Here is a 45,331-nt window from a genome sequence, read left to right as displayed (position 1 = left end):
GGCCGGCTGCGGGCGCCGAGGCCGTTGCGCCGGCGGTTCCGGCCGCGACGCCGCCCGATCCGGCCGCCGGGGTGCCCGCCCCGGAAGGCGCGACCCCACCGGAGGCCCGGCCGGCTGCGGCAGCGATCCCGGAACCGCCGAAGAAGGACGAGCCGCCAAAGGGCGACCCGCCAAACTGGGCGGGCGAGGACGCGGCCGGCGCGGTCGAGGGCGCGCGGAGGGAGCCGGTCTCGAACACGTCGAGCGCCTGGCTCTGGACGCACCGGCAGGAGACATGGCCGGTGCGGACGTTCTTGGAACACATCAGTTGAGCAGCGCCCCAGGCTTGACCTTGGCACGGCCGAGCCGGCTGAGCGCCTGCAACCGAACAGGATCCGGCGATCGCCAGACCCGCGAGAACTAGTGTACGCATGGACATCGATTAAGCCTCACCATGACGTGCGCCCGACAAGCACGACGCGACACTCGGGTTCAGCTTAATTTACTTCAAAGTTGAAAGTTCCTGAGGAATTCGCGTTAACCGTGCCGCCGCGCGAAAGCACGCCCCGCGCCACCCGGCACGCCCCGCCGCCGCTCGCGATTCGGGATAAAAGCGCCGCAGCCCCGCCCCTCCCCTCGACGGGGAGGGAGGGGCTTCGCGCCAAGCACATGGATAGGCCGCACTCCACGTCCGGTGGCCTACGAGGAGCGCAGCGACGAGCACCCTCCCCTTGAGGGGGAGGGTCGACGGGCGAAGCCCGGCGGGGTGGGGTGCAGCCGGGCGTGAGGTTCACCGTCAAAAGCCAGCCCGACGCCTGGCGTCACCCCACCCCGCCGCTGCGCGGCGACCCTCCCCCTCAAGGGGAGGGTGGGGCTGCGGCATTTATCGAAAAGCGCGGCAGCAACCCGTCGCCCCGCACCGCCCAGGACGAGGCTGACCGGCCGCGCGCCAACTCTCTCCCGCACAGCGGGGGAGATAAACGCCGCAGGCGACAGAGGGGGCGCCGCAGCGCCGCTCCGCCGCGAACACCCCCGCATCCCGGCGCTCAACCGCCCCCTCCCTGCCCTCCCCCGCTGCGCGGGAGAGGGTTCCGCCTCAGGTCCGGCGCGCCGGCCCCGGCTCACACGCCGTTGGGACGCGGCACGCACACTTTCTCGCGCGGAACGCCGCCGCCGCCGCTCACCATGCGGCCGACGCGGGTGCCGGCCGTCACCTTCAGGATCTGTCCCTTGGGGCAGGTCTTGTTGTCCACATACACGAACTGCCCGCCCCTCAGCTCGCCCTGCGGCGGCTCATAGGTCATCACCCGCTGGGCGCTGGCGCCCGTCCCGGCCAGCCCGAGCGCGGCCGCCGCAATCGCGATGCGAAACCCTGTCATGGCGCGTTCTCCCCTGTGGGCCCCGCTTGCGGACGCCGCTCCGGCGCGGCGCGCCGGCCTTGGCCGCCGCCTTGCCGCGAGGCCCCGCATGGTCGCGCCAATCGGGCGAAAGCTCAGCCGTGCAGGCGAGCTAGGCTGGAGCTAGGCCAGCGCCTAGGAACCCTGGATGCAGCCACGCGGCTCTGCTTAAGCCGCCGGCCCTAGACACGCCCCTTTGGGGATAGGCCAAGGGCGACAGGAAGCCTCCCCATCCGTAACGACGCCGCAGCCCACCCTCCCCTCGAGGGGGAGGGTCGACGGCCGCAGGCCGACGGGGTGGGGTGCAGCCGGGCGGGAGGCTCACCGGCCAAGGCACGCCCGCCCCCAGTTGCACCCCCAACCAGCCGCTGCGCGGCGAGCCTCAAGGCGAAGAGTGAGGCTGCGGCGTCGTTCCCGCCCGCTTCATCTCCGTCACAAACGGCTGGCTACTTTGTACAGAATGGCTTGCAAATGCGAAAATCGAGGGAGCAGCAGCTAAACTGCGCTGCCCTGTTGCGGTAACGGATTGGATTTATCAAAATCAAAAAACAGATTCGCCGACTGGGTTCCACATGACAGCACAGCGCCTAAAAAGCATCCGACTAAGAAATTTCAAAAGGTTCAAGAATTTTGTCATTTATGCAGACAAGTCCAATATACTTGTCGGTCCAAATAACGCAGGAAAATCATCGATTTTAGATAGCCTTCGGATTTTGTATGGCGTAAAAAGGTATGCTACCCGATTCAGGCCAAAGATTATTTCGACCTACGAGGGCGATCAGTACGGGTATGAGATTCCAGAATCGTCTATTCCTATCAATGTCGACCATGTTGCACATAATTTCAGTGACGATGATGCCGAACTTGAGTTCACGCATCAAAACGGCGAACGACTCAAGGTTGCCTTTGGTCGAGATCACTTACCGAGAGCTCACATTGTAGGTTCTGGTACCTCTTCATACGATTCAAAAAGCTATTTCAAAAGATTTCCCTTGGATATTGTTGTTGTTCCTACCTTGTCTCCCTTTGAAAATTCAGAGCCGTACATATCTGATGAGTTCGTGGAGCGGCAACGTTCAACTCGACTTTCTTCACGCCATTTCAGAAATATATGGTACCGACAAAAAAATGATTTCGCAGAGTTCAAACGCTTGGTGGAGTCTACTTGGGCAGGGGTGACCATCGATGCACCCACCCGCCCCCCACTAATCAACTCCAACATGGAAATGTTCTTCTATGAGGGACGGCTTGCTCGAGAAATTGCCTGGTCCGGCTTTGGTCTGCAAGTGTGGATGCAGATCATTACCCACCTGATGCGCGCAGGTCCAAGCTCTATATTTGTTCTCGATGAGCCCGATGTTTATCTTCACCCCGACATGCAGCGGAAACTTGTTAAGTTAATTTCCGACCGATTTGAACAGTATTTCCTTGCTACGCATTCTACAGAAATAATCAATGAGGCAGATATTGGCGATATTCTGACTATTAATTCTGACAGGAACTCGTCCAAGCGGATACAAACCGATTCAGATTACAATGACGTTTACAATTACATCGGATCAATCGAAAATGTTGAACTTGCAAAACTGTCCCGGGCTAAGCGCGTCGTATTCTTTGAAGGAAAAGATAAAAAACTACTTTCAAGTTTTGCTCGAAAAATAGGGCTTATGAATCCTCTCGGTTCAGTTGACACAGTGATTATCGAGGTCGGGGGCTTTGGGCAATGGACTCGAGTGACTGATACAGCCTGGACTTTCAAAAATGTCCTCCAGATTGAAGTTGCAATATTCGCGTTGTTTGATCGTGACTACCGCGACAGTCGAGAAATTGATAGCACCGTGAAAGACATTGAATCCCACGGGGTCGAATGCGCGATTTGGAATCAGAAAGAGATAGAGAATTATGCTTTAGTTTTAACAAGCCTTGTCAGAACTATCGTAAGTAGATGCAATGAACGCGGACATAATGTATCAGCTATTGTAGCAGAAAAAATTGTCGTCGAGATTTCGGATCAATATCGACATGATGTTTACGCGAATTATGCTGGAAACAGATTTAGATATGAACAGAAGATCAAAAGTGGGATGGATCTTGCGCAAGCCTTCAAACTTACAAGTGTTGCCATGGACAGCCAATGGAACGATATTCATTCTCGCCTTAAAATCATTCCAGGAAAGCAGTTTATTGCAGCTTTGTCGGGATACCTACAGGAAAAATTCGGAACCTCGATCACGGCGAACATGCTCATTGAAGGACTTAAGAGAGACGAAATAGATAGCGAGCTTCTGACACTACTAAAGCGCCTATCGCGCTTTTGTAACGCTGGAGCTGAGTAGGCTGTGCGCTTCTAACGTCGCGCCCCCCTCACCCCTCCCCCACCGCCCTTGCAATCGCCGCCGGCGACACGCTCGTCTCGCCCCGGAAGGGCGAGTCCATGGCCAGGATCAGCGCCACCACCATGCCGATGGCGCCCATGTGGAGGCAGATGAGGCCGAGGCCGAAGCGGTCGAGGGTGTGGCGGCCGTTCATGATCATGGCGCCGAACAGGAACAGGGCGATCACCTCCCAGAACAGGGCGGGCACGCTCTTGGTGGCGCTTTCGAGCCGGCCCTGGCGCAGCTCCTCGGCCTTGTCGATGAGGCCCGCGAGGCCGGCGGCCTCGCCCGGGGGGAGCCGGCGCACGGCCGCGACGAGGTCGGCGAGGCGCGCGCCGGCTTCCTCGGACAGGCGGGGCGCGGCTTCGGCCAGGGCCTTCCACTCCGTGTCCACCACCGCCCGGCCGTAGCGCCGCAGGGCCGCGCGGGCCTCGGCGGCCTGCGGATCCGCGAGGCGGGCGAGGTCGCGGTCGAGGCGGGCCAGCACGGAGCCTTCGCGCAGGGCGGCGTCGTCGGCCTTGCCGAAATTGCTGCGCACGTCGGTGAGCACCAGCGCGAGCACGAAGATCGCGAAGGCGAGAAGGCCGCCATGCACGGCCTCGGCGAGCTTGGACTGCCCCTCCAGCACGGCCGGATCCACCCGCCGCAGGATGCGCCGCACCGCCAGCGCGACCAGCACGGCGAGGCCCGCCATGCCGACCACCCCGGCCAGCAGCAGCACGGGGTCGCTCTGGGACGACACGAAGCGATCCAGCCAGCCTGCCATGCCGCCCTCCCGTGGCGTTTACGCTCGCTCCGGTTGTAGCGCGGGTTCGCGCCGGGCGCGACGGCGCTTTGCGGGCGGGGGGCCGACAGCGGCGTGGTTGAACTCTGGCCGGCGGAGTGCATTTAAGGGGCCGAAAGCGCGGCGCCCGCTGGCGGCGTCGGCCCCGTCGAGATCCCCCATGTCCGCACCCAGCCTCGGCGCCCACGCGCAAACGCGGCGACCGCTCGTGATCGCAGCCGTGATGGCCTCCATGTTCATGGTCGCGATCGAGGCCACGATCGTGTCCACCGCCATGCCGCAGATCGTGGCCGAGCTCGGGGGCCTGGACCTCTACGCGTGGGTGTTCTCGAGCTTCCTGCTCACGCAGACGGCCATGACGGTGGTGTTCGGCAAGCTCGCGGACCTGTATGGGCGCAAGCCCGTGATGCTGGCGGGCATCGGCGTGTTCCTGGTCGGCAGCGTGCTGGCCGGGTTCGCGTGGTCGATGCCGAGCATGATCGCGTTCAGGCTCATCCAGGGCGTGGGCGCGGGCGCGATGCAGCCGATCGCGATGACGATCGTGGCCGATCTCTACCCCGCGCAGGAGCGCGGCAAGGTGCAGGGATACCTCGCCAGCGTGTGGGCGGTGTCGAGCGTGCTCGGGCCCATCGCGGGCGGGCTCATCATCCACGCGCTCTCGTGGGCGTGGATCTTCTGGGTGAACGTCCCCATCGGGCTCGCGGCCGCCTGGATGTTCGTGCGCTACCTGCGCGAGGAGCCGCGCACGGCCGAGCGCTCCATCGACTACGCGGGCGCGGCGCTGTTCACGGTCGCGACGGCGGCGCTGATGTTCGCGCTCACGCTGGCGGGCGGGCAACGGCCGGACGTGGCGCTGGGCGCGGCGGGCGTGTTCGCGCTCAGCGCGGGCCTGTTCGTGTGGCAGGAGCGGCGCGCGCCCGACCCCATGGTGTCGTTCGCGCTGTGGCGTCGGCGGCCGATCGCGGCCGCCAACGGGGCGGGCCTGCTCGCCGGCATGGCGCTGATGGGCCTGACCACGTTCCTGCCCATGTATGTGCAGGGCGTGCTCCACCGCTCGCCCGTGACGGCCGGGCTCACGCTCACCATGCTGGTGCTGGGCTGGCCCGCGGGCGCGACGCTGGCGGCGCTGCTGTTCCCGCGCTTCGGGCTCCGGCGCATCATGATCGCGGGCGGGCTCCTGCTGCCGCTGGGCGCCTGCGTGTTCGTGACGCTCGGGCCCGGCAGCTCGCCCGTGTTGGCCGCCGTGGGCTCGGCCGTGATGGGCCTGGGGATGGGCCTGTACTCGATCGCGTCGCTCGTGCTCATCCAGGAGAGCGTGGACTGGAGCCAGCGCGGGGTCGCGACCGCGAGCAACCTGTTCGCGCGCAATCTCGGGAGCACGCTGGGGGCGGCCGCGCTCGGGGCCGTGCTCAACTGGTCGCTGGCGCGCGCGCCGGGCGTGGGCGCGGTGTCGAGCGAGCGCCTGCGCGCCGCGCTGGAGAGCGCGCCGGGCGCGCCCGCGGACCCGGCGCTCACGGCCGCGCTGCAGGGCGCGCTGCACCTGACGTTCTGGAGCATGCTGGCGCTCGCTTGCGCGATCGTGTGCGTGACCCTGCTGGTGCCCGCCTCCTCGGACGCGCTGGGGCGGCGCGCGGCGGCGCCCGCGCCTTCGGCGGGCGAGTAGCGTCCGCCCTCCCCCGCTCAGTCGCGCGGCCCCGCTCAGTCGCGGTTGTCCGCGAGCTCCTGCAGCGCGCTCAGGAAGGTGCTGATGCGCTTGGCGTTGGCGCCCAGGTCGTGCGCGCCCGTGCGGGAGCGCGAGCGCACGTCCACGCGCGCGCCGGCCGCGAGCGGGCGGATGCGCACGGTCACGTCCAGGGGCATGCGCATCACGAGCGTGTGGTCGACCGCGTCGATGCGCCCGACGCCCGAGCGACCGCCCGGAGCCGCGCTCTCGATCACGCTCCAGCCGCGCGCCTGGGCGGCCTTGAGGGCGAGCGCGTAGGCGTCCTGCGCGCTGAGCTCGAGCGTGAGCGGGGCCACGCCCGGATAGGCGCCCTTCTGCGCGTCGCGCGCCTCGCGGGCGGGCTCGGGCGGGAGCGCGCCCCCGCGCGCCTCCAGCGCCTTGCGCGAGCGCGAGAAGGCGGGCGGGTCCGCGACGTCCGTGCTGACGTCCGCGAGCCGGGGCAGGCGCACGGCCTCCGCGCCCATCCAGGCCGGCAGGGCCACGATGGCGCCCGCCACCAGCATGCCGCCGAGCGCCTGGCCAAAGCCCGGGCGCCCGTCCCCCCAGATCACCGCGAAGGCGGCCACGGCCAGCAGCGCGGCCGCGATCGCAATCGCGAGCCCGGCCCCGAGCACCACCACGGCGGCGGGCAGCTCGATGCGGCCGGTGCGCCCCAGCGCGACGCCGAGCAGCACCAGCGCCAGCGCGAACATGGCCAAGCGCCCGCTCCACAACGCGGCCCGCGAACGCGGCAGATCAACAACCAGACGACGCATGCCCCAGACTTACAGCGAACCGCCAAGCTCGGCCAGAGCGTCGATCATGACTTGACTATTTTCCTATTTCGTGGAATTGTCAAGCTCAGGCCGGCGACGCCCCTCGGGGACGCTGCGCCTGTCCCGATCCCCGTTCACGCATGGCGCCCGATGCTGCTCGAAGTTCTGCTCCATCTCGTCACCCCGGTTCCGCGCGGCCTGCGCCGCATGGGGCTGTTGCGGGACAGCATCGCGCTGTGGTCGCGCGGGGCGCGGCGGCGGCGGGACTGGCGGCCGCACGAGGAGCGCTGCCACGCGGCCGTGCGGCAGGCGCTGGCGGGCGTCAAGCGCCGGCGCAAGGCGGTGGTGCTGGGCTCCGGCCTCGTGCGCGACGTGCCGCTGGCGGAGCTCGAGGCGGCGTTCGACGCCGTGCTCCTGGTGGACGCCGTGCACCTGCCCTTCGTGCGCGCCCGCATGGCGCTGAGGCCGAAGGTGCGCCTGCTGGTGCGCGACCTCACCGGCCTGGCGGACTGGCTCGCGGGCGCGGCGCCGGGCCGCGCCGATCCCCTGGCCGACCTCGCGGCCGACCCGGAGGTGGATTTCGTGGTGTCGGCCAACGTGCTCTCCCAGCTGCCGTTGGGCGTGGAGCGCTTTCTCGACCGCCACCCCGCCCGCGCGGCGGCGCTGCCGGCCGACATCGCGGACCGCACGGTCGCCGACCACCTCGCCGACCTCGCCCGCTTCCCCGGCGCCGTCTGCCTGCTCACGGATGTCGAGATGCGGGAGGAGGATCGCCAGGGCCATGTCGTCGACCGGCTCGACCTCCTGCGCGGCCACGCCCTCCCGCCGCCCCTGGCGACCTGGGACTGGACGATCGCGCCGTTTGGGGAGGTGGAGCGGAACAGGCGGTTGGTGCACCGGGTGGGGGTTTGGGGGTGGTGAGGGGGTCGGGTTGGATGCGGAGAGGACACCCACCATTGCGCAGCAACCAAAAAACGCGGCCCAAAGCGCTAGCGGTGCGCGTGTAGTGGCTGCTGGGCCGTGATGCACTTGAACTTGTGACCGACCGCCAGCGCCACGCCGCGGATGAGAAGCTTTTTGGACTCACCCGGCGTGTCGGTAAAGCGCGGCCGGCGCATGCAAAGTCTCGCATGGTGGAGTTTCCCACACGGGTGGTAGCTCGCGGGGAATGGAGAGGCGCAAGCAACCGGGGCGTGTGCTGGGTGGAGGCTGGGTTAGGCTGCAGCGAATTGTTAAGATTGGACCACTGGGTCGACCCCCTCAATTGTTGTTAATAGCATAACCGACAAATTCGCTATGAGGCGTACGAGCAATATCCCAGCGGGCACGAGTAAAATTTTCTGGCCTTGAGCGATGGTCGCAGTATGTGAGGTAGAGTTGTTTCTTAGCGCGGGAGATGCCGACGAAATAAGCGGATCTTTCGTCCGCCAACTTACCCCAAAAGGTTTGGCTTTCAACACCGAGAATTATGACAGTGTTGAACTCGAGCCCCTTGCTCTTATGAATCGACATGATGCGAACGGCCTCGTCGCCGGAGAAGGACGCGAGCGCAGTAGCGGGGTCGCCGCCGGTAGCAAGTAGGGCCTGAGCGCGATCGATTGTGGTTAAGATCAACTTCTCCAATCGGTCACCGTGGACATATTCCATGGACATGGCAACGATCTTGTCGCGGCCGACACTGTTTAAAAGATCGCTTACGATACTTCGAACATCGTCTGCGTTTTTTAATTTAAGCTCAGACTTTGATATGCGGCAGCGGATTTCATTTATAAATCGTTGCCAACGAGAGCGCTCCTGGTACTCTCGCTCTTCGTCAAAGCTGTAGTCGAATAAGACTTGCCCGACCAAACGCCTGTGTGCTGCAAATTCGCGTTGACCACAAACGACGAGCAAGAAATCGACAATTAACCGTGCCACCGGTTCGGACGCGAGATCTTGAGAGGAATCTTCTTCCCTATAAGGTATTTTTGCGGCAACAAAATTGCTGATAAGCTGCTGACAATAAAAATTTTGTTCGCGACGGACAAGTACTGCAATCTCGGACGGCGGAATGCCATCCTCCTGGATAAGGCCGCGGATCAACTGCGCAAGTGCCTCAGCCTCTTCGGCATCATGGGCGTAGTGAAGTACATCAATTGATCCGCTGTCGCCGGAAATCTCGTCGTCAGTGACTGCCGCTGGAGCATCCATGACGCGCACCATCGCATTCTGCATGCGGCGCAGCCGCGGCTCAGAGCGGAAATTCTGGTACAGGTTCAATTGACGAGCAGAAAAGTCGTTGGCAAACGTATTGAAGATTCCTTCCAGCGCACCAGCCCAGCCCATAATGCTCTGCTTGGTATCTCCTACTGCAGTCAAGGTCGCAGGCGAACCCAAAAAACACGCTTTTATCAAAGTATATTGATCTTTCGTGCAGTCTTGGAATTCATCAAGGAACACGTGGCTGTATGTTTGGCGCAAAGCGTTCCTTGCAACAATGCTTTGCACGATTATCGTGCGCGCTAACGGCACCATGTCTGCGAATGTGATAGACTCGTTTTGCACTCGGACAGGAGCAATGATGTAATCGCTGTTTAACGTGTCGCGGCCCTGCAGGACCGGTCTGAAGCGGTCGATGAGACGCTTCGCAAAGGCATGAAAAGTGTAACTGTCTAGACGCAAGCTGAGCTCAGGTCCGCATCGTCTGCGAACGCGCGCCTTAAGATTATGCGCCGCATCGACCTTGAAAGAGATCGCCAGAATGCGCCGCGGATATCGGCAAACGCCGGTTCGCAAGAGGAAGTCGGCGCGCTGAGCGAGTAGCTCCGTTTTTCCAGCTCCGGGCCCAGCCGTAAGTGCGACATTGCGAGCAGTTTCCGTCGCAGCGTCGAGAGCGTTCGGCTCAAGGAAAAGACCGTCCGAAGGTGCCCACCTTCCAATCGGGATCATTCTGGTAAAGCTTCCAGCTTGGCTTGAAGGGCCACTATGAGGCGGGTGAGGACTGCAGGCATGCCGGCCTGCAACTCGTCATCATCGAGTACGGCCAGCGCCTTAACATGATGACTAGGCTTACTACCTACTTTGAAGCGACTGTGATAAGCGTCAAACAGTTGCTGTTGCTCCGATTGGTACAGATCTACGAATGCATCATGATTTTTTCCTAGCACTGATTTTATAGTTTCGGCGTCAGGATCCCCAACCTCAATACATGTATCAACGTCGTAGGCATCTTGGAACGATTGAAGCATCATGAAATCCAAATCAAGCGGAAATGAAAAGAATACTCCGTAACCTTCCAAATATCTGATCCATTTCAGTGCATCCTCCTTAAATCGTGGCGTATTGGCGTTCCATTTCGGAATGCTGTCCACTATAGGCTGCGTGAGCTTGCTGTCGATCCTATAATCGAGCAATTGCTTAGCAGCATAGCGCACCCGCCCCCAACCTCCCTGCCAACGCGCCAGATCTAGATCGAGAAGTGTGACGTGCGGAATGCCGAGGCCGTGCAGCAATCGCCAGAAGTGATTTATGTGACGACCACCCAAAGGAACAATTGAGATTGATGCGTCGTCCGCCAGCATTCCCTTGGCGGCAAGCATGCGTGGGAGTACAATTTCTTCACTATCGCCTTCGCCAAGAATAACCAAGCGTGCGAAATATAGCTCGGGAAACGCCTTAACAGCTTGGCGAACGTACTTTTCGGCGTCGTCATCGTTAGCGGGCATGATGATCGGAGAAACGACAGTTCGACGATGGTTGTCGAGACGCAGGTACCTGACACTCTCGGGATCAACACGCCGCAGCAGCGACGGCGCATGTGTAGCAACTAGAGCCTGCGCGTCTCGGCCAGAACCAAACACCTTTAACGTTTGAATTACGCGGCCGAGATAATGTGGGGAGAGACTGTTTTCCGGTTCTTCTACTGCCAATAACGTGAAGACCGGAGGGCGCAGTTTATCGATGTCGAAAGCATCGCTGCCTGCAAGCACCTTGTCGCCTATTTCACGGATGGCCAGCACAAGGCTAATATACAGAAGCGACTGCTGGCCATCGCTCAACCGGGAGAAATCCACAAGCGGGGCATCTGGAGCTGGTGCGAAGATTACGTTCAGATGGCGTAGCAGCGCTTCTATTTCGCTACGTGCAAACGAGACCGATGGGTTCGCATAAAATTTGCCCTTATGTAGCGTTTCCCATGCCTTCGTCACTTCAGCGCCGATTTCAGCGACAGCCGTGTTGCCGGTCAATGCCTCAGTAATCTGCGCGGTGAGTTCGGAGATTACAGCACGCTCAGACGCCCAATTCGCGGCACGCAAGACGCGCCCTAACAGGGCGTTAGCAGAGTAGGACACATGATCTGCTGGATTGCGGCGCGCTGGGAGGTAGTGCACCTGGATGGAGTTGCGTTCGGGCTTAGAGACCCGGCTTTCGCTCTGGATTACTCCAGCCGCATCAATCTTGTTGACCGCAGTGAAAGCTTCTTCGATCTCGCCGTCCTGGTCCAAAATTGCATGCAACCTAAGGCGCACCAGTATTGATTGATCGTCCGTCTCCATCTGCATGTGAGCAAAATTGCCCGGCACAGACGGCTGGAGATCGCCATCGGCAGCAACTGCAAGTTCCGGAAATTCAAAATCTGCCTCCAGCCACAACATGCGTTCGGCTGGAGTATTCGCTGGATCTTCGTTTGCTGCTACGTGGAAATCCGTCACTTGGATCTTCCGCTGTGCGGGGTCGAGACTGAACATTCTAGCCAAAGCCTGCAATATCGCAGTCTTGCCGGACCCGTTAGGCCCAATTATGAAATTGGTGTCATTGAAAGAAATTTGCGTAGGCTCTTCTCCGAAGCAACGAAAGTTGCTAAGCCTAAGTCGAACGAGCTTCACAGTTATCTCCTTTTTTGGCTTGTAGTGTTTCGCGAAATTTGGGATCGCGAAGTGACTACAAGTAAAATTTTATTTCTTCATAAAAAAGTATACGCCCTGTAACACAACGCGTAGTGTTTGGGACGGGTTTTGAACTCACTCAAACCGATAATCCCGAAACCGCTCCCGCAACTCCATCTTCTGAATCTTCCCCGTCGCCGTATGCGGGATCTCCGGCACGAAGACCACGTCGTCGGGCATCCACCACTTGGCGATGCGGCCTTCCATGAAGGCGAGGATCTTGTCCTTGGTGGGTTGCGTGTCGGGCTTGGGCACCACGATCAGGAGGGGGCGTTCGTCCCATTTGGGGTGGCTGATGCCGATCACGGCGGCTTCGGCGACGTCGGGGTGGCCGACGGCGAGGTTCTCGAGGTCGATGGAGGAGATCCACTCGCCGCCGGACTTGATGACGTCCTTGGCGCGGTCGGTGATCTGCATGTAGCCGTGCGGGTCGATGGTGGCGACGTCGCCGGTGTCGAACCAGCCCTCCTCGTCGAGGATCTGGCCGCCCTCGCCGCGGAAATAGCTCTTGCTCACGGCCGGGCCGCGCACCTTGAGGCGGCCGAAGGTCTTGCCGTCGCGCGGCAGCAGGAGGCCGGAATCGTCCGTGATCTTCATCTCGACGCCGAAGGGGGCGACGCCCTGCTTCATCTTGATGTCGTAGAGGGCGTCTCCCTCCAGCCCCGCATAGTCCTGCTTGATGGAGCAGACGGTGCCGAGCGGGCTCATCTCGGTCATCCCCCAGGCGTGCAGCACCTGGACGCCGTAGTTGCGCTCGAACTTCTCCGTCATGGCCCGCGGGCAGGCCGAGCCGCCGATCACCACGCGCTTGAGGCTGGTGAGCGGCTTGGCGGTGCTCTCCAGAAAGGCGAGCAGGCCGAGCCAGACGGTGGGGACCGCGGCCGTGCAGGTGACGCCGAGCGTTTCGAGCAGCTCGTAGACGGAGGGGCCGTCGAGCTTGGCGCCGGGCATCACCATGGTGGCGCCCGCCATGGGGCCCGAGAAGGCGAAGCTCCAGCCATTGGCGTGGAACAGCGGCACCACCGGCATGGCGACGTCGCGCGAGGAGAGGTTCAGGCAATCCGGCGCAACCGCCATCATGGAATGGAGGATGTTGGAGCGGTGGCTGTAGACCACGCCCTTGGGGTTGCCGGTGGTGCCGGAGGTGTAGCACATGCCGGCGGCCGTGTTCTCGTCGAACTCGCGCCACCGGAAGTCGCCATCGGCCTCGGCGAGCCAGCTCTCGTACGCGACGGCGTTTTTCAGCTTGGTCTGCGGCATGTGGGCCGCGTCCGTGAGGATGATGAAGCGCTCCACGGTGGGCAGGCGATCGGCCAGGCGCTCCATCAGGGGCACGAAGGTGAGGTCGAGGAACAGGACGCGGTCCTCGGCGTGGTTCATGATGTAGGTGATCTGGTCGTCGAACAGGCGCGGGTTGACGGTGTGGTAGACCGCGCCGACGCCCGTGATGCCGTACCAGCATTCCAGGTGGCGCCAGGTGTTCCAGGCCAGCGTGGCGACGCGGTCTCCGAGCTTGATGCCGTCGCGCTCGAGCCGCTGGGCGCATTGGAGGGCGCGGCCGCGCAGGTCGCGGTAGGTGATTCGATGCATCGGCCCCTCGACCGAGCGGGAGATGACCTCGCGATCGCCGTGCTCGCGCGCCGCGTGATCGATCACGCGGCTGATGAGAAGCGGCCAATCCTGCATCAAACCTTGCATCATCCCCTCCCGGAGGCGTTTTTCCCGCGCGTTTCTCGCGCTTTGCCAGTGGGGTTCATCTTAGCGCAGCCGGGCGCTTGCGGAAGCCGTCAGGAGGCGAATAGTTAGGGTCGCGGAAGTTGCAGACGACGAGAGTGTGAGCGTGATCCAGTTCCCCGAGAGCGCTTCTGCCCCCGACGGCGCGGCCGGCCCGGCCAGCGCGCCGCCGTCTCCCCCGGCCAGCGAGGACGTGCTGCGCACATGGTTCCGCTTTCTGCGGCTGCACCACCGCATCACCTCGCGGGCCGCGCAGGAGTTTCGTCGCATTGGGCTCTCGGTCCCGCAGTTCGACCTCCTGTCGACGCTGTCGGAGCGCGAGGGCGCGAGCCAGCAGGAGATCGCCGAGCGGCTCTACGTGACCAAGGGCAACGTCTCGGGCCTGATCGACCGGCTCACCGCGCAGGGGCTGGTGGAGCGCCGCGCTCTGCCCGCGGACCGGCGCTCCTACGCGCTGCATCTCACCGACCAGGGCCGCGCGCTGACCGAGCAGGGGCTGGCGCTGCAAAAGCAGCTGATCGGCGAAACGCTGGGCCGGCTGCCGGCCGCCGACATCGCGACGCTGGACGGCTTGCTGGTGCGCTGGCGCGACCGGGTGCGGGAGCTGCCCGAGCAGGTGGGCGAGGCGGCGGAGTAAGTTTTTGGGCCGGGCTTGGTGTGGGTCGGGCTCCCCTCATCCGACCTCGCTGCGCTCGGCCACCTTCTCCCCGTGCCGGGGAGAAGGGCGGAACGGCGCCGTGGCCGCAATGGACCCCCTCGCCCCGGAACGGGGAGAGGGTTGGGGTGAGGGCTCTTAGAGGGTCCGCAGCAGGGCCGGCAGGTCGGCGATCGAATCCACCACGTGGTCGGCGTGGGGCTCAAGCTCGGCGCGGGGGGCCGGGCCGGTGAGCACCGCGATTGCGACCGCGCCGGCCGCGCGGGCGGCGTGGAGGTCGTGCGTGCTGTCGCCCACCAGCGCGACGGCGGCGGGCGGGACGCCGAGCGTGGCCGCGAAGGCCAGCACCATGCCGGGCTCGGGCTTGCCGCCATGGCCGGAGTCATAGCCGGCGACGAAATCCAGATGCGGCGTCAGCCCCATGCGCTCGGCCTGGGCCAGCGCCGAGGCCTCGGCGTCGTTGGTGGCGACGCCCAGCCGGTAGCCGTCGGCCGCGAGCTCCTGCAGCACGGCAAGCGGCTCGCCGATGGGGGCGAGCCAATGCAGGCCCCAGTGGCGGAACAGGTCGTCCATCTCGGCGTGGAGATCGGGGCCGTCATCGCGGCCCAGGGCGTCGGCCCAGAGGTGCCCGTAGCTCTTGGAGGAGCCGGCCACCAACGGCGAGGTGCGCAGGAAGCGGCGTTCCTCGACGATGTATTCGTTGAGCTCGGCCAGGCGCGCCAGCGCGGCGGCGTCGCCCTTCGCCATGGCGGTCATGGCCTCGTAGGCGGCCGGCCCCCAGGTGGCGTCGAAATCGATGAGGGTGCCGTCCTTGTCGAAGAGAATGCCCTTGAGCGCCACGCCGTATCCCCGGTTGAGCCGCGCCGCGCGGCGCCCCGGTGGTAGTGGGTTTGGGCTGAGGGGTCCAGCGCTCGGCGTCTCCGGCTCGCGGCGAGCGTCAGCTCGCGGCGACCTTCAGCTCGCGGCGAGCGTCAGCTCGCGATGCGATCGGCGGCGAGCGGGGTGATGATGCGGATGAGGTCGAGGCGGCGGCGCAGCATGGCTATCCGGTAGGCGTTGCGCTCGCCCACCGCCGCGAAGGGGCCGCCGGCCGCGAGCCGGGCCGCGATGGCCTGCGCCATCTCGAGCTGCTGGATGGTGCGGCGATAAAGCCCCTCCTCGAAGGTCGTGAGGGCGGAGCGCATGTGGTCGAGCTCGGCGGCCGCGATCTGGTCGGCGCTGCGTCCCAGCGCCTCGCGGAGCACGGCGTTGAGGCACAGATAGGCGGTGTCGCGCTGGCGCTCGGGATCCAGCATCGCGAACTGCGCGCCGATCACGTCGAGAGGGAGATCCTGAAGGGACATGCGCGCTCCGTCCGCCTGCTTCGTGGACGGATACTATGGCGCATGTCTTAACTTATATCAAATGTTGGATTGTATATTTCGGTTGTATATCCACAGGCGTGCAGAGCCGGGAAGGCCGGCTCAGCCCTGGATGGCCGAGAAATCCGCCACCGCGCGGGTCGCCTCGCGCAGGCGCGACAGGAGGCGCAGGCGGTTGGCGCGCAGGGCCGCGTCGTCGGCGTTCACCGTGACCTTGTCGAAGAAGGCGTCCACGGCCGGGCGCAGCGCGGCCAGCGCCGCCATCGCGCCCTCGAAATCCTCCGCCTGAACAGCCGCGCGGGCGCGGGTCTCGGCGGCGTCGAGGGCGGTCGCGAGGGCCTGCTCCTCGGGCTGGGCGAGCAGCGCGGGGTCGACCGGCTCGGCGAAAGTGCGGCCGTCCTTCTTCTCCTCGATGCGCAGGATGTTGGCGGCGCGCTTGGCGCCGGCCAGGAGGTTCCGGCCGTCCTCGGTATCGAGGAAGCGGCCCAGCGCCTCGACGCGACGGACGATCATGAGGAGATCGTCGTTGGCGGCTCCGGCGGCGGCCCCTGGATCCCCTTCCCGCGCCTGCGGCGCGCCGGGGATGACGGCGGATGGAGCCAGCACGGCGTCGATCAGGTCGTGACGCGCGCCCTGGTCGCGGAGGTAGGTCTTGAGGCGGTCGTGGAAGAAGGAGAGGAGGTCGGCGCTGGCCACTAAGGAGCGGCCGTCATCCCCGGCGGACGGCGCAGCCGTCCGGGAAGGGGATCCAGCCTTCGCGCCCGTGGCCCCTGGATCCCCTTCCCGCGCCTGCGGCGCGCCGGGGATGACGGCGGTGTGGGCGTTGAACACGCGCGCCAGTGGCAAACTCACCCCATTCTCCAGCACGATCCGGATCACGCCCAGCGCAGCCCTTCGCAACGCGAACGGGTCCTTGCTCCCCGTCGGCTTCTCGTCGATCGCCCAGAAGCCCACCAGCGTGTCGAGCTTGTCGGCCAGCGCCACGGCCACCGACACCGGGTCGGTCGGCACGCGGTCGGTCGGGCCCTGCGGCTTGTAGTGCTCCTCGATGGCGGCGGCGACGCTCCCGTCCTCGCCCTGGAGTTCGGCGTAGCGGCGGCCCATGAGGCCCTGCACTTCGGGGAATTCGCCCACCATCTCGGTGACGAGGTCGGCCTTGGCGAGCTCGGCCGCGCGGGCGGCGAGCTCCGGGTCGGCGCCGACCAGCGGGGCGAGTTCGCGCGCCAGCGCGACGATGCGGTCGATGCGCTCGCCCTGCGTGCCGAGCTTTTCGTGGAACACGATGCCGAGCGCGCGCAGCTTGGCGAGGCGCTGGTCCAGCGGCTTCGGCGAGGCGCTCTCGAAATCCGGCAGCGGGCGCTGGTCGGTCTCCCAGAAGTGGCGGGCGTCCGACAGGCGGGCGCGCACCACGCGCTGGTTGCCGCCGACGATCTTTTTGCCGCCGTCGCTGGCCTCGATGTTGGCGACCAGCACGAAGCGGTTCGTGAGCGCGCCCGTGGCCGGCTCGCGCAGCACGAAGCATTTCTGGTTGGCCCGGATGGTGGCGCGCACCACCTCGGGCGGAATGGCGAGGAAGCTCTCGTCGAAGGAGCCGACCAGCGTCACGGGCCATTCCACGAGGCCGGCGACCTCCTCCAGCAGGCCCTCGTCCTCCACCAGCTCCAGCCCGCGCGCGAAGGCGAGGTTCTTCGCGTCAGTGAGGATCATCTGCTTGCGGCGGTCGGCGTCGAGCACCACCTTGGCGCGCTCCAGTGCGGCCACGTAGTCATCGAAGCGGCGCACGATGATGAGGTCCGGCGCCAGGAAGCGGTGGCCGCGCGTGACGTCGGCCGAACGGAGGCCGTCGATCTCGAACGGCACAACCTCGGGCGTCTCCATCTCGTGCCCGAAGGTGCACAGGATGGATTGCAGCGGCCGCACCCAGCGCAGCGCGCCCGGCTGGGCGGAGGCCGCGCCCCAGCGCATGGACTTCGGCCACGGGAAGCCGCGGATGATGCCCGGCATGATGTCGGCGATCACCTCGGGCGTGGCGCGGCCGGGCTTCTCGACCACCGCGACGTAGAACTCGCCCTTCTTGGGGTCGCTTTGCACCTGCGCCTGGCTGATGTCGGTCAGGCCGGCGCTTTTCAGGAAGCCCTGCAGGGCGGCCTCGGGCGCGCCGACGCGCGGGCCCTTCTTCTCCTCGCGCAGGTCCGGCTGGCGGGCCGGCAGGCCGACGACGTGCAGGGCGAGCCGCCGCGGCGTCGCGAACGCCTGGGCGCCCTCATACACGCAACCCCGCTCCACCAGCGCGTCGGTGACGAGCTTCTTCAGGTCCTCCGCGGCGCGCCGCTGCATGCGGGCGGGGATTTCCTCGCAGAAGAGTTCGAGCAGAAGATCGGGCATGGCGGTCGCGGTTCGTTTCGGGCCGGAATGGGCCGCTACGCTTTAAGCGGAGCCGGCGGGCCTGTCGAGGGATGGGGGCAAGCGATCGTTGCGCGCGATCCTTCTCCCCTCGGGAGAAGGTGGCCCGAAGGGCCGGATGAGGGTCTAGCGGGCAGAGTTGTGCTCCGCGGGCGCCAGCGCTTGGCGCCCGGCGCCAGACCCTCATCCGTCAGCTTCGCTGACACCTTCTCCCGGGGGGAGAAGGGGCGCGCATCCCGTTATAGCCAGGCGCTCGGCCGCCCTCACCCCAGCCCTCTCCCTGTGCCAGGGAGAGGGGGCGCGTTGCGGCGTTTTCGGCGATTTCAGGCTTCGATCTCGGCGGCGCGGCAGATCACGGCGAAGCGGTCGGAGAGTTCGGTGAGCGCGGCGCGGTGGATGGCGGCGGCGGAGAGGGGTTCGCCGCCCAGCGCGTCGGGGAGGTCGCGGGTGGCGCAGGAGTCGGCCGCGACCGTTGTGCGGAAGCCGAGGTCCAGCGCGGCGCGGGCCGTGGAGGAGACGCACATATGCGTCATGAAGCCGGCCAGGATCAGCTCCTTGCGGCCGGTCGCCTTGACGAGATCGAGCAGCGTCGTGCCCGCGAAGGCGTTCGGCAGGCCCTTTTCGACCACCGTCTCGGCGCCCACCGGGGCGGCGTCGTCGGCGATCTCGAAACCCGCCGTGTCGGGATCGAACGCCCCGCCGGAGCCGGCGCGGCCCTTGTGGACGACGTGGAAGATGGGCGTGTCCTGCACGCGCGCGCGGTGCAGCAGGCCGGCGATCACCTTCAGGGCGGGCCGGGCGTCCGGCAGCGCGAGCTTGCCGTCGACATACTCATTCTGCACGTCGATGAGGACGAGCACGGCCTCGTGGAGCTTGGCGGGCGCGAGATTGGCGCCGGCCATCTGGAGCAGCGTGCGGGGCGCTGGTGCGGTCATCGAGGATCCTCCCGTTTCGGCGGGAGAGTACACGGATTGGCGGCGGTGGGGAGGGCGCAGACCGGCCGTTAGCCAGTCACTTCGCCGTCATCCCCGGCGCGCCGCAGGCGCGGGAAGGGGATCCAGGGCAAACGCGCCCGTGGCTCCTGGATCCCCTTCCCGGCCTGCTGCGCAGGCCGCCGGGGATGACGGCTGAGAGAAGGCGCCTCAGGCCGCGACGAAGCCGCCGGCTTCGGTTTTCAGGAAGGCCGCCCCGCAGGCCTTGGCGAGTTCGCGGACGCGCAGGATGTAACTCTGGCGCTCGGTGACGGAGATCACCCCGCGGGCGTCCAGCAGGTTGAACATGTGGCTGGCTTTGATGCACTGGTCATAGGCCGGCAGCGCCATGGCGTGAGCGGCGGCCTCGCCGCGGTCGCCCTTTTCCAGCAGCGAGCGGCACTCGGCCTCGGCGTCCTTGAAGTGCTGGAACAGCATCTGCGTGTTGGCGTGCTCGAAGTTGTGGCGGGAATATTCCTGCTCGGCCTGCAGGAATACGTCGCCATAGGTCACCTTCTCGGCGCCCTCCAGGCCGTTGAAGTTGAGGTCGTAGACGTTCTCGACGCCCTGCACATACATTGCGAGACGCTCCAGCCCGTAGGTGAGTTCGCCCGAGACCGGCGAGCACTCGAAACCGGCGACCTGCTGGAAATAGGTGAACTGGCTCACCTCCATGCCGTCGCACCAGCACTCCCAGCCGAGCCCCCAGGCGCCCAGCGTGGGGCTTTCCCAATCGTCCTCGACGAAGCGCACGTCGTGCAGGCGGGTGTCGATGCCGATGGCGGCGAGCGAGCGGAGATAGAGGTCCTGCAGGTCCGGCGGCGAGGGCTTCAGGATCACCTGGTACTGGTAATAATGCTGCAGGCGGTTGGGGTTCTCGCCGTAGCGGCCGTCCTTGGGGCGGCGCGAGGGCTGCACATAGGCGGCCTTCCACGGCTTGGGGCCGAGCGAGCGCAGCGTGGTGGCGGGGTGGAAGGTGCCGGCGCCGACCTCCATGTCGTAGGGCTGCAGCACCACGCAGCCCTGCTCCGCCCAGAAGCGGTGAAGCGTGAGAATGAGGCCCTGGAACGAGCGCGTGGGCTCGAGAGCGTCCGACATGGCGTGTTTCCGACGAGAGTGCTGCGAACGCGGCGGACCCTAAGGAGGGGGCGGGGGCGGGTCAAGGATGGGGTGGGGGGGCGCAAGGACGCCGGGCGCAACTCTCTCCCGCGCAGCGGGGGAGATGTCGGCGAAGCCGACAGAGGGGGCGCGCCACCCTCCCCTTGAGGGGGAGGGTCGACGGCCGAAGGCCGGCGGGGTGGGGTGAGGCTGGGGCACGGCGCGTTCGGGCAATCCTGGGCCCGGGCGCACGACGCCCGGCTTCACCCCACCCCGGCCCTGCGGGCCGACCCTCCCCCTCAAGGGGAGGGTGAAGAGAGCCCCCTCCCCCTTCTCCCCGTGTGCGCTCGCGCACCGTCTTCGCGCTCGCGGCGCCGCATGGTCCGCCCAAGCCCGAAACGGGCGGAACTGGGAGGTTCCAATGACCGTGAAGACCATCGCCGCGCTGGGCGGCCTCGCTTTGCTGATCACCCCCCTGGCGATGACCGCGATCGCGGGCGCTGACGCGCACCAGCCGGAGCGCGTGCCCGTGCCGACGCCCGTGGCCGAGTTGCGGGCCTCGCTGGCCGCCGCCGAGATGACCACGGGCTCGATCGCGCCGGCGCCGCGCGCCATCGAGGTGCGCAGCTGCGGGCCGGCCGTGCGCGTGGTGGCGACCGGCTATGGCGAGCCCGCCGGGCCGCGCTGCACAGTGAAGCGGAGCCCGGCCGGAAGCTGAGGCTGTGGTCGCCGTCGCTTAACCGAGAATGCAACTTATAATACACGCCATGATAATGCCCGAGTTGCGGCTGTGGTATAAGCGACCGACAACAAGTCTCGGAGGATCCAAGGAATGAAGCGTTTCGGAATGGTCCTGAGCAGCGTGTTCGCGCTGTTCCTGCTGTTCACGATGGCCCCGGAGGCGGCCAAGGCCGCCGCGGTGACGCCCGGCGCCGCCGTGCAGATCGAGAAGCAGGCGCCCGCGCTGGGCGAGCAGACCCAGTGGCGCCGCCACGGCTATTACGGCCACCGCCACTATTACGGCGGCCCGCGCTACTATGGCCGCCGCTACTACCGCCCGCGCGTGTACTACCGCCCGGCCTATCGCCCGCGCGTGGTCTGCCGCGTGCAGTACACCTATTACGGCCCGCGCCGCGTCTGCGTGCGCCGCTGGTAATCTCGTCCCTTACGGGCGATCGACCCTGGAACGACGAAAACCGGCCTCAGGGCCGGTTTTTTTCATGCGCGCGGCTCGCCCCAGTCGAGCACCGCTTCGCCGCGGTGCAGCGCCTCGGCCTGCGGGGTGAAGGACCCGTCCGGGCCGTGCAGCACGAGCCCGGCGGCGAGCGAAAAGGGCGCGCGGCTGCCGCGGACGCCGCGCAGCAGGACGCGGGTGGCCGGCTCGCCGGCGCGCGGATGGATCGGCAGCGCCGCGAGCGCGCCGAAGCGGCCGGCGGCGGCGGCCAGCAGGGCCGGCAGCGCGTCGGCGCGGTGAATCACGAGCAGCACGCCGCGGGGCCGGAGCAAGCCGGCGGCGGCCGCCATCCAGCCGTCGAGCCCACCCTCCGGCATCACATGCGCGAGCGCCCGGCCGCCATGCGGCGAGGCGCGCGAGGCGGCGGGGTCGAGGTAAGGCGGGTTGGTGAGCACGAGATCGGCCGAGCCGTCCGGCAGGCCGGCGGCCTCGCGCGCCGCGCGGCCCGCCAGCGCATCCGCCACGCAGGCATGGACGCGATCGCCGAGGCCGTTCAGGGCGGCGTTCTCGGCCGCGAGCGCCGCCAGCGCGGGATCGATCTCGACCAGCCGGACGCGGGCGCCTGGCGCGCGCAAGGCCAGCGCGAGGCCGACCGCGCCGGTCGCGGCGCCGAGGTCCACGGCGTCGCCCGCGAACTCGGCCGGCGCGGCGGCGGCGAGCAGCACCGCATCCGTGCCGGCGCGATGGCCGCGGGCGGGCTGGCGCAGCCGGAGGCGGCCGCCGAGCAGGCGATCCTCGACAGTGGCGGCCGGCTCAGACGGCATGGCCGCGCTCGGGCGTGAGCTCCGCGCCGAGGCCTGCGTCCTTCAGGATGCGCCGCGCCTGGCGCTCGTCGTCCTCCGGCACCAGCAGGCGGCGCGGGAAGGCGCCGATGCCGCCTTCCATGGCGCTCACATGGGCGTCGGCCAGGAAATACGGCACGTCGGCGCCGCCGAGCAGCGCCTCGACGAGCGAGATCAGCACGAGATCGTTGGTGCGCAGGATTTCCCGCATGCCGGCCCCCCGGGCGGCGAACCGGCTCGCCGCGCCGCTTCTTTGTGCGGCATCGCGGTGTGTTGCGGCAAGGGCGCCCCTCGTGGCACGGTGCCCCGCATTGGCGGTCGCCGTGTGTCCGTGGTACCGGAAACGCGCGCAGGGCCGAACAACGGCCCGCGCCGTGGGGTTTTGGGGCGTCCGGGCCGATCCGGAGAAAGGTTCACGCACGTGGGCATCGTGGTTTCCCTCGACGGCAAGCAGCCGTCCGGCGCCGGCGCGCCGAGCATCGCGCCGCTCGTGAAGCTCACGACATCCGGCATGGACCGGGTGAACCAGCTGATCCTGGCCCGGGTGGGCTCGGACGTGCTGCTGATTCCCGAGATCGCCAAGCACCTCATCAACTCCGGCGGCAAGCGCCTGCGGCCGATGCTGACGCTCGCCACCAGCGCGCTGTGCGCCTATGAGGGCGACGGCGACATGAAGCTCGCGGCCGCGGTGGAGTTCATGCACACGGCGACGCTGCTGCACGACGACGTGGTGGACGGCAGCGAGATGCGCCGCGGCAAGCTCGCGGCCCGGATGCTGTGGGGCAACGAGGCCAGCGTGCTGGTGGGCGACTTCCTGCTCGGCCAGGCCTTCAAGATGATGGTGGAGGTCGGCTCCCTGCAGGCGCTGGACGTCCTGTCCACCGCCGCCGCCGTGATCGCGGAGGGCGAGGTGATGCAGCTCGCCGCCGCCAAGAACACCGAGACCACCGAGGACGAATATCTCGCCGTGATCCGCGGCAAGACGGCGGCGCTGTTTGCGGCCGCCTGCGAGGTCGGCCCGATCATCGCGGGTCGCGCCAAGGCGGAGCAGACCGCCTGCCGCAGCTATGGGGCCAATCTCGGCATCGCGTTCCAGCTCATCGACGACGCGCTGGACTACGGCGGCCTCAGCGCCAATCTCGGCAAGAAGGTCGGCGACGACTTCCGCGAGGGCAAGATCACGCTGCCGGTGGTGCTCTCCTTCCGGCGCGGCACCGAGGACGAGCGCGCGTTCTGGAAGCGCACGCTGGAAAAGAGCGAGGCTTCCGACGCCGACCTCGAGCAGGCCATCGCGATCATGCGCCGCCACCGCGCCATCGAGGACACGGTGGAGCGCGCCCGCCACTACGGCGCGATGGCCAAGGACGCGCTGGCGCTGTTCCCCGACAGCCCCATGAAGCACGCCATGATCGAAGCCGTGGATTTCTGCATCGCCCGCTCGCACTGAGGCGGTAGAGGGCTGAGGGCCGAAGGCCCACCCTCCCCTTGAGGGGGAGGGTCGCCGGGCCTAGCCCGGCGGGGTGGGGTGCAGCCGGGCGACGGGCCCGAATGTCTCCTGATTTCTCGAACGGCAGTTTCGGCCCCGGCGAGCCTTGCCCCGGCGTCACCCCACCCCGCCGGCCTTTGGCCGTCGACCCTCCCCCTCAAGGGGAGGGTGTGGCTGCGGCGCTCTGGATGACGGCGCTTTAAGCGAGTCGTCAGCGCAACATCGTGGGCTTCACCCACCAGCCGGGGCGTTGGCCGGCGAGCGCGCGGGCGGCTTTAGCGGCGGCGTGGCAGTTGTCGAAAAGGGCGAAGCAGGTGGCGCCGGAGCCTGACATGCGGGCCAGCCGGCAACCGGCTTGGGCCCGCAGGGCGGCCAGCACGTCCGCGATCACAGGCGCGACCTGGGTGGCGGGGGCTTCGAGGTCGTTGCGCAGCGTCGCCAGCGATTCGATCAGCGCGGCGCGGCTGGACGCTTCAGGCTGGCGGATCGGCTCGGACAGCTCCCCGGTGGGCACTGTGAACATTGCGCCGCGCTCCAGCCCCAGGGCGGCGAAGACCGGCGGGGTTTCGACCGCCACGCGCGGGTTCACGAGCACGGCGAAGAGCGGCGGCAGCGCGAGCGGCGGGCCCACAGTCTCGCCCGCCCCCTCCATCATGCGCAGGCGCGGTACGAGGCATACGGGCACGTCCGATCCGGTCCGGCGCGCCGCTTCCAGCACGGCGGGGTGATCCGGCGCGAGATCGTTGAGGCGCGCCAGCAGGCGCAGCGCCGCAGCGGCATCCGACGAGCCGCCGCCGATCCCGGCCGCGACGGGCAGGCGCTTCAGCAACGTGAATGCGCCGGCGCGCAGCCCCGGGACCAGGGCCGCGAGATTGCGGGCGGCGCGAAGCACGAGGTTTTCGTCGTCCGGTCCCGCCGCCGTTGCGGTGGGGCCATCCACAGTGAGGGAGAGCGTCGACGCCGGCGCCAGCGCCAGCCGGTCCGCGACGCCCGCAAAGGCCACGAGGCTGGAGAGCGCGTGGTAGCCGTCGGCCCGCCGTCCGAGCACGTGCAACGCGAGGTTGACCTTGGCGGGCGCGCGCTCGTTCAGCATGGCGACCGATGGCTCAGCCGCGCGCATGGGCGATGAACGCCCACGGCCTCAGCCGCCGTTGGTCTTTTGCTCGGGCTTGGGCTCGGCGGGCTTGCCTTCAGCCTCGGCGGCGGGCTTGTCGTCGGGCAGGCCCTTCTCGATCTTTTCGAGGATCTTGGGCAGGTCCTCGGGCTCGGGCTTCAGGTCGCGGGCGTGGTTCCACTGGAACTTGGCCTCGAGCTTGCGGCCCACGCGCCAATAGGCGTCGCCCAGATGGTCGTTGATCACCGGGTCGGAAGGCTTCAAGTCGATCGCCTTTTCGAGGATGCGGACCGCCTCGTCATATTGCGCCAGCCGGTAATGGGCCCAGCCCAGGCTGTCGACGATGTAGCCGTCGGTGGGCCGCTGCTCCACGGCGCGCTTCAGCATCTTATAGGCTTCGTCGAGGTTGACGTTCTGGTCCACCCACGAATAGCCGAGATAGTTCAGCACCAGCGGCTGCTCGGGGTAGAGCTCCAGCGCCTTCTTCATGTCGGCTTCGGCCTTGGGCCACTGCTTGATGCGCTCCAGCGAGATGCCGCGGAAGTAGAACAGCGTCCAGTGACCCTGGTCGGGCGTGCCGATCGCGGCGATCGCCTTGCCGTAGGTGTCGGCCGACTTCTCGAATTCCTTGCGCGACCGATAGACGTTGCCAAGCGCGGTGAGCGCCTCGACGTCGGTCGGGTTCTTGGCCACCACGGCCTCGAGCTGCTTCACCGCCTCGTCCTTGCGGTCGAGCTGCTCCAGGTTGAGGGCGATCTGGATGTCGGCGCTGCGGCGCAGCGGCGAGCTGGCCAGCACCATGTCGTAGATGTCGTTGGCGCGCTCGCTCTGCTTCATGCGGTCGTAGATGTCGGCCAGCGTGATCACCGCGAGGCCGTTCTTCTCCTCCAGCCAGAGCGAAAGGCGCAGGTAGATCATCGCCGCGAGTTCGTCGCCGGTGCGGTTGCCGGCGGCGCCCAGCCCATACAGCACCTCGGCGACGCCGCCGGGCACGTCCGCGATGGCGGGCTCCAGATTGCCGCCGCTCTCCAGCGTGGCGATGGCGGCCGTGACCAGCGGGTGGCGCGGCAGCAGCTTGTCGAAGGTCTTGTAGACCTCGAGCGCCTCCTTGCGCTTGCCGACGCGGGCCAGGAAGCGGCCATACACGTCGACCATGCGCAGCGTGCGGCTCTCGGCCTCATAGGCGCCCTTCAGGCGCTTCTCGGCCTCGACCTTGTCGCCGCCGACTTCGGCGATGAGACCCGCATGGTAGTTGCGGAACACCGCGATGGACTCTTCGCCCTTCACGCTGTCGATGGTCTCGATCGCCTTCTTGAGATTGTTGGAGCCGAGCCAGCTCCAGGCCGTCATCAGCGTCGCGGTGAGGTCGGCGGTGCGGTTGCGCCCGCCCGCCGCGAGGCGCTGGCGCGCCTTGGCGTATTGCTTGGCCTTGATGTCGCGCACGCCGAGCACGAGCTGCGCCAGGCCATTGCGCGAATCACGTCCGGCGGCGAGCCGCTCCGCGAGCTTCACGGCCTCCGGATAGGACCCCTCGGCCAGCAGCGACACGAAGGCGCGCTCGGTGAGGTCGGCGCTGCGCGGATCGTCCCGCAGGGCCTCGCGGTAGAAGAACGCCGCCGCGCTGGTGTCGCGCGCCGCGCCCGCCACCACGGCGGACAAGTAGTTGCCCGACAACGTGTTTCCGGCGTCCACCGCATCCGAGTAGCCGCCGCTGCCACGCGCCTGCGCGAAGGCGCAACTGGCCAGCAAGGCCGCCGCGGCGACGAGCGGGCGCATGCGATGAAGGGGTCGGCGGAGGCTCGCAATCGTCACGCTGTGTGTCGCTTTCCGTCTTTGTCCGGCGGGCGGACGGCCAGGCAATCTGGAGGCCATTCTTCGGGCCGCAACATGGCGTTTTTGCGGGACTGCGGCAAGCGGGGCCGACGGCGTGCGGCGATTGGGCCTTTTGATCGCAACTCTCTCCCGCGCAGCGGGGGAGATGTCGGCGGAGCCGACAGAGGGGGCGGAGTTACTCGGATCACGGCGCAGCCGCACCCTCCCCTTGAGGGGGAGGGTCGACGGGCGCAGCCCGGCGGGGTGGGGTGTCGCCGGGGACGGGCGGGGGCTCCATCGGCAAGCCTGAGACTCAATCCCAGCGTCACCCCACCCCGCCGCTGCGCGGCGACCCTCCCCCTCAAGGGGAGGGTGGCGCTTCGCGCGCGCTCTGCCCTGCCCGCCTCACATGTTCGGGTAGTTCGGGCCGCCGCCGCCCTCTGGCGTCACCCAGGTGATGTTCTGCGACGGGTCCTTGATGTCGCAGGTTTTGCAATGGACGCAGTTCTGGGCGTTGATCACGAAGCGCGGGTCGGTCTTGGCCTCGGCGTCCGCGTAGACGACCTCGTAGACGCCCGCCGGGCAGTAGAGCCGGGCCGGCTCGCCATAAAGCGGCAGGTTGCGGGCGATCGGGATTGAGGGGTCCGTCAACTTGAGGTGCGAGGGCTGGTCTTCCTCGTGGTTGGTGGCCGACAGGAACACCGACGAGAGCTTGTCGAACGAGATCACGCCGTCCGGCTTCGGGTAGACGATGGGCTTGACCTGGTCGATCGTCTTCAGGGTGGCCGAATCCGGCTTGCCGTGGCCGAGCGTGCCGAAGAGCGACAGGCCGAAGAGCTGGTTGGTCCACATGTCGAGCGCGCCGAGGCCGACGCCGACCGCGGTGCCGAACTTCGACCAGAGCGGCTTGACGTTGCGGACGCGCTTCAGGTCCTGCCCGATGGCGCTGTCACGCCAGGCGGCCTCGTAGCTCTTCAGCTCGTCATTGGCGCGGCCCTCGTTCAGCGCCGCCACGACGTGCTCGGCGCAGAGCATGCCGGAGAGCACGGCGTTGTGGGAGCCCTTGATGCGCGGAACGTTGACGAAGCCGGCCGCGCAGCCGATCAGCGCGCCGCCCGGGAAGGCGAGGTTCGGCACGGACTGCCAGCCGCCTTCCGTGATGGCGCGCGCGCCGTAGCTGATGCGCTTGCCGCCCACGAACACGTCGCGAATCATCGGGTGCTGCTTGAAGCGCTGGAACTCGTCGAAAGGCGACAGCGTCGGGTTCTCGTAGTTGAGATGCACCACGAAGCCGACCGCCACGAGGTTGTCCTCGAGGTGGTACAGGAAGGAGCCGCCGCCGGTCTTCATGTCCAGCGGCCAGCCGAAGCTGTGCTGCACGAGGCCGGGCTTGTGCTTCTCGGGCGAGACCTGCCAGAGCTCCTTGAGGCCGATGCCGTATTTCTGCGGGTCGCGACCCTCGTCCAGCCCGAAGCGCTTGATGAGCTGCTTGGAGAGGCTGCCGCGCGCGCCCTCGCCGAACAGCACGTATTTGCCGCGCAGCTCCATGCCGCGCGCGAAACCGTCCTTGACCTCGCCGGTTTTGGACACGCCCATGTCGCCCGTGGCGACGCCGACAACCTCGCCATTGTCGCCGTAGAGCACCTCGGCGGCCGCAAAGCCCGGGTAAATCTCCACGCCCAGCGCCTCGGCGCGGGTCGCGAGCCAGCGCGCCACGTTGCCGAGCGAGACGATATAGGCGCCGTGATTGCTCATCAGGCCGGGCATGAAGCCGTTGGGCAGGCGCACGCCGCCGGCTGGTCCCAGCACATAGAAGCGGTCGTCCGTGACGGGCGTCCTGAGCGGCGCCTCGGGGTCCTCGCGCCAATCGGGCAGCAGCTTGTCGAGGCCGATGACGTCCACCACCGCGCCGGACAGGATGTGGGCGCCGACCTCGGAGCCCTTTTCCACGACCACGACGCCGAGATCGGGGTTGAGCTGCTTGAGCCGGATGGCGGCCGACAGGCCGGCCGGGCCCGCGCCCACGATCACCACGTCGTAATCCATGCCCTCGCGGGGCATGGCCTGAGCCTCGGCCAGATCCATCGTCACCCTCGTTCGGCCAAGCGGCCGTGTTGTGTGCGCTCCACCCGCCCAACCATATAGTTCACGTATGAACTAACGCAAGAACAGGCGACGGCCGCGAGGGCCGCCCTTCTTGCAGTAACAAAGCCCGGATGGCTGCGCCATAGGCCGAAGCGCTGGTTTCGCCCGGATCGGGCAGCTAGAATAGGCGGATGGAATTTTCCGAGTTCGATCCGGGCCGCGCGGCGGCCGACCTTCTGGCGTGGTACGCCGCCATGGGGGTGGACGCGCTTGTCGACGACGAGCCGCATGACCGCTTCGCCGAGGCGCCGCAGCCGCAACGGCCGCGCGAAGCCGCGACCGCCGAAGTCGCCCGGCCGGTGGGGTTTGCGGGCGCGTCGGCGGCGGCCGAGGACGTCGTCGCCGAAGCCCGGATGCTGGCGCGCTCGGCCGCGACGCTGGAGGACTTGCGCGCGCTTCTGGACAAGTTCGAGGGCTGCGCCCTGAAGCTGACGGCGCGCAGCCTGGTGTTCGCGGACGGCAACCCCGAGAGCCCGGTGATGTTCGTCGGCGAGGCGCCGGGCGCCGAGGAGGACCGCGCCGGCGCGCCTTTCGTGGGCCGTTCGGGGCAGCTGCTGGACCGCATGCTTTCCGCCATCGGGATGGACCGCAGCCAGGTCTACATCGCCAACGTGATCCCGTGGCGCCCGCCGGGCAACCGCACGCCGACCCCGCAGGAATCGGCCGTGTGCCTGCCCTTCATCGCGCGGCAGATCGAGCTCTCAAAGGCCAAGGTGCTGGTGTGCCTGGGCGGCGCTTCGGCGCAGACGCTGCTCGGCGTCAAGGACGGCATCACCCGCACCCGCGGCCGCTGGATGGACTACGACGCCGGCTCGCGCCGCCTCAAGGCCATCGCGACGCTGCACCCCGCGTATCTGCTGCGGCAACCGCTGCAAAAGCGGCTGGCGTGGCTGGATTTCAAGATGATCCGGTCGGCGCTGGAGGGGTGAGAGGGCCTGTGCCCGGGCGGCGCCAGCAACTCCGTCCCCGATGGCACGCCTCTCTCCGTCATCCCCGGCGGCGCGAAGCGCCGGGAAGGGGATCCAGGAGTGAGCGCCTTTGCCCCTGGATCCCCTTCCCGACCTGCTTCGCAGGTCGCCGGGGATGACGGTGAGGGAGTGCGGCTGGCGCCGAACCTGCGACGTGATTGCGCCACCCTCCCCGTCATTGCGAGCGGAGCGAAGCAATCCAGGCGCTTGGCGGGAAGCTCACCGCTTCCGAAATCGGCCTCATGCCCGGCGCCTGGATTGCTTCGTCGCTTCGCTCCTCGCAATGACGGGAGGCTGTTCCCAAGGGGGCTGCCCTTCAAACGAAAACGGCCGCCCGGAGGCGGCCGTTTTGCAATCCATCCAGCCCGGCTCAGTTGAGCTTGGAGCGGACCTCGGCGAGGCCCTTGGCGAGGAGGGCGTCGGCGGAGGTCGCGACGTCCTTGCGCAGGATCTGCTCGGAGGCCTTCACGGCGGTCTCGGCGGCGGCGGCGCGGACTTCGGCGGTGGCCGAGACCTCGGCCTGGGCGATCTTCTGCTCGGCCATGCGGGTGCGGCGGGTGACGAAGTCGGCCAGCTTGGTCTGGGCGTCGGCGGCGAGGCGCTCGGCTTCCAGACGGGCGGTGCGGATGATCTCGGCCGCCTCGGCCTCGGCTTCCTGGCGCTTCTTCTGGTAGTCGGCCAGCACCTTCTGAGCCTCCTCGCGGAGGATGCGGGCGTCCTCGAGCTCGGCGCGGATCTTGTCGCCGCGCTTGTCGAGGCCGCTCACGAGGGCGCTGAAGCCCCCGACCTTCCAGACGAGGCCGACGAAGATGAAGAACGCGACCGCGACCCAGAATTCGGCGTCATACAGCATGGTTGCGGTTCCTTAACGGCCGAGGGACTGGGACACGGCGGCGTCGACCTCGTCGGTCGACGGCGTGCGGCCCACGAGCTGCTGCACGATCGCCGCGGTGGCGTCGGCCGCGATGCCGCGGACATTCTGCATGGCGGCCGTCTTGCCGGCCACGATCTGGGCCTCGGCGGCCTCGAGCTTGGCGTGCAGGTCGGCCTCCAGCGCCTTGCGGCGGGCGTCGGTCTCGGCCTGGAGCTTGTCGCGGGTCTCGCCCGCGATGGCCTGCGCGTTGGCGCGAGCGTCGGCGAGGGCCTTCTCGTAGGACGCGATGGCGTCGTCGGTCTGGCCCTTGAGCTTGGCGGCGGCTTCGAGATCGCCCGTGATCTTGCCGTTGCGCTCGTCGAGGATGCGGGCGACGCGCGGCAGCGCGACCTTGGACATCAGGAGGTAGAGCGCGCCGAAAGCCAGCGCGAGCCAGATCAGCTGCGAGCCGAAGGTGCTGCTGTCGAACGGGGGAAACGCCCCGCCCGCCGCGTGGGCTCCGCCATGCGCCTCGGTTGTTGCCTGCGTCGTCGTCGCCATGACCTCACCTTGAAAACGGGGGCGCCCTGTCAGGGAGCGCCCGGGGCGGGTTCAACCGCTCCGGGCGCGCTGAGGGCGACCGACCTTGAGCATTCGCCGCGCGATGGCGGCCCGCCGGCCTCAGCCGGCGCAATGCCTTGCGTCGATCAGACGGCGAACAGGAGGAGCAGCGCGATCAGCAGCGAGAAGATGCCGAGCGCTTCCGTCAGCGCGAAGCCGAGGAGCAGGGTGCCGCGCTGGCCGTCGGCGGCCGACGGGTTGCGCAGGGCGCCCGAGAGGAACTGGCCGAACAGGTTGCCGAGGCCGATGCCAGCGCCCGCCATGCCGAGGCAGGCCAGACCAGCGCCAATGTACTTCGCAGCGACGGGATCCATGGAAAACTCCTATGAGGTCGGATCGGTAGGGAGGGATTGTCCCGGTCGGGAGATCAGTGACCGGGGTGGAGGGCGTCGTTGAGGTAGATCGAGGTCAACGTGGCGAACACGTAGGCCTGGAGCACCGCAACAAGAACTTCGAGAGCCGTGAGCGCGACCGTGAGGGCGAGCGGCAGCGGCGAGATGATGCCCCACGCGCCGGCGGCCAGCAGCGAGCCGATGAAGCCCGCGAAGATCTTCAGCGCGATGTGGCCGGCCAGCATGTTGGCGAACAGACGCACCGACAGGCTGATGGGGCGGGAGATGAACGAGATGATCTCGATCGGCACCAGGATGGCGAGCATGATCGGCGGCACGCCGCCCGGCACGAACAGGCCGAAGAAGTGCGTACCGTGCTTCATCACGCCGTAGACCACGACCACGCCGATCACCAGGAGCGCCAGCGCGGCCGTGATGATGATGTGGCTGGTAACCGTGAAGCTGTACGGGATGAGGCCCGCGAGGTTCAGGATCAGCACGAACATGAACAGCGAGAACACGAAGGGGAAAAAGCGCATCCCCTCATTGCCGGCAGAACTTCGGACCGTGTTGGCGACGAACTCGTAGGAGAGCTCCACCATCGACTGCAGGCGGCCCGGAACGAGGCCGCGGCCCGCCGTGCCGGCCAGCATGAACAGCGTGATCACGCCCACCGCCACCAGCATGAACAGCGAGGACTGGGTGAACACGATCTCCTGGTTGCCGAGATGGCCCAGGGTGGCGATGTTCTTCAACTGGAACTGATGGATCGGATCGGCCATGGCCGGTCTGGCCCTCTCTCGCTTTTGCGGACCGGAATGGTCCGCGCCTGTCGGCCGCCGGGGCGGCCTTCGAAACTACTGTGGCGGCCGGAGGAAACCGGACGCCCGCATCACGTTCCAGACGCCGGCGCCGAAGCCCAGCATCATGCCGACGATCAGCCCCCAGGGCTTGGAGCCCGTGAAGCTGTCCACCGCCCAGCCGAGACCGCACCCTGCGATGATGCCGGCCACGAACTCCGTCGACAAACGGAAGGCCTTGCCCATCGCGGAGGGGTCACCCCCGCTCGTCTGGCTCGCGCGCCGCTGCTCCTGCCCGGTGTCCCGGACTTCGTCAAGGCGCTTTCCCAGACGCTGAAGCCTGGCTTGGAGATCGACATCCTCTGAGGCGCGGGACTTGTCCCCGTTCCCGTGTGGCGTTCCGTCATTCTGCATGGCGAAGCCGCGCTCCCGGGCACGGAGCGCCTCCCTGGCGCCCCCCTGAAAGTCGCGCGCACCATAGTTTCCGCCCCGGCAGGTGTCAAGAATGCGGCATAAGGGCTTATGTTGTTGATTTGGCTTAATATTCAACCGTTGCGACGAAGGGATGGGGTCGTTTGTCCAATGCGGTTGCGAGGAGGTTGCGGGTTGGGCGATGGGCGGACCGGAAAACCGGCGCCGATCTCTCTCCCCCGATCGAGGCCATCCTCCGCGTCATTGCGAGCCGGAGGCGAAGCAATCCAGCCTAAAGGCCCGGCGTTAGACTGGATTGCTTCGCTGTCGCTCGCAGTGACGGGAGGGTGTCACGGGCTCCTCAGCGCCTCCGCGTCATTGCGAGCCGGAGGCTAAGCAATCCAGCCTAAAAGGCCCGGCATTAGGCTGGATTGCTTCGCTGTCGCTCGCAATGACGGAGGGTGTTCCGTCGAGTGCGCCAAATCCTAAACAGCCTCGGCTACCAGCTTTTCGGCCAGGCCGAGATCCACGGACACGAGCTGGCTCACGCCGCGCTCGGCCATGGTGACGCCGAAGAGGCGGTCCATGCGGGCCATCGTGATGGGGTTGTGGGTGATGACGAGGAAGCGCGTCTCGGTGCTCTTGGCCATGTCGCGCAGGAGGTCGCAGTAGCGCTCCACGTTGCTGTCGTCCAAGGGCGCGTCGACCTCGTCGAGCACGCAGATGGGCGACGGGTTGGTGAGGAACACGGCGAAGATCAACGCGATTGCGGTGAGCGCCTGTTCGCCGCCGGACAGAAGCGTCATGGTCTGCGGCTTCTTGCCGGGCGGGCGGGCGACGATCTCGAGGCCGGCTTCCAGCGGGTCATCCGATTCGATCAGTTCGAGCTGCGCGGTGCCGCCGCCGAAGAGGCTGGTGAAAAGCCGCTCGAAATGGCCCTGCACCACCTCGAAGGCGGCCAGCAGGCGCTCGCGGCCTTCGCGGTTGAGGCTCTGGATCGCGGTGCGCAGGCGCTTGATGGCCTCCGTGAGGTCGTCGCGCTCGCCGGTGAGCGAATCGCGCTGCGTCTCGATGGCGGTGAGCTCGTCCTCGGCGCGCAGGTTCACGGCGCCGAGGCGTTCCCGGTCGCCGCGCAGCGATTCGAGGCGGCGCTCCACCGAGGGGGCGTCCGGCAGCTCGGCGCCGGGCGCGACGCCGCTGAGCTCCGGCAGGCGATCCGGCGTCGCCTCCAGCCGCTCCGCGACGGCGCGGACCAACTCGGAAAACCGCTCGCGGGCGGCTTCGAGCCGCGATTCGGAGCGCACCTTTTCTTCACGCGCGGCCGCCAGCGCGGCGAGCGCGTCGTGGGCCACGCGATCGGCGAGAGCCTGCGCCTGCGTGGCTTCGGCCAGCCGGTCGCCGGCCGCCTTGCGGGCGGTTTCGGCGTCACTGATCCGGGACAGGATCTGACGGCGCTTGTCCATGAAGAGCTCGGGCGCGTCGCGGAGCTGCTCGCGCTCCTCCTCGATCTCGGAGCGGCGGCGTTCCACTTCCTCGATCTGGCCCACGGCGCGGCTGCGGCGCTCCGTCCAGGCCTGGCGCTCGGCCACGATCGCGTCGCGGCGGCGAGCGCGAAGCTCCACCTCGCGCTGCATGGTCTGCACGAGGATGCGCGCCTCGTTGGCGGCCTGCCGGTCCTGCGCGGCGCGGGCCTTGGCTTTCTCCAGCCCGGCCTCCAGCTCGGCCGCGCCCGGCATGTCGGCGAGCTGCTGCGCGAGATGGTCGCGCCGGGCGCCGGCCTCCTCGCTCTCGGCAGAGAGGCGGCTATGCGCCTCCGCCAGCGCCGAGCGCTTGGCCGCCACCTCGCCCCGGCGGCGCTGCGCGGAGGCGAGGCGCTCACGCACGGCGTCGAGGCCGCGACGCATCATCTGCACGGTCTCAAAGCCCATGGTCTCGTCCTGCGCGGCGGCGCGGACGGCGGCTTCGGCGCGCTCGCCCTCGTGGCGCAGGGCTTCGGCGGCCTCCCGGGCGGCCTCGGCCTCGCTCTTCAGGTCGGCGAGGCGGGCGCGTTCGGCGAGGCGCCGCGCCGCCGGGGTGGGCGCATCCGCCGCGGTGGTGAAGCCGTCCCAGCGCCAGAGGTCGCCCTCGCGGCTGACGAGGCGCTGGCCGGGGCGCAGCGAAGCCCGCAGCCGCGCGCCCTCGTCCCGCGCGACGACGCCGATCTGGCGCAGGCGTCGGGACAGCGCCGGCGGGGCCTGGACGTGATCGGACAACGGCGCGCAGCCGGCCGGGAGCGCGGGGTCGCCCTCCCCGGCGCCGGTTTCGGCCCAGTGCGTCGGGGCGGCTGCGTCGATGGCGGCGTCGAGGTCGTCGCCCAGCGCGGCGCCCAGCGCGGTTTCGAAGCCGCGCTCTGCCGTCAGCCTGTCGAGCGCGCGCGGCCAGTGCTTGCCGGCGTCGGCGGCCAGCATCTTTTCAAGTGTCCGAGCCTCGGTTTCCAGCCGCTGCGCCGTGCGGTCGGCGTCCTGCGCGGGGCCGCGCAGCCGGTCGCGGGCGTCGCGGGCGGCGGCGTGCGCCTCGCGGGCGGCCTGCGCGCTGTCCTCCGCCTCGGCGGCGGATTCGGCGACCTGCTCCATCTCGGCTTCCAGCGCCTCCAGCCCGACGTCGCCGCCCAGGCTGGCGTCCAGCGCCGCGAGGTCGCGGCCGACCCGCTCGGCCTCGCGCGACACACGCGCCACGCGCTCCTCGGCTTCCCGGATGGCCCGCTCGGCGGCGCCGCGGCGGGCGTTACGGTCCGCCAGCGCCGATTGGGCCGCCGCGAGCGCGGCTTCGGTATCGAACAGCACGTCCTCGAGCTCGGCGAGGCGCTCGCGCGCCTCGGCCTGCCGCTCGGCGGCGTCGCCATAGTCGTCGTCGAGCCCTTCTTCCTCGGCGGCGAGACGCTCCAGCGCGGCGGCCGCGTCATCCAGCAGCGCGCGCTCGCGCTCGGTGTCGCGCACGAGCTCGAAGGCGCGGCGCTCCAGCTCGGCGGCGCGTTCGCCGGCGCGCTTTTCCTCGGCGTCGAGGCTGTCGCGGGCCAGCACGAGCCGTTGCAGCGCGGCGGCGGCGGCCGCTTCCGCGTCGCGCAGCGCCGGGACGGCATGCGCGGCGACGGCCTGGTCGCGCGCCGCCCGCCCTTGCGTGGCCGTGCGCTCGGCGACGACGCGCAGGTCTTCGCCCACCTTGCTCTCGGCCGCCGCCACGGCGTCGCGGGCCTCGCGCCAGCCGATATAAAGAAGCAAGGCCTCGGACCGGCGGATATCGGCCGCCAGCGTGCGATAGCGCGTGGCCTGCCGGGCCTGCCGCTTCAGGCTCTCCACCTGCGCGTCGATCTGGCCGAGCACGTCTTCCAGCCGCAGCAGGTTTTCCTCGGCGGAGCGCAGCCGCATCTCGGCCTCGTGCCGGCGCGAATGCAGGCCGGCGATGCCGGCGGCGTCCTCGAGAATGCGGCGACGGGCCTGCGGCTTGGCGGCGATGATCTCGCCGATCTGCCCCTGCCGCACCATGGCGGGCGAACGCGCGCCCGTGGCGGCGTCGGCGAACAGCAGCTGGACGTCGCGGGCGCGGACCTCGCGGCCGTTGATGCGGTAGGTGGAGCCCGCCTCGCGCTCGATGCGGCGGGATACGTCCAGCGCCTCGGCGTCGTTGAACATGGCCGGCGCGGTGCGCTCGGAATTGTCGACCAGCAGGGCGACTTCGGCGGTGTTTCGGCTCGGCCGGTTGCCGGAGCCCGAGAAGATGACGTCGTCCATGCCGGATGCGCGCAGGCTCTTGAACGAGCTTTCGCCCATCACCCAGCGCAGCGCCTCGACGAGGTTGGACTTGCCGCAGCCGTTCGGCCCCACCACGCCGGTGAGGCCGGGCTCGATCAGGAAGTCGGTCGGCTCGACGAAGGTCTTGAAGCCGACAAGGCGCAGGCGCGTGAGCTTCATGCCGGGCGCCCGCGATCAGTCGTGACGGCGCGGGCCGGGGGCCACCCAGGCCCCAGCCGCTCAGCCCCCGACGAGCGGGGTGAGGATCTTGTCCAGTTCCTCAATCGATAGCGCCCCGCGCTGCACCTGCCCGTTGATGAAGAAGGTGGGGGTGGAGTTGACCCCCATCTTCTCGGCCCCGCGATCCTTGACCCAGTTCACGGCGTCATAGATCTGCTGGTTCTTCAAGCAGGATTCGAATTTTTCCTGTGTGAAACCGGCCTGTTTCATGAGCTTGGAGAGGGCGTCCACGGGCTTGTCCGTGAAGGCCCAGTCGCGCTGCTTGGAGAACAGGAGATCCGTGACGGCGTAGTATTTGTCGTTGCCGTCGCAGCGGGCCAGCATGAAGCCAGCGGTCGCGAGCGGATCCAGCGGGAACTCGCGCAGCGTGAAGCGGACCTTGCCGGTGTCGATGTATTTCGCCTTCAGCGTCGGCCAGGTCTTCTCGTGGAAGGCGGCGCAGTGCGAGCAGGTCATCGAGGCGTATTCGATGATCGAGACCTTACAGTCCTCCTTGCCCAGCCAGACATCGCCCAGCGGGCCCGCCACCGCGAGGTCGGCCGCCGTGGTGGATTGCGCCAAGGCGCTGCGCGGGAAAGCCGGCAAGGCGGCCATGAGGCCGGCGACGGCGAGACCCTGGACGACGGTGCGGCGGGTTATGATCACGAAAATCTCCTCGATCGAAAAAGAGGCCGGCTCTCCCGGCCGGCGCGCGTTCGGCTGGACTGTGAAACGACGGCGCCATTGTGGCAAGACAAGCGTTCGTTTCAGCGGTTCACGAGATTGCGTTCGGGTAGGCGCGCCGCTGTGGCGCAGTGCTCTCTGAAGCCCCTCGTCCTTCGAGACACATCGCCAAGAGGCGATGTTCCTCAGGATGAGGGGTCGGGAGCGTGAAAGGATGGCGTAAAGATCTGCGCCGGCTCCTCAATGCCCTCATCCTGAGGAGCAGGCCCACTTGGGCCTGCGTCTCGAACGACGAGGGTCCATGACGCTAGAGCCCCACTCACCCCTCCTTGCGCGCCATGATGCCGGCGCCGAGGCGCACGAGCGCGTCGCGCAGGCCGTCGTCCTGCACCTCGCCGACGCGCTCGCGGGCGGTTTCGACCATGCGGGCGTCGGGCAGCGGCACGACCTTCCTGGCCACTCGGTCGCGTCCCACCGGGCCCTGCCGGAAGGTGAGCCTGCCGACGCAGCGCCAGCCATAGCGGGTGTTGACGCGCTCCACGATCAGCGGCGCGAGGTGCTGCAGCTCCAACGCGAAGGCGCTCTCGACGCGCACCACCAGCACGGCGGGCTCGGATGGCTCGTCCGGGCCCATGCCCTTGGGGCGGCGCGGCCACTGGATTTTCACCGGCTCGCAATAGGGCGCCAGCCTGTCGCCGACGATCTCCGGCCAGGCGACCACGACGTCGGAGGCCGCGAAGCCCTGGGCGGCGAGCGCCGGGGCGATGCAGTCGTCGACGAGTTCGGCGAGCGCGCGCGTGCTTTTGCGGAAGGGCGGTCTGGTGGCCAAGGCAGCGACGATCCGTTCGATTGCGCCGGCGGCGTGGGCGCGGCTACACAGGGCCGGCATGGTAACCGCTCCCCTCTCCCCGGCAAAGCCGCGCGCGAACGCGCCCCGGCCCGACCCCGCCGCGCTGCTCGCCTGGTACGACCGCCACCGCCGCGCCCTGCCCTGGCGGGCGCCGCCGGGCGTAGCCGCGGATCCATACCGGGTGTGGCTCTCCGAGATCATGCTGCAGCAGACCACCGTGCGGGCCGTGAAGCCCTATTTCGAGCGGTTCCTGGCGCTGTTTCCTACCGTGGAGGCGCTCGCGGCGGCGCCCGCCGAAGATGTGATGAAAGCCTGGGCGGGGCTCGGCTATTACTCGCGCGCCCGCAATCTCCATGCCTGCGCGCAGGCCGTGGCGGCGGAGCATGGCGGGCGGTTTCCGGCGAGCGAGGACGGGCTGCGGGCGCTGCCGGGGATCGGCGCCTACACGGCGGCGGCGATCGCCTCCATCGCGTTCGACCAGCGCGCCATCGTGGTGGACGGCAATGTGGAGCGCGTGGTGACGCGGCTGTTCACGGTGGAGCAGGCGCTGCCCAAGGCCAAGCCGCTGATCCGCGACCTCGCGGACGGGCTGACGCCCGACGCGCGGCCGGGCGATTTCGCGCAGGCGATGATGGATCTCGGCGCCACCATCTGCACGCCCAAGAGCCCGGCCTGCGGCCTGTGCCCGTGGCGCGAGCCCTGCCACGCCCGCATCGAGGGCACGCAGGAGAGCTATCCGCGCAAGGAGAAGAAGAGCGGCGGAGCCCTGCGCTTTGGTGCGGCGTTCGTGGCCGTGCGTGCGGACGACACGGTGTTGCTGCGGACCCGGCCGCCGAAGGGCCTGCTCGGCGGCATGACGGAGCCGCCCGGCACGGCGTGGAGCGCGGATTTCGACCCTGAGGGGGCGCTCGCCTCCGCGCCGCTGGCGGTCGAATGGCGGCGCTGCATCGGCGTGGTGGAGCACACCTTCACGCATTTCCCACTGCGGCTGACGGTGTTTCGCGCCGACCTGCCGGCCGGGACCCCCGCCCCCGAGGGCTGCCGCTGGATGCCGATCGCGACCGTGGACGGCGAGGCGCTGCCCACCGTGATGCGCAAGGCCGTTGCGCTGGGACTTGGGGGATGAGCCCGATTGAGGCCGAAGGCCCACCCTCCCCTTGAGGGGGAGGGTGTGGCTGCGGCGTTCTCGTCGAGGAAGCGGCGGCTCGATCAGGCCGCCGGCATGGTGGCGCGGAGCGTCTTGCGCAGGGTGTCGATGGGCTCGAGGCCCTTCTTCGACGCGGTGTGCCAGAACGTCCAGCCGTTGCAGGCCGGGAGGCCCTGCGCGAGCGCGCCCATCTTGTGGATCGAGCCGATCATCTTGCCCATCGCGAGCGAGCCGTCGGCGCGGACCACCGCCTCGTAGCGGCGGCGTTCGTCGCACAGCACCGCGCCGGGGGCGAGCAGGCCCGCCTCCACGACGGACATGAACGGGATGCGCGGCTCCGAGCGCTTCTCGGGCGGGCTCAGCAGGGCGTCGGCCGGCAGCGGCTCCACGGCGGCGATGCGGGCCAGCGCGGCGTCCGCATAGGCGCGCTCGCGCTCCACGCCGATGAAGCTGCGGCCGAACCGGCGCGCCACCGCGCCGGTGGTGCCGGAGCCGAAAAAGGGATCGAGCACCACGTCGCCGGGATTGGAGCTCGACATCATGATGCGGGCGAGCAGCGCCTCGGGCTTTTGCGTCGGGTGCAGCTTCTTGCCGTCGCCGTCCTTCAGCCGCTCGCCGCCGGTGCACAGCGGCAGGTACCAGTCGGAGCGGACCTGCAGGTCCTCGTTACCGGCCTTCAGCGCGTCATAATGGAAGGTGTAGCCCTTCGCGTCCGGGCCCTTGGTGGCCCAGATCATGGTCTCGTGCGCGTTGGTGAACCGCCGCCCGCGGAAATTGGGCATGGGGTTGGCCTTGCGCCAGACGACGTCGTTCAGGATCCAGAACCCGAGGTCCTGCAGGATCGCGCCGACGCGGAAGATGTTGTGATAGGAGCCGATGACCCACAGCGTGGCGTTCGGCTTCATCACGCGCCGGCAGGAGAGCAGCCAGGCGCGGGTGAAATGATCGTAGGCCTCGAAGCTGGCGAACTTGTCCCAGTCGTCGTCCACCGCATCCACCAGCGACTGGTCGGGGCGGGTGAGCGCGCCTTCGAGCTGCAGATTGTATGGGGGATCGGCGAAAACCAGGTCAACGCTGGCGTCCGGCAATTTGGCGAGCTCGGCGACGCAGTCGCCGACCATAACCGTATCTAAGGGGAGAACAGAGCCTCCCACCCGAGGTGGCGACGACGGACTCCCGGTACGCGAGACCTTATTCCGGGATCCGACGTCGACTGCCTCGGTACGCTGGGCACCCATGACACAGCACCATTTACGCAACCGAACAGATGCGAAGATGCGGGCGCCAAGGTAAAAGCGAAGTTTCCAAGTTGAAAAAAATTCGTCTCGAATAAGAACAACGCTAGGCAATTCCTGCCTATTCTATGGTTTATTCTTCATTAACGGCTGCGCCGCCGAGGGGCGAGAATGTGAAGCGATGAAAGGGACACGGTCCCACCGCAGCCAATGCGGCGCGGTGCGCGGCCGTTCCATAGCCGGCATGCCGCTCGAAGCCGTAATCCGGATAGGCTGCTCCCAATCGGCTCATCAGCCGGTCGCGCGTGACCTTGGCGACGATGGAGGCGGCCGCGATGGAGCACACCAGCATGTCGCCCTTGATCACCGCTTCGCCGGGGCCCTCCCAGCGCGGCAGGTCGCGGCCGTCCACCAGGATGTAGTCGGGCCGGGCCGCGAGGCCGGAGAGCGCGCGGCGCATGGCCTCCAGGGTCGCCTTGCGAATGTCGGTGGCGTCGATGGCGGCGGCCGACATGGAGCAGACGGCCACGTCCGCGCTGGCGAGGATTTCCTCGAACAGTTCCTCGCGCCGCGCGGCCGCCAGCATCTTGGAGTCGGCGAGACCCTTGGGAATGCGGCGCGGGTTGAGCACCACGGCGCTCGCGACGACCGGGCCGGCGAGCGGGCCGCGGCCGGCTTCGTCGACGCCCGCCACGATGGCGTAGCCGTCGCGCATCAGGGCGCGCTCGCGCTTGAAGTCTGGCGTGGTCTGGGGCGCGGGGGGCGCGGAGGCGATTCGCGACATCGCGCCATCCTCGCCGGATCGCGCCGGCGGGCAAGAGCCGGAGCGCCGCAGTCCCCGTTTTCCTCGCGCCTAGGCGCCGTCGGGGCCGGGCAGCACGATGCGGCCTGACGCGTCCAGCGGCCAGTGCGGATTATGGGCGATCTCCCAGACATGGCCATCGGGGTCGGCAACATAGCCGACATAGCCGCCCCAATCGGTCTCGTGGCCCGCCTTCAGCTGGGTCCCGCCGGCCGCGGCGGCCTCCGCCAGCACGCGGTCGACGGCCTCGCGGCTGCGCTGGTTCTGCGCCAGCGTGAAAGACGGCGCTGAGCCGGGCGGCGACGGGGCGGCCGGTTGCAGCCCGAGATCCGCCGCGAGCGCGTCGCGGCCGTAAAGCGACAGCACCATGCCGTCGAGATCGAAGAACGACACCTCCGCCTGGCTGGCGAAGGACAGCGGCCAGCCCAGCGTGGCGTAGAACGCCGTGGAGCGGGCCACGTCCGCGACCGCGAGGGTGATCAGGCTGACGCGGGGCGGCACGGGCATGAGGGATCGCTTCTCTGCGGGAAATTGGGAATTGGCGTCCTTCTCCCCTCGGGAGAAGGTGGCCCGAAGGGACGGATGAGGGTCTGATAGGTCGAAAGTGGCCGCCATCGGCGCCAATCACGAGGCGTCAGTCCTCATCCGGCTGCTTTGCAGCCACCTTCTCCCGGGAGAGAAGGACGCGCAAACACCCGGCGACTTGATCTCATAGGGAGGGGGCGCCTCACGAGTTCGGCCGTTGGAGAATGCCCGCTCCCTTAAAACAGCGTCAGCTGCTCCCCTGCCCGCTTGGGCGGGGAGAACAGGTCGGTGCGCAGCTTCAGGCGGCGCTTGTTGAAGCCGAGGCGTTCGGCCGCGATCTCGAAGCGGCGGCCGATCATCCAGGCGTAGGGGCCGTCGCCGGTCATGCGCTCGCCCCACTTGGCGTCGTAGTCCTTGCCGCCGCGCGTGGAGCGGATCAGGGACAGGACGTGGCGCAGCTTGGCCGGGTGGTGCTCCAGCAGCCACTCGCGGAAGAGGTCGCGCACCTCCAGCGGCAGGCGCAGCAGCACGTAGCCGGCCTCGCGCGCGCCGGCCGCATAGCAGGCTTCCAGGATGCTCTCGATCTCGGGATCGTTCAGCGACGGAATGATGGGGGCCACCATCACGGAGGCCGGGATGCCGGCTTCGGACAACTGCCGGATGGCGTCGATGCGCTTCGTGGGCGTCGAGGCGCGCGGCTCCATCGTGCGGGCGAGCTTGGGATCTAGCGTCGTCACCGAGAGCGCCACCTTGGCGAGACCCTTCTCGGCCATGGGGCCGAGGATGTCGATGTCGCGCGTCACCAGCGCCGACTTGGTGACGATGCCGACCGGGTGGTTGGCGCGGGCCAAGACCTCCAGCACGGAGCGCATCACCCGCCGCTCGCGCTCGATCGGCTGGTACGGATCCGTGTTGGTGCCGATCGCGATGGTGCGCGGATTGTAGCCCACGGCCGAGAGTTCGCGCGCCAAAAGCTCGGGCACGCCCTCCTTGACGAAGAGCTTGGTCTCGAAATCCAGCCCCGGCGACAGGCCCATATAGGCGTGGGTCGGCCGGGCGAAGCAGTAGACGCAACCGTGCTCGCAGCCGCGATATGGGTTGATCGAGCGGTCGAACGAGATGTCGGGCGACTCGTTGCGGGTGATCACCGTCCTGGCTTTCTCGAGCGTGACCTCGGTCTTGAAAGCCGGAAGTTCGTCGAGGCTGTTCCAGCCGTCGTCCTCGACCACGCGCTCGATCGGCTCGTAACGGCCGGAGCGATTGGTGACGGCGCCGCGGCCGCGGCGGCGCGCGGCGTCCACCGGGTCGGGGTCGCGCCGGCCGTCGCCGATCTGGTAGTTCAAAGGCCTGGGCTCGGGGCGGAGCTTCAGCATGGGGCGATTCCATCCGTGAACATATGAGGAACAGACACTGGAACGGCGCTTCGCGCAAGATGTTCCTTTTCTGTTCCGTCCACTTTGCAGCTTCCGCACGCAATTTGGGCGTTTCAGGCTCGTTTTGCCACTTCCGGGCAGTCGAGCCCGCCGCCGCGCCGTGTTAATGGGGCGGATGCTCAGCGTAATCATCCCGGTGCTGGACGACGAGCCGGCGCTTCTCGACACGGTGGCGGCGCTCGTGCCGGCGGCGGCCGAGGGCGTCGTGCGCGAGATGTGGCTGGTGGCGCCGAGCCTCCAGGGCTACCCGGCCGTGGTGGCGGACGCCGCCGGCTGCGGCATCGTGGAAGCGCGAGGCGACCGGGCCGCCATGCTGGCCGCCGCCGCCGCGCGGGCGCGATCGATCTGGACGCTGACGCTGGAGCCCGGCCTCGTGCCGGCCGGCGGCTGGATGCAGGAGGCGGCCGATTTCGTGGCCGGAGCGGACGGCGAGCGCGAAGCAGCCGTGTTCTCGCTTGCGCCGCGCGGCGGCCACGGCAGGCTCGCCGCCGGCATGACCAACTGGCGCGCCAGCCTGTTCGGGCGCGGCCGCCCGGCGCAGGGGCTCATCGTCGCGACCGCGCGGCTCGCGGCCGGGCGGACGGCGCCAAGGGCCGTGCGGCTGTCGAGCCCGATCATCGACCGGCGAAGCCGGAGGTAGTCGCCCCCGCAGCGGCGTCCTATCGGGTTGTTAGTTTCCCGCCGTCATCCCCGGCCGGAGAGGCGAAGCCGCGGAGGGGAAGGGATCCAGAGCAACCGAGCCTGTGGCCCCTGGATCCCCTTCCCGGCGCTGCGCGCCGCCGGGGATGACGGTGGAGAGTTGGCGTTTGGCCTGAAAGCGTGGCGCTCTCCCGCTCCCTGCGTCGGCTCAGAGACGTTGCGTCTGGAAGGTGTTGCAGGTGCGCAGGTCGCCGCTCTTCAGGCCGGTCATGAGCCAGCGGACGCGCTGCTCGGAGGAGCCATGCGTGAAGCTGTCGGGCACGGCGTAGCCCTGCCCTTGCTTCTGCAGCCGGTCGTCGCCGATGGCGGTCGCGGCGTTCACGGCGTTGCGGACGTCGTTCTCGTCAATGTTGCGGCGCTTCTCGTTCATCTTGGCGGCCCAGACGCCCGCGAGGCAGTCGGCCATCAGCTCGACGCGCACCGAGAGGTTGTTGGCCTGAGCCTTGTCGCCGGAGCGGCGCTGCGCCTCCTGCACCTTGGGCAAGATGCCGAGCAGGTTTTCGACGTGGTGGCCGACCTCGTGCGCGATCACATACGCGTAGGCGAAGTCGCCGCCGCCGCCGAAGCGGCGCTGCATGTCCTGGAAGAAGGACGTGTCGAGATACACCTTCTGGTCCAGCGGGCAGTAGAACGGCCCCATGGCGGACTGCGCCGAGCCGCAGGCCGACTGCGTGGCGCGGGAAAACAGCACGAGGCGCGGGGCCCGGTATTCGCGGTTCGCCTGCGCGGGCATGAGCTGCGACCAGACATCCTCGGTCTCGCCCAGGATCTTGGCGACGAAGCGACCGGAATCGTCCGTCGGCTGGCTGGTGGGTCCGGAGCGGGATTCCTGCGTGGGGGCGCGGCCGCCGGTCACCATCTCGGCGCCGCCGATGAGGATGCGCGGGTCGATGCCGAGCGCCCAGCCGGCGAGGCTGAGCACCACGATCGCGCCGATGCCGAGGCGGCCGCCGCCGAGGCCGAAGCCGCTTCCCCCGCCGCCGCCAAAGCCGCCGCCGTCGCCGCGGCGGTCCTCGACGTTCTCGGAAGTGCGCAGATCATCCCAACGCATGGCGTTTCCCCTCAGGGCGCGGCGGGTCCGTTCCGCGCAGTCTCAGGCACAAATGGCGTGAGCGGGGTGTTGGTTGCAAGAGGGATCGGGGAATGAAGGGTGGCGGGCGAAGCAACTCTCTCCCGCGCAGCGGGGGAGATGTCGGCGCGAGCCGACAGAGGGGGCGGTCGAGCGCCGCTTGCTCGCAGTGCGGCGCTCGAC

At 68.0% G+C, this 45,331-nt stretch carries 40 protein-coding genes; 10 read left to right on the top strand and 30 right to left on the bottom strand.

The genetic code is table 11. The features are described 5' to 3' along the window. Both AC1DSZ_RS21145 and AC1DSZ_RS21140 read right to left on the bottom strand, forming a co-directional pair. Positions 1–304, bottom strand: a 304-nt coding sequence (locus AC1DSZ_RS21145; protein WP_476840310.1) for a hypothetical protein, incomplete at its 3' end; no start/stop codon positions are given. 796 nt (positions 305–1,100) lie between these two features. After that, positions 1,101–1,358, bottom strand: coding sequence for a DUF6719 family protein (locus AC1DSZ_RS21140; RefSeq protein ID WP_476840309.1), 258 nt, complete (start codon positions 1,356–1,358; stop codon positions 1,101–1,103). Between the two features lie 590 nt (positions 1,359–1,948). On the opposite strand from AC1DSZ_RS21140, the gene AC1DSZ_RS21135 reads away from it, so the two are divergent. Next, positions 1,949–3,712: an ATP-dependent nuclease gene (locus AC1DSZ_RS21135; protein WP_476840308.1), complete on the top strand. Its 1,764-nt coding sequence runs from the start codon at positions 1,949–1,951 to the stop codon at positions 3,710–3,712. A 28-nt stretch (positions 3,713–3,740) separates the two neighbouring features. On the opposite strand, the gene AC1DSZ_RS21130 is transcribed toward AC1DSZ_RS21135, so the two are convergent. Then, positions 3,741–4,517 (bottom strand): bestrophin-like domain, encoded by a 777-nt coding sequence (locus tag AC1DSZ_RS21130; protein ID WP_476840307.1) that lies wholly within the window; start codon positions 4,515–4,517, stop codon positions 3,741–3,743. Positions 4,518–4,695: 178 nt separating this feature from the next. Between AC1DSZ_RS21130 and AC1DSZ_RS21125 the strand changes: the two genes are divergently transcribed. Further along, positions 4,696–6,198 (top strand): MDR family MFS transporter, encoded by a 1,503-nt coding sequence (locus AC1DSZ_RS21125; protein WP_476840306.1) that lies wholly within the window; start codon positions 4,696–4,698, stop codon positions 6,196–6,198. Positions 6,199–6,233: 35 nt separating this feature from the next. Here AC1DSZ_RS21125 and AC1DSZ_RS21120 read toward each other — a convergent pair whose 3' ends face one another. After that, positions 6,234–6,950, bottom strand: a complete 717-nt coding sequence (locus AC1DSZ_RS21120) for a DUF1499 domain-containing protein (RefSeq protein ID WP_476840319.1) — start codon at positions 6,948–6,950, stop codon at positions 6,234–6,236. A 213-nt stretch (positions 6,951–7,163) separates the two neighbouring features. Here AC1DSZ_RS21120 and AC1DSZ_RS21115 point away from each other — a divergent pair, with 213 nt between their 5' ends. Continuing rightward, positions 7,164–7,934: a hypothetical protein gene (locus tag AC1DSZ_RS21115; protein ID WP_476840305.1), complete on the top strand. Its 771-nt coding sequence runs from the start codon at positions 7,164–7,166 to the stop codon at positions 7,932–7,934. Positions 7,935–8,273: 339 nt separating this feature from the next. Here the strand turns inward: AC1DSZ_RS21115 and AC1DSZ_RS21110 are convergent, their stop codons facing one another. The 3 genes from AC1DSZ_RS21110 to AC1DSZ_RS21100 form a co-directional block, all read right to left on the bottom strand. Next, complete coding sequence (locus tag AC1DSZ_RS21110) at positions 8,274–9,941, bottom strand: UvrD-helicase domain-containing protein (RefSeq protein ID WP_476840304.1); 1,668 nt, start codon at positions 9,939–9,941, stop codon at positions 8,274–8,276. After that, a complete protein-coding gene (locus tag AC1DSZ_RS21105) occupies positions 9,938–11,878 on the bottom strand; it encodes an ATP-dependent nuclease (protein WP_476840303.1) in 1,941 nt (646 codons plus the stop codon). The genes AC1DSZ_RS21110 and AC1DSZ_RS21105 overlap by 4 nt, the downstream gene beginning before the upstream one ends. Positions 11,879–12,013: 135 nt before the next feature. Beyond that, positions 12,014–13,636, bottom strand: coding sequence for a long-chain-fatty-acid--CoA ligase (locus tag AC1DSZ_RS21100; protein WP_476840302.1), 1,623 nt, complete (start codon positions 13,634–13,636; stop codon positions 12,014–12,016). A 142-nt stretch (positions 13,637–13,778) separates the two neighbouring features. Here AC1DSZ_RS21100 and AC1DSZ_RS21095 point away from each other — a divergent pair, with 142 nt between their 5' ends. Further along, positions 13,779–14,309 (top strand): MarR family winged helix-turn-helix transcriptional regulator, encoded by a 531-nt coding sequence (locus AC1DSZ_RS21095; RefSeq protein ID WP_476840301.1) that lies wholly within the window; start codon positions 13,779–13,781, stop codon positions 14,307–14,309. 156 nt (positions 14,310–14,465) lie between these two features. On the opposite strand, the gene AC1DSZ_RS21090 is transcribed toward AC1DSZ_RS21095, so the two are convergent. From AC1DSZ_RS21090 to AC1DSZ_RS21070, 5 genes are all read right to left on the bottom strand, one after another. Continuing rightward, positions 14,466–15,167 carry an HAD family hydrolase gene (locus AC1DSZ_RS21090; protein ID WP_476840300.1) on the bottom strand — a complete coding sequence of 234 codons (702 nt, stop codon included), beginning with the start codon at positions 15,165–15,167 and terminating at the stop codon, positions 14,466–14,468. 131 nt (positions 15,168–15,298) lie between these two features. Further along, positions 15,299–15,670, bottom strand: a complete 372-nt coding sequence (locus AC1DSZ_RS21085) for a hypothetical protein (protein ID WP_476840299.1) — start codon at positions 15,668–15,670, stop codon at positions 15,299–15,301. A 120-nt stretch (positions 15,671–15,790) separates the two neighbouring features. Then, positions 15,791–18,073, bottom strand: a complete 2,283-nt coding sequence (gene glyS, locus AC1DSZ_RS21080; protein WP_476840298.1) for a glycine--tRNA ligase subunit beta — start codon at positions 18,071–18,073, stop codon at positions 15,791–15,793. 341 nt (positions 18,074–18,414) lie between these two features. Then, a complete protein-coding gene (locus AC1DSZ_RS21075; protein WP_476840297.1) occupies positions 18,415–19,026 on the bottom strand; it encodes a cysteine hydrolase family protein in 612 nt (203 codons plus the stop codon). Positions 19,027–19,233: 207 nt separating this feature from the next. Then, a complete protein-coding gene (locus AC1DSZ_RS21070) occupies positions 19,234–20,160 on the bottom strand; it encodes a glycine--tRNA ligase subunit alpha (RefSeq protein WP_476840296.1) in 927 nt (308 codons plus the stop codon). 421 nt (positions 20,161–20,581) lie between these two features. Between AC1DSZ_RS21070 and AC1DSZ_RS21065 the strand changes: the two genes are divergently transcribed. Both AC1DSZ_RS21065 and AC1DSZ_RS21060 read left to right on the top strand, forming a co-directional pair. Continuing rightward, entirely contained in the window at positions 20,582–20,878 is a 297-nt protein-coding gene (locus tag AC1DSZ_RS21065) for a hypothetical protein (RefSeq protein WP_476840295.1), read from the top strand. Positions 20,879–20,992: 114 nt separating this feature from the next. Further along, complete coding sequence (locus AC1DSZ_RS21060) at positions 20,993–21,316, top strand: hypothetical protein (protein ID WP_476840294.1); 324 nt, start codon at positions 20,993–20,995, stop codon at positions 21,314–21,316. Positions 21,317–21,378: 62 nt separating this feature from the next. On the opposite strand, the gene AC1DSZ_RS21055 is transcribed toward AC1DSZ_RS21060, so the two are convergent. Continuing rightward, complete coding sequence (locus tag AC1DSZ_RS21055; protein WP_476840293.1) at positions 21,379–22,158, bottom strand: tRNA1(Val) (adenine(37)-N6)-methyltransferase; 780 nt, start codon at positions 22,156–22,158, stop codon at positions 21,379–21,381. Further along, on the bottom strand, positions 22,148–22,387 hold the full coding sequence (locus AC1DSZ_RS21050; protein ID WP_188516580.1) for a putative signal transducing protein: 240 nt from the start codon (positions 22,385–22,387) through the stop codon (positions 22,148–22,150). Before AC1DSZ_RS21050 ends, AC1DSZ_RS21055 begins: the two co-directional genes overlap by 11 nt. Before the next feature lie 210 nt (positions 22,388–22,597). Between AC1DSZ_RS21050 and AC1DSZ_RS21045 the strand changes: the two genes are divergently transcribed. Next, the gene (locus tag AC1DSZ_RS21045; protein WP_476840292.1) at positions 22,598–23,623 is read left to right on the top strand and encodes a polyprenyl synthetase family protein; all 1,026 of its coding nucleotides are present in this window, start codon (positions 22,598–22,600) and stop codon (positions 23,621–23,623) included. A gap of 250 nt (positions 23,624–23,873) precedes the next feature. Here AC1DSZ_RS21045 and AC1DSZ_RS21040 read toward each other — a convergent pair whose 3' ends face one another. From AC1DSZ_RS21040 to AC1DSZ_RS21030, 3 genes are all read right to left on the bottom strand, one after another. Continuing rightward, positions 23,874–24,782 (bottom strand): 4-(cytidine 5'-diphospho)-2-C-methyl-D-erythritol kinase, encoded by a 909-nt coding sequence (locus tag AC1DSZ_RS21040; protein ID WP_476840291.1) that lies wholly within the window; start codon positions 24,780–24,782, stop codon positions 23,874–23,876. A 21-nt stretch (positions 24,783–24,803) separates the two neighbouring features. Further along, on the bottom strand, positions 24,804–26,552 hold the full coding sequence (locus tag AC1DSZ_RS21035) for a tetratricopeptide repeat protein (RefSeq protein ID WP_476840290.1): 1,749 nt from the start codon (positions 26,550–26,552) through the stop codon (positions 24,804–24,806). Between the two features lie 441 nt (positions 26,553–26,993). Next, positions 26,994–28,673, bottom strand: coding sequence for an electron transfer flavoprotein-ubiquinone oxidoreductase (locus AC1DSZ_RS21030; protein WP_476840289.1), 1,680 nt, complete (start codon positions 28,671–28,673; stop codon positions 26,994–26,996). 191 nt (positions 28,674–28,864) lie between these two features. Between AC1DSZ_RS21030 and AC1DSZ_RS21025 the strand changes: the two genes are divergently transcribed. Then, positions 28,865–29,662, top strand: coding sequence for a uracil-DNA glycosylase (locus AC1DSZ_RS21025; RefSeq protein ID WP_476840288.1), 798 nt, complete (start codon positions 28,865–28,867; stop codon positions 29,660–29,662). Between the two features lie 409 nt (positions 29,663–30,071). Here AC1DSZ_RS21025 and AC1DSZ_RS21020 read toward each other — a convergent pair whose 3' ends face one another. The 8 genes from AC1DSZ_RS21020 to AC1DSZ_RS20985 form a co-directional block, all read right to left on the bottom strand. Further along, positions 30,072–30,551, bottom strand: coding sequence for a F0F1 ATP synthase subunit B family protein (locus AC1DSZ_RS21020; protein WP_476840318.1), 480 nt, complete (start codon positions 30,549–30,551; stop codon positions 30,072–30,074). Between the two features lie 15 nt (positions 30,552–30,566). Further along, positions 30,567–31,115: a F0F1 ATP synthase subunit B gene (locus AC1DSZ_RS21015; RefSeq protein WP_476840287.1), complete on the bottom strand. Its 549-nt coding sequence runs from the start codon at positions 31,113–31,115 to the stop codon at positions 30,567–30,569. Positions 31,116–31,261: 146 nt separating this feature from the next. Further along, positions 31,262–31,489, bottom strand: coding sequence for a F0F1 ATP synthase subunit C (locus AC1DSZ_RS21010; RefSeq protein WP_091831801.1), 228 nt, complete (start codon positions 31,487–31,489; stop codon positions 31,262–31,264). 53 nt (positions 31,490–31,542) lie between these two features. Beyond that, the gene (locus AC1DSZ_RS21005; protein ID WP_476840286.1) at positions 31,543–32,289 is read right to left on the bottom strand and encodes a F0F1 ATP synthase subunit A; all 747 of its coding nucleotides are present in this window, start codon (positions 32,287–32,289) and stop codon (positions 31,543–31,545) included. Positions 32,290–32,364: 75 nt separating this feature from the next. Continuing rightward, a complete protein-coding gene (locus AC1DSZ_RS21000) occupies positions 32,365–32,553 on the bottom strand; it encodes an AtpZ/AtpI family protein (RefSeq protein WP_476840285.1) in 189 nt (62 codons plus the stop codon). Positions 32,554–33,203: 650 nt separating this feature from the next. Next, a complete protein-coding gene (locus AC1DSZ_RS20995; RefSeq protein WP_476840284.1) occupies positions 33,204–36,665 on the bottom strand; it encodes a chromosome segregation SMC family protein in 3,462 nt (1,153 codons plus the stop codon). A gap of 60 nt (positions 36,666–36,725) precedes the next feature. Next, the gene (locus AC1DSZ_RS20990; RefSeq protein ID WP_476840317.1) at positions 36,726–37,367 is read right to left on the bottom strand and encodes a DsbA family protein; all 642 of its coding nucleotides are present in this window, start codon (positions 37,365–37,367) and stop codon (positions 36,726–36,728) included. A 340-nt stretch (positions 37,368–37,707) separates the two neighbouring features. Then, on the bottom strand, positions 37,708–38,217 hold the full coding sequence (locus AC1DSZ_RS20985) for a DUF721 domain-containing protein (protein WP_476840283.1): 510 nt from the start codon (positions 38,215–38,217) through the stop codon (positions 37,708–37,710). Between the two features lie 58 nt (positions 38,218–38,275). Here AC1DSZ_RS20985 and mutY point away from each other — a divergent pair, with 58 nt between their 5' ends. Then, positions 38,276–39,364 carry an A/G-specific adenine glycosylase gene (gene mutY / locus AC1DSZ_RS20980; RefSeq protein ID WP_476840282.1) on the top strand — a complete coding sequence of 363 codons (1,089 nt, stop codon included), beginning with the start codon at positions 38,276–38,278 and terminating at the stop codon, positions 39,362–39,364. A gap of 83 nt (positions 39,365–39,447) precedes the next feature. Here the strand turns inward: mutY and AC1DSZ_RS20975 are convergent, their stop codons facing one another. The 4 genes from AC1DSZ_RS20975 to AC1DSZ_RS20960 all read right to left on the bottom strand — a co-directional run bounded on the left by AC1DSZ_RS20975 (position 39,448) and on the right by AC1DSZ_RS20960 (position 43,320). Then, entirely contained in the window at positions 39,448–40,623 is a 1,176-nt protein-coding gene (locus tag AC1DSZ_RS20975; RefSeq protein ID WP_476840281.1) for a DNA methyltransferase, read from the bottom strand. 130 nt (positions 40,624–40,753) lie between these two features. Further along, positions 40,754–41,404: a ribonuclease HII gene (locus AC1DSZ_RS20970; RefSeq protein ID WP_476840280.1), complete on the bottom strand. Its 651-nt coding sequence runs from the start codon at positions 41,402–41,404 to the stop codon at positions 40,754–40,756. A gap of 69 nt (positions 41,405–41,473) precedes the next feature. After that, positions 41,474–41,929 (bottom strand): VOC family protein, encoded by a 456-nt coding sequence (locus AC1DSZ_RS20965; RefSeq protein WP_476840279.1) that lies wholly within the window; start codon positions 41,927–41,929, stop codon positions 41,474–41,476. A gap of 254 nt (positions 41,930–42,183) precedes the next feature. Further along, a complete protein-coding gene (locus AC1DSZ_RS20960; RefSeq protein ID WP_476840278.1) occupies positions 42,184–43,320 on the bottom strand; it encodes a PA0069 family radical SAM protein in 1,137 nt (378 codons plus the stop codon). Between the two features lie 175 nt (positions 43,321–43,495). Between AC1DSZ_RS20960 and AC1DSZ_RS20955 the strand changes: the two genes are divergently transcribed. Further along, a complete protein-coding gene (locus AC1DSZ_RS20955; RefSeq protein ID WP_476840277.1) occupies positions 43,496–44,020 on the top strand; it encodes a glycosyltransferase in 525 nt (174 codons plus the stop codon). Positions 44,021–44,227: 207 nt separating this feature from the next. On the opposite strand, the gene ypfJ is transcribed toward AC1DSZ_RS20955, so the two are convergent. Further along, a complete protein-coding gene (gene ypfJ / locus AC1DSZ_RS20950; protein WP_476840276.1) occupies positions 44,228–45,130 on the bottom strand; it encodes a KPN_02809 family neutral zinc metallopeptidase in 903 nt (300 codons plus the stop codon). Positions 45,131–45,331: the final 201 nt, after the last annotated feature.

It is taken from the genome of Alsobacter sp. P4_H11, assembly GCF_056400925.1.
Note: the sequence above shows the minus strand (reverse complement) of the source record. Positions and strands in the feature narration are given on the sequence as shown.

Excerpts from the sequence above, each read along its gene's own strand:
- ypfJ (WP_476840276.1), bottom strand. The coding sequence starts at position 45,130 with ATGCGTTGGGATGATCTGCGCACTTCCGAGAACGTCGAGGACCGCCGC.
- AC1DSZ_RS21035 (WP_476840290.1), bottom strand. The coding sequence starts at position 26,552 with ATGCGCCCGCTCGTCGCCGCGGCGGCCTTGCTGGCCAGTTGCGCCTTC.
- AC1DSZ_RS21030 (WP_476840289.1), bottom strand. The coding sequence starts at position 28,673 with ATGGATCTGGCCGAGGCTCAGGCCATGCCCCGCGAGGGCATGGATTAC.
- AC1DSZ_RS20960 (WP_476840278.1), bottom strand. The coding sequence starts at position 43,320 with ATGCTGAAGCTCCGCCCCGAGCCCAGGCCTTTGAACTACCAGATCGGC.
- AC1DSZ_RS21010 (WP_091831801.1), bottom strand. The coding sequence starts at position 31,489 with ATGGATCCCGTCGCTGCGAAGTACATTGGCGCTGGTCTGGCCTGCCTC.
- AC1DSZ_RS21015 (WP_476840287.1), bottom strand. The coding sequence starts at position 31,115 with ATGGCGACGACGACGCAGGCAACAACCGAGGCGCATGGCGGAGCCCAC.
- glyS (WP_476840298.1), bottom strand. The coding sequence starts at position 18,073 with ATGCCCGATCTTCTGCTCGAACTCTTCTGCGAGGAAATCCCCGCCCGC.
- mutY (WP_476840282.1), top strand. The coding sequence starts at position 38,276 with ATGGTAACCGCTCCCCTCTCCCCGGCAAAGCCGCGCGCGAACGCGCCC.
- AC1DSZ_RS21065 (WP_476840295.1), top strand. The coding sequence starts at position 20,582 with ATGACCGTGAAGACCATCGCCGCGCTGGGCGGCCTCGCTTTGCTGATC.
- AC1DSZ_RS21120 (WP_476840319.1), bottom strand. The coding sequence starts at position 6,950 with ATGTTCGCGCTGGCGCTGGTGCTGCTCGGCGTCGCGCTGGGGCGCACC.
- AC1DSZ_RS20955 (WP_476840277.1), top strand. The coding sequence starts at position 43,496 with ATGCTCAGCGTAATCATCCCGGTGCTGGACGACGAGCCGGCGCTTCTC.
- AC1DSZ_RS21025 (WP_476840288.1), top strand. The coding sequence starts at position 28,865 with ATGGAATTTTCCGAGTTCGATCCGGGCCGCGCGGCGGCCGACCTTCTG.
- AC1DSZ_RS21055 (WP_476840293.1), bottom strand. The coding sequence starts at position 22,158 with ATGCCGTCTGAGCCGGCCGCCACTGTCGAGGATCGCCTGCTCGGCGGC.
- AC1DSZ_RS21100 (WP_476840302.1), bottom strand. The coding sequence starts at position 13,636 with ATGCAAGGTTTGATGCAGGATTGGCCGCTTCTCATCAGCCGCGTGATC.
- AC1DSZ_RS21075 (WP_476840297.1), bottom strand. The coding sequence starts at position 19,026 with ATGACCGCACCAGCGCCCCGCACGCTGCTCCAGATGGCCGGCGCCAAT.
- AC1DSZ_RS21085 (WP_476840299.1), bottom strand. The coding sequence starts at position 15,670 with ATGTCCCTTCAGGATCTCCCTCTCGACGTGATCGGCGCGCAGTTCGCG.
- AC1DSZ_RS21000 (WP_476840285.1), bottom strand. The coding sequence starts at position 32,553 with ATGGGCAAGGCCTTCCGTTTGTCGACGGAGTTCGTGGCCGGCATCATC.
- AC1DSZ_RS20965 (WP_476840279.1), bottom strand. The coding sequence starts at position 41,929 with ATGCCCGTGCCGCCCCGCGTCAGCCTGATCACCCTCGCGGTCGCGGAC.
- AC1DSZ_RS21050 (WP_188516580.1), bottom strand. The coding sequence starts at position 22,387 with ATGCGGGAAATCCTGCGCACCAACGATCTCGTGCTGATCTCGCTCGTC.
- AC1DSZ_RS21005 (WP_476840286.1), bottom strand. The coding sequence starts at position 32,289 with ATGGCCGATCCGATCCATCAGTTCCAGTTGAAGAACATCGCCACCCTG.
- AC1DSZ_RS20995 (WP_476840284.1), bottom strand. The coding sequence starts at position 36,665 with ATGAAGCTCACGCGCCTGCGCCTTGTCGGCTTCAAGACCTTCGTCGAG.
- AC1DSZ_RS21130 (WP_476840307.1), bottom strand. The coding sequence starts at position 4,517 with ATGGCAGGCTGGCTGGATCGCTTCGTGTCGTCCCAGAGCGACCCCGTG.
- AC1DSZ_RS21040 (WP_476840291.1), bottom strand. The coding sequence starts at position 24,782 with ATGCGCGCGGCTGAGCCATCGGTCGCCATGCTGAACGAGCGCGCGCCC.
- AC1DSZ_RS20970 (WP_476840280.1), bottom strand. The coding sequence starts at position 41,404 with ATGTCGCGAATCGCCTCCGCGCCCCCCGCGCCCCAGACCACGCCAGAC.
- AC1DSZ_RS21110 (WP_476840304.1), bottom strand. The coding sequence starts at position 9,941 with ATGATCCCGATTGGAAGGTGGGCACCTTCGGACGGTCTTTTCCTTGAG.
- AC1DSZ_RS21060 (WP_476840294.1), top strand. The coding sequence starts at position 20,993 with ATGAAGCGTTTCGGAATGGTCCTGAGCAGCGTGTTCGCGCTGTTCCTG.
- AC1DSZ_RS21125 (WP_476840306.1), top strand. The coding sequence starts at position 4,696 with ATGTCCGCACCCAGCCTCGGCGCCCACGCGCAAACGCGGCGACCGCTC.
- AC1DSZ_RS21135 (WP_476840308.1), top strand. The coding sequence starts at position 1,949 with ATGACAGCACAGCGCCTAAAAAGCATCCGACTAAGAAATTTCAAAAGG.
- AC1DSZ_RS21070 (WP_476840296.1), bottom strand. The coding sequence starts at position 20,160 with ATGTCGGACGCTCTCGAGCCCACGCGCTCGTTCCAGGGCCTCATTCTC.
- AC1DSZ_RS20975 (WP_476840281.1), bottom strand. The coding sequence starts at position 40,623 with ATGGGTGCCCAGCGTACCGAGGCAGTCGACGTCGGATCCCGGAATAAG.
- AC1DSZ_RS21140 (WP_476840309.1), bottom strand. The coding sequence starts at position 1,358 with ATGACAGGGTTTCGCATCGCGATTGCGGCGGCCGCGCTCGGGCTGGCC.
- AC1DSZ_RS21115 (WP_476840305.1), top strand. The coding sequence starts at position 7,164 with ATGCTGCTCGAAGTTCTGCTCCATCTCGTCACCCCGGTTCCGCGCGGC.